Annotated in this window: 37 protein-coding genes and 1 tRNA gene (1 of these 38 only partly in view); 7 read left to right on the top strand and 31 right to left on the bottom strand. The window is 40.5% G+C overall.

Going from position 1 to position 57,671, the window contains the following annotated elements:
- From ABD769_RS05590 to ABD769_RS05490, 21 genes are all read right to left on the bottom strand, one after another.
- A protein-coding gene (locus ABD769_RS05590) for a glucuronyl esterase domain-containing protein (protein ID WP_344850100.1) crosses the window boundary here: on the bottom strand, positions 1-282 show its 5' portion. The gene continues 879 nt to the left of window position 1, outside the view; the window shows 282 of its 1,161 coding nt (coding positions 1-282); it begins with the start codon at positions 280-282; its stop codon lies off the left edge, out of view.
- A 137-nt stretch (positions 283-419) separates the two neighbouring features.
- Positions 420-2,075 (bottom strand): RagB/SusD family nutrient uptake outer membrane protein, encoded by a 1,656-nt coding sequence (locus tag ABD769_RS05585; RefSeq protein ID WP_344850098.1) that lies wholly within the window; start codon positions 2,073-2,075, stop codon positions 420-422.
- Between the two features lie 11 nt (positions 2,076-2,086).
- On the bottom strand, positions 2,087-4,909 hold the full coding sequence (locus tag ABD769_RS05580) for a SusC/RagA family TonB-linked outer membrane protein (protein ID WP_344850096.1): 2,823 nt from the start codon (positions 4,907-4,909) through the stop codon (positions 2,087-2,089).
- 34 nt (positions 4,910-4,943) lie between these two features.
- Positions 4,944-6,617, bottom strand: coding sequence for a RagB/SusD family nutrient uptake outer membrane protein (locus ABD769_RS05575; RefSeq protein WP_344850094.1), 1,674 nt, complete (start codon positions 6,615-6,617; stop codon positions 4,944-4,946).
- Positions 6,618-6,632: 15 nt separating this feature from the next.
- On the bottom strand, positions 6,633-9,803 hold the full coding sequence (locus tag ABD769_RS05570; RefSeq protein WP_344850092.1) for a SusC/RagA family TonB-linked outer membrane protein: 3,171 nt from the start codon (positions 9,801-9,803) through the stop codon (positions 6,633-6,635).
- Positions 9,804-10,587: 784 nt separating this feature from the next.
- On the bottom strand, positions 10,588-10,845 hold the full coding sequence (locus ABD769_RS05565; protein ID WP_344850090.1) for a hypothetical protein: 258 nt from the start codon (positions 10,843-10,845) through the stop codon (positions 10,588-10,590).
- Positions 10,846-10,913: 68 nt separating this feature from the next.
- The gene (locus tag ABD769_RS05560) at positions 10,914-11,507 is read right to left on the bottom strand and encodes a DUF4886 domain-containing protein (RefSeq protein WP_344850088.1); all 594 of its coding nucleotides are present in this window, start codon (positions 11,505-11,507) and stop codon (positions 10,914-10,916) included.
- Positions 11,508-11,560: 53 nt separating this feature from the next.
- Positions 11,561-12,694: a glycoside hydrolase family 88/105 protein gene (locus ABD769_RS05555; RefSeq protein ID WP_344850086.1), complete on the bottom strand. Its 1,134-nt coding sequence runs from the start codon at positions 12,692-12,694 to the stop codon at positions 11,561-11,563.
- A 20-nt stretch (positions 12,695-12,714) separates the two neighbouring features.
- Positions 12,715-13,575, bottom strand: coding sequence for a glycoside hydrolase family 16 protein (locus ABD769_RS05550; RefSeq protein ID WP_344850084.1), 861 nt, complete (start codon positions 13,573-13,575; stop codon positions 12,715-12,717).
- Between the two features lie 10 nt (positions 13,576-13,585).
- Positions 13,586-14,698 (bottom strand): alginate lyase family protein, encoded by a 1,113-nt coding sequence (locus ABD769_RS05545; RefSeq protein WP_344850083.1) that lies wholly within the window; start codon positions 14,696-14,698, stop codon positions 13,586-13,588.
- Positions 14,699-14,763: 65 nt separating this feature from the next.
- Positions 14,764-18,747 carry a hybrid sensor histidine kinase/response regulator transcription factor gene (locus ABD769_RS05540; protein WP_344850081.1) on the bottom strand — a complete coding sequence of 1,328 codons (3,984 nt, stop codon included), beginning with the start codon at positions 18,745-18,747 and terminating at the stop codon, positions 14,764-14,766.
- Positions 18,748-19,268: 521 nt separating this feature from the next.
- Positions 19,269-20,447, bottom strand: a complete 1,179-nt coding sequence (locus tag ABD769_RS05535) for a glycoside hydrolase family 88 protein (protein ID WP_344850080.1) — start codon at positions 20,445-20,447, stop codon at positions 19,269-19,271.
- Positions 20,448-20,452: 5 nt separating this feature from the next.
- Positions 20,453-22,243, bottom strand: a complete 1,791-nt coding sequence (locus tag ABD769_RS05530) for a glycoside hydrolase family 2 protein (RefSeq protein WP_344850078.1) — start codon at positions 22,241-22,243, stop codon at positions 20,453-20,455.
- Positions 22,244-22,255: 12 nt separating this feature from the next.
- Positions 22,256-24,247 (bottom strand): retaining alpha-galactosidase, encoded by a 1,992-nt coding sequence (locus ABD769_RS05525; RefSeq protein WP_344850076.1) that lies wholly within the window; start codon positions 24,245-24,247, stop codon positions 22,256-22,258.
- Positions 24,248-24,250: 3 nt separating this feature from the next.
- Entirely contained in the window at positions 24,251-26,425 is a 2,175-nt protein-coding gene (locus tag ABD769_RS05520; RefSeq protein WP_344850074.1) for an alpha-galactosidase, read from the bottom strand.
- Positions 26,426-26,796: 371 nt separating this feature from the next.
- A complete protein-coding gene (locus ABD769_RS05515; RefSeq protein ID WP_344850072.1) occupies positions 26,797-27,600 on the bottom strand; it encodes an MBL fold metallo-hydrolase in 804 nt (267 codons plus the stop codon).
- 17 nt (positions 27,601-27,617) lie between these two features.
- On the bottom strand, positions 27,618-28,814 hold the full coding sequence (locus tag ABD769_RS05510) for a multidrug effflux MFS transporter (RefSeq protein ID WP_344850070.1): 1,197 nt from the start codon (positions 28,812-28,814) through the stop codon (positions 27,618-27,620).
- A gap of 170 nt (positions 28,815-28,984) precedes the next feature.
- A complete protein-coding gene (locus ABD769_RS05505; RefSeq protein WP_344850068.1) occupies positions 28,985-29,632 on the bottom strand; it encodes an NAD(P)-dependent oxidoreductase in 648 nt (215 codons plus the stop codon).
- A 114-nt stretch (positions 29,633-29,746) separates the two neighbouring features.
- Positions 29,747-30,151: an Rrf2 family transcriptional regulator gene (locus ABD769_RS05500; protein ID WP_344850066.1), complete on the bottom strand. Its 405-nt coding sequence runs from the start codon at positions 30,149-30,151 to the stop codon at positions 29,747-29,749.
- Positions 30,152-31,015: 864 nt separating this feature from the next.
- Positions 31,016-31,915 (bottom strand): SDR family oxidoreductase, encoded by a 900-nt coding sequence (locus ABD769_RS05495; protein WP_344850064.1) that lies wholly within the window; start codon positions 31,913-31,915, stop codon positions 31,016-31,018.
- 142 nt (positions 31,916-32,057) lie between these two features.
- Positions 32,058-32,210, bottom strand: coding sequence for a hypothetical protein (locus ABD769_RS05490; RefSeq protein ID WP_344850062.1), 153 nt, complete (start codon positions 32,208-32,210; stop codon positions 32,058-32,060).
- Positions 32,211-32,895: 685 nt separating this feature from the next.
- Here ABD769_RS05490 and ABD769_RS05485 point away from each other — a divergent pair.
- From ABD769_RS05485 to ABD769_RS05475, 3 genes are all read left to right on the top strand, one after another.
- A complete protein-coding gene (locus ABD769_RS05485; RefSeq protein WP_344850060.1) occupies positions 32,896-33,033 on the top strand; it encodes a DUF2256 domain-containing protein in 138 nt (45 codons plus the stop codon).
- Entirely contained in the window at positions 32,973-33,524 is a 552-nt protein-coding gene (locus ABD769_RS05480; RefSeq protein ID WP_344850058.1) for a 2'-5' RNA ligase family protein, read from the top strand. The genes ABD769_RS05485 and ABD769_RS05480 overlap by 61 nt, the downstream gene beginning before the upstream one ends.
- 805 nt (positions 33,525-34,329) lie before the next feature.
- Positions 34,330-35,859, top strand: a complete 1,530-nt coding sequence (locus ABD769_RS05475) for a recombinase family protein (RefSeq protein WP_344850056.1) — start codon at positions 34,330-34,332, stop codon at positions 35,857-35,859.
- On the opposite strand, the gene ABD769_RS05470 is transcribed toward ABD769_RS05475, so the two are convergent.
- Positions 35,851-35,924, bottom strand: a tRNA-His gene (locus tag ABD769_RS05470). The two genes, ABD769_RS05475 and ABD769_RS05470, sit on opposite strands and share 9 nt — an antisense overlap.
- 176 nt (positions 35,925-36,100) lie before the next feature.
- Here ABD769_RS05470 and rnhA point away from each other — a divergent pair.
- Positions 36,101-36,574, top strand: coding sequence for a ribonuclease HI (gene rnhA / locus ABD769_RS05465; protein WP_344850054.1), 474 nt, complete (start codon positions 36,101-36,103; stop codon positions 36,572-36,574).
- Here the strand turns inward: rnhA and fbp are convergent.
- The 5 genes from fbp to gloA2 form a co-directional block, all read right to left on the bottom strand.
- The gene (gene fbp, locus ABD769_RS05460; protein ID WP_344850052.1) at positions 36,571-37,650 is read right to left on the bottom strand and encodes a class 1 fructose-bisphosphatase; all 1,080 of its coding nucleotides are present in this window, start codon (positions 37,648-37,650) and stop codon (positions 36,571-36,573) included. The two genes, rnhA and fbp, sit on opposite strands and share 4 nt — an antisense overlap.
- Positions 37,651-37,669: 19 nt before the next feature.
- A complete protein-coding gene (locus ABD769_RS05455; RefSeq protein WP_344850051.1) occupies positions 37,670-38,161 on the bottom strand; it encodes a metallophosphoesterase family protein in 492 nt (163 codons plus the stop codon).
- A 183-nt stretch (positions 38,162-38,344) separates the two neighbouring features.
- On the bottom strand, positions 38,345-40,156 hold the full coding sequence (locus ABD769_RS05450; protein WP_344850049.1) for a serine hydrolase: 1,812 nt from the start codon (positions 40,154-40,156) through the stop codon (positions 38,345-38,347).
- 77 nt (positions 40,157-40,233) lie between these two features.
- Positions 40,234-40,935 carry a tRNA1(Val) (adenine(37)-N6)-methyltransferase gene (locus ABD769_RS05445; protein WP_344850048.1) on the bottom strand — a complete coding sequence of 234 codons (702 nt, stop codon included), beginning with the start codon at positions 40,933-40,935 and terminating at the stop codon, positions 40,234-40,236.
- A 1-nt stretch (position 40,936) separates the two neighbouring features.
- Positions 40,937-41,317: an SMU1112c/YaeR family gloxylase I-like metalloprotein gene (gloA2, locus tag ABD769_RS05440; RefSeq protein WP_344850047.1), complete on the bottom strand. Its 381-nt coding sequence runs from the start codon at positions 41,315-41,317 to the stop codon at positions 40,937-40,939.
- A 268-nt stretch (positions 41,318-41,585) separates the two neighbouring features.
- Here gloA2 and purL point away from each other — a divergent pair, with 268 nt between their 5' ends.
- Positions 41,586-45,248: a phosphoribosylformylglycinamidine synthase gene (gene purL, locus ABD769_RS05435; RefSeq protein ID WP_344850046.1), complete on the top strand. Its 3,663-nt coding sequence runs from the start codon at positions 41,586-41,588 to the stop codon at positions 45,246-45,248.
- 1,300 nt (positions 45,249-46,548) lie between these two features.
- On the opposite strand, the gene ABD769_RS05430 is transcribed toward purL, so the two are convergent.
- Positions 46,549-46,899: an FEKKY domain-containing protein gene (locus ABD769_RS05430; RefSeq protein WP_344850045.1), complete on the bottom strand. Its 351-nt coding sequence runs from the start codon at positions 46,897-46,899 to the stop codon at positions 46,549-46,551.
- Positions 46,900-46,911: 12 nt separating this feature from the next.
- Positions 46,912-47,757: an energy transducer TonB gene (locus ABD769_RS05425; RefSeq protein ID WP_344850043.1), complete on the bottom strand. Its 846-nt coding sequence runs from the start codon at positions 47,755-47,757 to the stop codon at positions 46,912-46,914.
- Between the two features lie 203 nt (positions 47,758-47,960).
- On the opposite strand from ABD769_RS05425, the gene ABD769_RS05420 reads away from it, so the two are divergent.
- Together ABD769_RS05420 and ABD769_RS05415 are read left to right on the top strand one after the other, a co-directional pair.
- Positions 47,961-50,135: a glutamine synthetase III family protein gene (locus tag ABD769_RS05420; protein ID WP_344850042.1), complete on the top strand. Its 2,175-nt coding sequence runs from the start codon at positions 47,961-47,963 to the stop codon at positions 50,133-50,135.
- Positions 50,136-50,712: 577 nt separating this feature from the next.
- Entirely contained in the window at positions 50,713-51,894 is a 1,182-nt protein-coding gene (locus tag ABD769_RS05415) for an AIR synthase-related protein (protein ID WP_344850040.1), read from the top strand.
- Between the two features lie 408 nt (positions 51,895-52,302).
- On the opposite strand, the gene ABD769_RS05410 is transcribed toward ABD769_RS05415, so the two are convergent.
- Together ABD769_RS05410 and ABD769_RS05405 are read right to left on the bottom strand one after the other, a co-directional pair.
- Positions 52,303-53,517, bottom strand: coding sequence for a M57 family metalloprotease (locus tag ABD769_RS05410; protein ID WP_344850038.1), 1,215 nt, complete (start codon positions 53,515-53,517; stop codon positions 52,303-52,305).
- Between the two features lie 366 nt (positions 53,518-53,883).
- Positions 53,884-57,276: a TonB-dependent receptor gene (locus ABD769_RS05405; protein WP_344850036.1), complete on the bottom strand. Its 3,393-nt coding sequence runs from the start codon at positions 57,274-57,276 to the stop codon at positions 53,884-53,886.
- Positions 57,277-57,671: the final 395 nt, after the last annotated feature.

Here is a 57,671-nt window from a genome sequence, read left to right as displayed (position 1 = left end):
TACCGAGCGACCATCATTCCACGCTGTAATTGTTATCTCTTTCAAATGTGCTTTTCCAGACATGGCAACCTTGTTTTCGTTAGTCACTATAAACTTTAAACTATCAAAATTAGCTGGTGTTTTACCGTACACATGTTCTTCAAACAGGGCTAAAATTTCCGGTCTGCGCTGCTTTTCCCAAGCGGAGACATTTTTAATTTTTTTACCCTTTGCAGTTAGCAGTATATCGGGTAAAGTATAAGTTGGCACGGTACCTTCGTCATAATTAACGATTTCTCCCATAAACCGGTCTGTTTTCTGCGCATACACTCCAGCCGATAAAAAAACTGGACCAATTAAGCATATCATAGCCTTTTTTAACAAATTGCTGACGCGCCAACTGCCTTGATGAGCAAAGGATTTTAGTCTGTTCATCATACTCAATACCCTGGGTTTTGAATAAGTTTATTGGCCTTATTGATTTCTGATTGTTGAAACGGATACCAATAATTTTTACTGGTAAAGGTTCGGTTTTCAATTACAAAAGGGCTATAAGTTAGCGCAGTACCCACCTTCGTGATTTTCATCCCCCTAACTGCTCCGTTAAAATTACTTTCCCCGTCTTTCCAGCGGCGGACATCAAAAAACCGTTGTTCTTCAAAACACAATTCCACCCTGCGTTCATTTTTAATCCGGTCGCGCATTTGCGATTGTGTGAACCCGGCCAGTGCAGGCATTCCGGCACGGTTACGCACCGCATTTATCGCGTTATAAACTTCTGCGTTCGGACCTCCAAATTCGTTCAGGGCCTCTGCATAGATCAGTAAAATTTCTGCATAGCGAAACAATACCCAGGGTCTTCTTACGCTCGTGGTACCTGTAATGTTGTAAGTAGCGTTACCACTTAAAAATTTACGCAGGTAATAACTTGATTTTGTGCTGTTTACGTTGGAAGGCACATTATCACGTCCACCTTCATAAGTCTCTACAGCCCGGGTTAAGCTTCCTGTTTTAAAATTTGCGCCGTTAACAACGATAAACTGGTTTAAACGCGGGTCTCTGTTTGCATACGGATTTTGTGGATCGTAGCCTGATGCGGGATCAGTTATAGGCCTGCCATTGCTCATTTCAAAAGCATCAACCAGATTCTGCGTCGGGTTTGTTCTGCCCAATCCACCGGTGAAGCTAATGGGCGCATTATTGGCTTCTATAGCATTGGTGTTACTTGCCGGCGTAGCGAAGATCACCTCGTTATTATAAGAGGTTGCAGTGTTGGTGTAATCCCATAAGTTTGGAAACAAAGCCGTACTTAATAAGCTGTGTTTATTTAAGTCGATTAAATCCTTTGCTGCATTGGCCGCATTTTGCCAGCGTTGCAGATTGTTACCTGTGTTATATAAAGGACTTGCGTAAACCAATAGGGTTTTGGCTTTTAACGCCATTCCCGCAGCTTTTGTGGCGCGACCGTAATTTGATGCATCCCAATCTTTTGTAGAGGTAGCAGGAATCTGACTGATGGCCGAGTCGCAATCTTTAACAATTTGTTTCACTACATCATCAACAGAATTGCGGGGAATGTTCAGGTCTTCTACCGGCGAAAAGGAGCGGGTGGCGAGAACAATACCCCCGTATCTTTTAAACAACTCATAATGTAATAAACCCCTTAGAAAAAACGCCTCTCCCCTTAGTCCGCGAAGATCGCTTGCCGGAAAAATCACCGCTGTGGGCGATCGTTCCAGAAAGGTGTTGACTACCCACAAACCATTATAGAGATTGGTATACTGCTCATCAAAAGTCCTTAAACTGCTCCAGTTGCCATTATTAAAAATGTTTATATTGCTGTTTAAGTTTGAGTTTACCGCTTCATCACTTCCACTGGCCATTAGTGCACCTGAACCATCAACATTGTACCTGGCAAGCATGTAGTTATAGCCATTGTTTAAATACTCCCGTACGCGCCTGTCGGTATTCCAGATCGCTTCTTCGTTTACAGGGCCTTCACTGTAGGAGGGTTCAAAAAATTCATCCTTACAAGCGCTAATGCCCATGAGCAAAACTACCAGAACGATATACATATTATATAAATTCTTTTTCATCTTCATTTTGATTAAAATTTAACATTTAAGCCGATTGCAAAGGTTTTTACGTAAGGGTAAGACGAAAAACGACCTGCATTGGGGGTTTCCGGATCAATGCCCAGTTCACCGAGTTTGGAAATTGAGAAGATGTTATTGCCACTTACAAAAATCCTGGCGCCTTTAAAACGTAAGCGTTGGTTAAGGCTTTGTGGGGTACTATAGCCAATCTCCGCAGATCTGAGTTTTAAAAAATCTCCTGAATACAACCAAAAGGTAGAGTTGGCCGTATTGTTTCCATTGTCTGAGATTCCGATACGGGGATATTTTGCTGTAGCCGCTGTGGCCGGGGTCCAGGTAGCTAAACTGAGCTGGTTTAACCCGTTCGGACCTGCGTAAAAAATATCAGAGACATCAACAGTTCTGCCGGCAAGGCCCTGGAACTGTGCGCCTAAATCAAACTGTTTATAACGGATATTAAAACCGAAACCATAATATATTTTTGGGATATCGGTGAAGTCGCTGGAAATGGCGTCGTTTGCGTCGATGATATTATCATTGTTAACATCCCTGTATTTAAGATCACCTGGCACAACAAGGCTCGAAAGGGTTTGTTTCGGACTGGCGTTAATCTCTGCCTGGCTCTGGAAAATACCTTCAGCCAGGTAATAGTTTCCGCCATTCACATACCGGCCTATGGTAGACTGGTTTGGCAATACGTTTTCCGTTCTTTCCAAAATGATATTTTTAGTATAGGTAAAGTTTGCGTTGGTACTGATCAGCACTTCGCCAATTTTTTTATTGAAAGTTCCGCTGGCATCAAATCCTTTACTGCTTACCTTACCCGAATTTACCTGAGCGATGGCTATTCCAACAATGCCCGGTAAGTTTGCAGGCCCAAGGATATCCGTTCGTTTTTCATCAAAATAATCTACAGAGAAGGAAAGTGCGCCTTTAAAAAAGTCTACATCTGTACCGAGGTTCAGTCGGTCAATTTTTTCCCAGGTAGTTAAGGGGTTGCCTGCCGGACTTACAAGTCTGGCTGTGGTCGAGGTAGAAAAAGTAGAGCCAAAGAATGGCCCCGCATCTCTGGTAAACAGCGTGCGGTATGGCAGCCTGACCACATTACCATTGGCATCGTAAGTTGGACCAATATTGCCTGATCGCCCATAAGATCCGCGCAGTTTCAGGTAGCTGATCACCGAGCCATCTTTCAGAAAATCTTCTTTAGATATTACCCACCCAGCTGATACTGCCGGAAAAAAGCCAAAACGTCGTCCAGGTGCATAGTTCTCAGATCCGGAGTAACTTCCCGTAAATCCCAATTGGTAACGTTGTTTAAAACTGTAATCTGCCCGCCCCACAACCATCCGGGAACGGTAATCCAACCGGTCTACCGCAGCACTTATATATTGCTGCGCCCGTACGTTTGCCTTTACCTGGTGATCTGTAGCAAAAGTTCTGTCGTAATCCAGGCCAAACCAGAGTTCATTATTTTTGGTATTGGTTTGGAAAGCTGCAGTACGGTAAGCGATGACTGCCGGCGTACGATAAGTTTGTACAGGTGTAACGGTCTGATTGAATACTGCATAATTCTGAGATAATCCGTCGCCATAATTACCATAACCATCATAAGAGAAAAAAAGGTTAGCCGAAAGGCCTTTGGTGATGAAATCCATTTTCTGATCGGCCATGATACTGGCTAGCAAAATATTAGTGGTGGTTCTCGAAAATCCTGTAGCCTGCAACTGGCCCAGGGGATTACTTTGAAAGAGTGAGGTTCCACCATAAGATCCATCTGGATTTAAAATCGGAAAGGCGTTTGGTGGCAAGTTATACAGGTTACTCAAAACCGTGCTGGTGCCATCGCCAACATCATTACGCACTTCACTCCTCACCCCCGCCAAAAGCGTAAGTGTAAGTGTTTTGGTTACATCATAATCTAAATTGATGCGGAAATTATAACGTTTATAGCCATAGTTGGAATCGTAATTGGGTGTTTCTGTTTCCTTAAGAAGCCCTTGCTGGTTAAAGTAACTTACCGAGCTGAAATAACGTACCCTGTTGCTCCCGCCGCTAAAGGTAAGCGCATATCTCTGTGTAGCGGCTCTTTTACCCAAAAAGCGGTCTAAATAGTTATTGTCTGAATAGAGGTAGGGATCAGTATGGTTTTTATAACCTTCCAGGGCTGCATCATTATACGCTGGTGCCTGCCCCACATTGGTTAAACCCCGATTGTATAAAGTAGCAAAATCAAATGAATTTAAAGGTTTGATCAGGTTGCTGGCAGATTGAAAACCGCCCTGAGCGTCAAAAGAAATCAGGTTCTGCCCTATCTTACCTCTTTTTGTGGTGACCAGAATCGCGCCATTGCCGCCATTTAGCCCATACCAGTTTAAACCGGCAGCATCTTTTAATACCGTTACACTTTCAATTTCACTGATATCCATATCTTCGAAATCACGTTCAATTCCATCTACCAAAAAAGCTGGCGTAGCGCCTTGCGCATAAGATGATTTTCCGCGGATTTGATAGGATACGTTTCCTCCGCCTGGTTGATTGCCCGTCCACCTGAATAAAAAGCCACTTAACCGCCCCGCCAGTAGACCCGAAAGGTTACTGATTGGAACTTGGGTAAGCTGATGGTAACGAAGAGAGCTTTGGGCATAATTCAGTTCCTCTCTGCTGCGTGCAGCAAAAGGAATTTCTATTAATTTATCTGTCGAATCTGTGCGGCCGGCTTTCACAATTCTAACGGTATCCTGCTTACCGCTAGTTTGTGCGAAAGCCGTGCAGGTTAACAGATAGCTGATGATGCACAGCATAACGCCCGAACATTTAATATATCTTGTCATTTCTTATCTTTTAAATTAATGTAAAACCCATAAACTACCAACCCGGATTCTGTTTCAATGCGCCACTGGTCTTATTCATTTCTGTCCGCGGAATAGGGTATAAATACATGTTGTTATTGAATACTTTTTTAAATGCAGGCAATTCGATCACGTTATAGCTAAAAGAGCCGTTGGCATTTTTAACCACTTTCATGGCCTCCATTGGCTGGGCCACAATTTCAGGCCCTTTTTTCCAGCGGAGGATATCCCACCAACGCATGTCTTCGAAAGCGAATTCGATTGCCCTTTCATTTCTGATACGCTCGCGCATTTCGGCTTGACTAAGACCAGCTGGTAAAACCGGCATTTTTGCCCGCAGGCGAATGGCATTTACTGCATTGTACACCTCAGCGGTTGGTCCTGATTCTTCATTTAAGGCTTCGGCATAATTGATCAACACTTCTGCATATCTGTAAAAAACATAATTCAGCAAGGCTGATGCAGTTGACCCCGAGCGGGAAGCCTCAGGCCAGAGCCTTTTCAGGTAATAACTGGTTTTGGTTATTGAAGTGGCTGTACTGATATCGGTTCCATAGGTGACAATACCCTGGGCATTAGGTTCAGATTGCCAGGTTTGCACCGCCCGCCCCTGCCAGGTGGCATTATTATAAAGGATGTTCACATAAAACCGCGGATCTCTGTTGAGGTAAGGATTTTGCGGATTGTACCCTGAGGAGGCATCGGTGATGGCTTTGCCATTGGCCATTTCATAAAGATCAACATGATTCTGAACTGGCGAAAGGTTAGATTGTGCCCCTCCATAGCTTGTAGGAATTAAAAAATCGCTCAGATAAGTACCGATAAATCCACGGCCGCCACGGGGCCAGATCCGGATATATTCATTAGAGTTTGCCACCGTGAGTACATTGGCATAGTTGGGTTCCAGTGAAAATTTATTCAGATCCATAATTGCCTTTGATGCATCTGCGGCTTTTTTCCATTTTGCCAAATCATTGCCCTGGTTATTTAATGGGCTAGCATCAAAAAGTAAGGCTCTCGCTTTGAGCGCCATTACTGCAGCGCCTGTGGCCCGGTTAGCTTGGGCTGCTGGATTGGGCCAGTCGGCATTGGTTAGTGGCAATAGCGTAAGGGCCTGTTCCAGATCACTTAATATTAACGAAAATGTTTCCGCATAACTGCTGCGTGGAAGATCAGTAGAAGCTTCGGTAAATTCTTGCGGCTGGGTTAATATTACAACCCCTCCAAAGCGCCTCAACAGCTCGAAATAAAAGTAAGCACGGAGATAAAGTTGTTCACCTTTAATATAACTAGGATTGTAAAGATCGGTCCAGGGTACCTTATCCACATTGGCCAGCATCAGGTTTGCATTTCTGATTCCCCTGTACATCTGAGCGTAAATGCCTGTTATATCAGCAGCTCCCGGATCTAGAAACTGTCCGCTGTTCATCGCCGACACCTCTATCTGGCCATTATTGGCAATAGATTCATCGGTAAATTGCGAGGTCATTCCCTTATAGCCGCTTAAGCGGCCATAATCCGAAATGGAAAAAGTATAGGTAAAATCGCCAAAACGGGAAGCCGTTAATGGATCTTTAAAAACTTCTTCAAGGTCGCTCTGGATGCCGACATCACGCTGTAAAAAATCCTTTTTGCAGGAATAACCCGTACAGAGAATAAATAATAATAGCGTGTATATAATTTTTTTCATGATAGTAACCTTTAATTAGAGTGATAAATTGAGGCCAAAATTGAAAACCTTAGTAGTCGGAATAGTGGCGATAGATGAAGCATAGGCGTTCCCCGACAGGCTGTTTTCAGGATCTATGCCATAAAAATTTGTCCAGGTAATTAAGTTCTGACCGCTAATGAATATGGTAAGGCCGTTTAGGCGAATTCTATTGACTAATTTTTTAGGCAAACTGTAACTGAACTGCACATTTCGTAATTTGATGTAAGAAGCATCTTGCAATGTGAAGTCGTTTAGGCTTTCGTTAGGATTTGCATTCAGACCCGGACGAATTACCGGCCAGCTTGCATTGGTATTACCTGGTGTCCATCTATTTAACATTGGTGCATAATACTGGTTGAGGCCACCACTTTGGAACACCACGTTTGAACTCACATTTGTTACCGCATTAAAAAGCGCCGATAATTGAAATCCTTTATACCCAAACTGCATGTTAAGGCTTGCATTATATTCCGGAATATTAGGATGCCCAATGGCGATTACATCCTGGTTATTAATGATTCCGTCGCCGTTAACATCCTGATATTTAAAATCGCCGGGTATAGAAGGATAAGCTGTAATTTTGTTCAGCGGACTACTATCGATATCTTTTTGATCTGCATAAAAACCCAGAACATGGTATCCAAAATAGGTACCGATGGGCTTGCCTGTTACCCGTAGGTTTTCGGCAAGACCAGGTGCTTCATCCAATACCCTTCGCTCGTTTCTGGCATAACTCAGGTTGCCCGTAAAGGAATAGGTAAAATCTTTAATCTTATCACGGTAAGTTGCGGAGATTTCATATCCATGGTTGTAATTTACGCCATAATTGGTACTTGGCACGGTGGCGCCGTAAGTTGCAAAACTGGTGGCCGAACGGGTAGTTAAAATATCCGAACGCTCATCATCAAAAAGGTCTGCAGTGATATTCAGCTTATCTTTGAATAAAGAAAGATCAAGTCCGATATTTCGCTTTAAAGACACCTCAAAAGTGATAAACGGATTGCCATACTGTAGCTGGGTATAAGTTGGCGCACTAAAGTTGCTGTTCGGGTTTCCAAACACTACGTTTGATCCGGCGCCAAACCTGTTCTGGTAATAGAAACGACTTGTACTAGGACTGGGAATCCCTACTCTTCCAATTGAACCACGGATTTTAAACATGCTGATCCAGGTATATTTTTTCATCCATTCCTCGTTGGCCAGATTATAACCGAGCGTTGCTGCCGGAAAAAATCCGTAGCGATAACCTTTGGCATAGTTTTCCGAACCATTATAAGTGGCACTGGCAGTTATAAAGTATTTATTTCCATAATTATAAGTGGCCTCTGAAATGATTCCCTGGTTGGCATAAGGAGCAGCAGCGGCAGCCGAGCCCTGCAATTCGCGCTGACCGATTAGATTGGCACTCAAATTATGCTTGCCAAATGATCTGCCATAGGTTAAAAACAACTGGAGATTCGTTTTGGTAAAACCACTCCTTGAATAGGCTGGTGCCCCAAAAAAATCATTATAGGTACCACCAACAGGTGTTAGTGCCAGGCTGGCCCTGTCGAGTTCAAGGTATCCTGTGCTTCCTCTTTGCAGTTTTCCTGATAATTGGGTGGCATCGTAACCGAATTGTGCTTTTAAGCTTAGCCCTTTAGTTATAAAATCAAGTTTTTGGTTTACCGTAAAAATTGATTCTGCAATATTATTATCGGTAAAAGCATAGCCTCCATACGTTAATAAAGCATAGGGATTGACGGAATTTATTCCACCAAGTCCATAATTTACGATGTGGTTATAGTTTCCATCCAACGCAATCACTTTAGGATCATCAGAGTTAATGTATTCTTTAAAAAACGGCGCTGCCCATGAAGGCATTTTCAACGCCCGGCCCACAAGCCCTTCAATCCCATTACTCACAACCCCTGCAGGATCATTATATTCGCTCATGCCTGCCGGGCTGTAACGGTGTTCGTTCCTACCCGCAAGGTTCACTTCAAAGTTGGTGGTTCTGGTCAGGTCTATGCCTACCCTGGCCCTGAAATTGTAACGGCCGTAGCTCGGGGAAGTAGAATAATCTAAAGGTGTTTTAAATTCCTTAAAATTTCCTTCCTCGCGCATATGGCTAAATGAGGTAAAGTATTTTACCTTTTCACTACCGCCAGATATGGTTAAGTTCTGTTGGTTCTGCATCCAATGATCTTTAACCAATTCATCGTACCACATCACATCCGGATAAAGTAATGGATTCCCGTTGCCGGCCTTAAAAATGGCTAAATCCTCATCGGTAAAGGCTCGGGGTTCGCCCACGTTGCGCTGCCCCTCACTTAACAGCATAGCACTTTCATAAGCGCCCAAAATTTCAGGACGGGAGGTTGCACTGATGATGCCCAGATTACCGGAAAATGTTACTCTTGCCGGCCCCTCCACTCCCTTTTTGGTAGTAATCACAAATACACCGTTTGCACCTTTCAAACCATATAATGCGGTAGATGAGGCATCTTTCAGCACATTTATACTTTCAATTTCATTGGGATCAATATCACCGAAAGATGTACGCTCCACACCATCCACAATAATGAGCGCAGTAGCTGAAGGAGAAACCTGTCCGCGGATATACAAAGCGGCCCCGTTAATCCCCGGACGTCCGGAAGTTTGCTGTACCACCAGGCCGGGTACGCGACCGGCCAATGCATTGTTCACATTAGTTACGGGTGCTTTTAATAAATCCTGACCAGAAACGGTACTGATGGCAGCAGTAACAGCTGATCTTCTTTGTGTAGAATAACCGTTTACCACGACTTCACTGAGCGAGCTGCTTGCGGAGATCAATGTGATGTTGATTACACCGATAGCCCCTATCGTTACCTCTTTGCTTTCAAAACCAATGGTCGAAAAAACAAGCACCTGGCCAGGGTTAACATTGATTTTATATTTTCCATCCAAATCGGTCTGGACGCCGGTAGTGGTACCTTTTATTCTGATGGTTGCACCCGGAATAGGTTGATTTTTATCATCTTTAACGGTTCCGGTTATTTCCTGAAACCGCATTGCGGGGCGTTTGGCAACAAAGCCACTCGTCACTTTTATGGGCATGGCTGGCAATGCCTGGGCCTTACACCAAAATGCAGCAACCAAAATAAGCCAGCCTTTGGACCTTAGGTTTATATTTTTTATCATTTATCTGATATATGGTTAGAATTATAATCTTTAGATATTTCCGCCTTTTTTGTGCATAACAGATCTCCAGGGCAACGCGCAGGCGTCCTCATCAATTCCCCTAAAAGGGTGCAGGTTTTTATCTGTTGAATTAAAAACGAAGATTGGAAAGCATTAAAAAAGCGTCTGATTCAAGCTTCTACGCTAAACCTGATGCCTGGAGATACCGATCAAATAAAAGAGCATTTCCGATGTCATTGCTCGTAATTCAGGTTTCGTGTTTTCCTCATTTGCAATAAGGAGGATAGTTAAGAAATAGGTTGTCATCATATTTTGGTTTATTATTTGGTTAACACAAATCTATATGCTTATCTATTTCAGGGGGTTCACTTTTGTACGGAAATGGTTTGTTTTTGTACGCAGGGTTAATATTTACGGTTTCTTTTTAGAAAGTTTGCTTTTTACAAACCAAATGGCTGCCATTGAAAGATCCTAATAAAGTCCGGTCGTCATTCAGTAGCGATCTGATCGAGTTGGGAATGATGATCTTTCGAGTGATATAGCTAGTAGCCTGAACTCGAAATTACCTAACTAAAATACCCTCTATAAACACCCCATACCTGACCAATTCGTCATGCTGAACTTGTTTTATTAGTGGAAAATAATTTTTCAATCGCTTTATAGCCACTTCGTGGTTAGCATCTTTTCAGCAGGAAAGACCATGAAATAAATTCAGGGTGACGGCCGCTTAATCAGAAAGCCGGTATAAGGTTACCGGAAGACAATATTAATAATCGAATTCAGGTTAGTAGATGTATCTGCATATTTTATGGTTCTTTTTCAATATGGTATGGATTGCCACTTTACGAAGATATTGCGCAGACTCTTCAGATACATTTTCAGGCTTAAATCTGATGTTTTTAACTGAATCATTAAACAAAATACCATACCAGATTAATCCGCCCAGGTATTTACCGGCATCATTGGCATGGTTGGGATCAAATACGAGGTCTTTTTTATTCCAATAGTAACCGATATTGATCGAGTGGGTCTGATCTGGCAAATTTGGGGCTGTGGGATGCTCATAATTAAATGAATGATCAGGTTTAAAACCATATTTCCTTTCTTCGGCTACAATTTGGAAAGCATCACCAACCGACCAACCGGTAAAATCCGGGCATTAATCCGCTTTGCCAGGAGATGATAAGCCGCACGTGATTTCTGCCACATTTCCTGCTGACTCGCTGCCACTTTACCTTCTGCGATACGCCCAAACTTCTTTGCATCGGTACGGTATGCCCAGGTTTGATGAACCACCAAACGCGCCTGGGGTTGCAATGCTTTAACATAGTCAACCAGTTTGTTGGCATATGGATAGTAGGTAGAGGAGTCTGCCGAAAGATAAGAATACTGTTGAATGGTAACAATGTCCCATTTCCCTTGCCCCAACAACATTTTTAATGATTTTCCGCCGTAGGGTTTTCCCTTTGGATCATCAGCATTGGCTTCTGCTTTTTCTACATAACCCCAATGCTGCTCAAGAGAATGCCCACCAAGTTCAGCACGTCCGATGATGAGCGTTTTCCCTCTTTCGTTTGCCAGTTGCGGCAAAAAGGCTGATGCGTTTTGAGAAAAACTGTTCCCTATAATAAATAAACGTAAGGTATCCTGCCGGCTTTGAGCAAAAACATTTGCAGTGAGGCAAACCAGCAAAAGGGAATACATGCTCAACTTAATTAAAGTCAGAACTGTAATTTCATATTAATCTTCATAATCGCCTATTTTAGTTTCTTAAGGTATTCATAAAATTGTGTTCCCGCCAGCAAAAATGCACCGACGCCATACACCTCAGTACTATTGCCATTTACGGCATCCGGACTTGCACCAATGGGTTGTACATAACCCAGCATCCCATCTTCATGTACGGCAGAAACCATGGCTTTCCACGATTTTTCTACCACAGGAAGGTATTGTTTCTTGTCTAAAATACCGTGGTTTAAACCCCAGGCCATGGCATAGCAAAAAAAGCCGGTTCCGCTCATCTCCTTAACCGGAAAACTTGCAGGATCTAATAATGAAGCATGCCAGCTGCCATCTTGTTGTTGTAATCCTGCCACTCTGGCTACCATATCCTGATAAAGCAAAATCAGTTTCTTTCTATCGGGGTGGTTTTTCGGCATATTTTCCAACACCCTTACCAAGCCGGCCAATACCCATCCATTGCCTCTTGACCAGAATATTTTTTGTCCGTTTTTCTCTCTTTTATTAAAGAAACTCTCATCTCTAAAAAATAGCTTCTCCGATGGGTCATATAAAAATTCGGTTGTCTTCCACCACAATTTAACAGCTGTATTCAGGTACTTATCATCTCGCGTAGCCGTGCTCAGATAAGCCAAAGATGGCGGTCCCATAAAAAGGGCATCACACCATGCCCACTCTCTTTTTTGGATATTGTTTTTCCAGTTCAAAGGTTCGTTATGGGTTTGGCTAATGATACTATCGGCCTGCAACATAAAAGGAGCAATCATCTTTTTCTTTTTGAACTTACTGTAGAGTTGGGCATAAGTTTGTCCTACACAATAGTCATCTGCATAAAAGCGCAAATGTCCGGTATTCCAGCCCAAATCATCTCCAATATCGACCAGCGTTTGTAGATACCGTTCATTGCCCCGCAGGTTACCAAAAGCAAAAATACCGGTATAACAGGCTCCATTCGTCCAATCTGCTTTTCGATGATTAAACCCCTTGTCCTTCCAGGTATTCAATTGCCAGTCTGCAACCCGCTGCATCGTTTTAAAAATGTTTGTGGTTTCCAGAGTAGAATCCCTTTTTAAAGATGTTTCACCCGAAAAAGCGCTCATTCCGCCGTAACAGCTAAATACTAATATCAGAAGCAGTCGTTTTAAATTCATATCTTTCATTTCTTAATTGATTATTTTTGATAAACCCTTATATAATCTACTTCAAACCTGGCTGAAAAGGTCGTTTTGGAAGGATCTCCACCCTGTTTACCGCCTATTGCCAAATCGAGCAGCATATAATGCGGTCGTTTAAAAGGATTAATACCAGTCCCATCCTGGTTAACCAAACGGTCTAATGACACCTTATTTAAAAGCTGGTTATCCACATAAAGTGCGATGCTGTTTTCATCCCAATCCATTCGCCAGATGTGAAATTGATCTGCCCATGCCTGACCGCCAAGGGAATCGATATTTTTCTCGGTGCTAAACCAGGCATCTTTTCGATCTGCACCCATGAAGGCGATATTAGCGAGCAGTTTTTTCCGGTAGTATTCCATGATATCGATTTCACCCGTCGCCGGCCAGGATCCTTTTGTTCCCAATGTCCACCAGGCTGGCCAGATGCCATCTCTGATATCTATTTTACCGCGCATCACAAACCTGCCGTAAAGCCAGCTATGCAATCCTTGGGTTTTAATGCTGGCGGAAGTGTAATCAGCCTCTCTTCTACTTTTTTTCCAGTCACTGCTTCCTTCCTTAAAATTAGGGTTTGTTTTTTTCTCTCTTTTGGCCTCCAGAATTAGCTTTCCATCTTCACACCTCGCATTTTCCTTTTGGTACCATTGATATTCTTCGTTGCGTTCGAATCCAAGTTCATAATTCCAGTTAGCCGGATCGGGTGCACCGTTATTATTAAATTCTTCGGCCCATACCAGTTTGTAACCGCCTGAACGGAGTGCTGACGGCTTAGGATCTTTTTGTTGGGCCACTCCGGATAAGCTGATGCATAAGGTACAGGCCGGTAATAATAATTTGACTAGATATTTTTTCATGGGGAATAATTTATTGGTATCCGTTTAATCGTAAAGGCATAAGGGTTGGAAATGTCCAGGCATAATCATGTGTGGTATACATAACGGGACGATATGGTGCAAGATATTCATCAAATTGCGGCGAAGGGTAAATGCCATTCATCGCCTCCAGTAAGTTGGCCGGCCAGAAACCTGTTGCGGTATGAACAGAACCCGTATCCGGATTTTTGAAAAATTTCCACTCTTCGGGGTGTTGATTGTAATAAAACAAATAATCCAGCGCCTTTTTAAATGATGCCCCATCCCGTGATGCATTAAAGAGATTTTCGCCCGTCTGATTATAAATGATCCAGCTGGACGCGGTAAGCGGTGCCAAAGAGAAATAGGTATACCAAATACCCTTGCCCTGCCGCTTTACTTCCTCCACCAGGTGGCCATCTGGGGCAATTTTATCAAAAAGGTCCTTTTTAATTAAGGCAGTGTTTTGCTCCATATCTTCCCGGTCTTCCAGATAGGTATCGGCCAGGATAGAAGCCAAACGAGACCAATCGCCAGAGTTGTTGTTCCGGTACCTGATGCTGTTCGCTGCCGCACGAAACACATTTTTTGTCCACCATTTAAATTGTGTTACATCCTTGGACTTCCATCTTTTACAATCCTTGAGCAGGTCTGCACTGATCAATAAGGCAGTACCAGAATACGACATCACCAGTGAACCATCCAGTTGAGAATATTTTTTATTGATAGATGCCCAGGCATTCAGGAAATAAATGGCTTTATCTGCATATTTTGTTTTTCCACTCAGCTGATAAGCTAAAGCACAACTGTATGCCGAAAAACCATCCACCTGTAGCGCCCGTGAAGTTCGGCGGTGGGTTTCCTTGTCAACATAAAAACCCGGAATACTGAAATCTTCTACCGCATGTTGCGTGACCAGCAAAGCCGAATCTGCTTTAATCAGTAAGGCCTTATAGGCTGATAAATAAGGTTCTTTTTTGGCTTTGAGCTGTTTTTTAACAAAATCAATCTGCTGTTGCGGATGCATCCCCTTTAGCTGATGTTGCGCAAAAACTAGTTGCCCCGGCAGTATGCATAACAGCGAGGTTATAGATAAAATAATAAGAAAAAATTTCAGGTGCTTCATAGGTTTTATTTGGTTAATGAGAGTGCTTTAACAGTGTAGTTGTCTGCATGCTCGGCAATAATTTCTTAAACGGCATTATTCTCTGAACTATAGCGCTTTTTATATTCAGACGGACTGGTTTCAAATTGTCTTTTAAAGCATACACTAAAATATTTGGCGTTATTAAATCCGGTTTGGTAAGCAACTTCTGCTACGGTTAAATCTGCATGTTCCAATAAGTAGGCACTTCTTTTCAGGCGGATGTTCAGGATAAATTCTTTGATAGACATACCCACAATATCATTGATCTTTTGATACAGGATCGTCCTTCCAGTATTCATGTCAGACACAAAATCGTCTACCGAGTAATTGGGATTGGCCATATGCTGCTCAATAAACTTCATGGCCTTAATCAGCAATTCCTCATCCATCGAAGTAATGGTTACATTAACGGGATCTACGACGAGCCGCTTGCTGTACATTTCCCTCATTTCCTGCTGGTTTTTCAAAATGGTATCTATCTGCTGAATCAGGTATTCCACTTCAAAAGGTTTATCAATAAAAACGGTTGCGCCATGTTCCAGTGCCTTGGTTTTATTCTGATTTACGTCGCCCATGCCCGAAATCATGACGATAGGAATGTGGCTGGTTTTAAAGTTCTGCCGCAAATGGTTACATACCTCAAACCCATTGGTATTGGGCATCATCAGGTCGGAAATAATCAGTTGAGGATATATTTTTTCAGCTTTGATAATGCCCTCCTGACCATCGCTGGCCAAATAGACATTGTACTTTTCAGACAAGCGTCGCTCCAGATAGTTCCGCAGGTTAGGATCATCGTCAATCAACAAAATGCTGGTCGATTTCCTTGCATGCTTTGGAGATAGATCGGGTTCCTCGGCTTCTAAAAGGATTTCATCAATTTCGGAGATGGTATAATCGTATACGTTCGACTGCATATCGCCTGATCCTGCTTCTTTTTTAAGCGGGAGTATCATGGTAAAAGAAACCTTGTTGGTTTTATTTACCATCCAGATTTTGCCTTCAATGGCATCTACCAGTTCCTTTACAATGGCAAGGCCAAGACCTGAACTTTCTTCAAAAGTAGGGCGATAAGATGACAAGCGGTTAAAGGAGGTAAATAGTGTGGCAATCTGCTCTTGCGAAAAGCCTATACTGGTATTTAATACTTCAACAGAAATGTATTCCCTTTCAAGGTGATCCGGCTCCATAGCTAGCCTGGACTGTTCCTCGGCTGTAGATTGATAAATCCTTACGCCTACATAACCTTTGTTAGAGGTGTACTTTAAGGCATTCGAGAAAAGATTAGTCAGGATTTTTTCAATAATATCATAATCGAAAGCTACAAATAATTGGTCTTCATGAGCATTAAAATTGGTTTCTATTTCCTTTTTGTTCGCGTAGAGTTCAAAAAGTCCAAAAATATCATGCACAAAACCGATAAAATTGCCAACCTGTGGATTTAGGGTTATTTTCTGACTTTCTATTTCCCTAAAACGAAGCAATTGACTAATTGAACGCTGTATTCGCGCCACATTTTTCTCAATTAATTGCATATATCCAGCCGCATGGTCATTTTTCTGAACGGTTTCTTTTAACTGCTTCAATGGTTCGAGCACCAGGGTAAGCGGGGTTTTAAGATCGTGTGAAATATTGGTAAAAAAATCAGTTCTCGCCTGGTTCAAATCCCGCATATTTTGTTCTTTGAGTGCCTCTAACGCCAGTCGTTCTTTAAAAACCTTTTTATTGGTATAATACCGCATGATGAAAAACAAAAGCCCCAGTACAATTAAAGTGTAAATGAAGTAAGCCCACCAGGATAGAAAAAACGGGGGATTGACATGAAAATAAAGCTTTGAAATTTCGTTGCCCCAAAGCCCGTCATTGTTGGAAGCCTTGATCTCAAAAATATAATCTCCCCCCGGTAAATTAAAAAACTGTACAGCGTGTTGATTAGGATTCATCTTCAGCCATTTATCGCTTAAGCCAACCATACGATAAGAAAATTGATTTTGATCTGCCGATAAGTAGCTGTTTGATGAAAAACGGATTTCTATATTCGACTGGTTACTGGAAAGTGTAAACTTACCCTCATCGTGATTGCTTAAGGTAGAAATATCTTTGGTTAAAGGTGAATCTTCCGTTGCATTGCTTACCAGTTGGTTGTTAATTAATAAGGCTGTGAAAAATACTTTTGGTTTCTGGATGTTTTTATTGAGGTATTGCGGATCAAAAAGTACAAATCCGTTAGTACCTCCAAATAATAGCTCTCCTTTTTTAGTTTTATAGGCCGACCTTAAATAGAACGAACCGCAACTATTTGCTTTATAAAATCTGGCTTTTTCAAACTTTTGAGTTTTTTGATTGAAAAAGTACAGCCCATCATTTGTGCTAAACCAAATATTTCCGGAAATATCGTCTTCCAAAATACCAAAAACGATTTTAGGAGGAAAACCATTGGCACTACTAAAGTTAAGGTAGCCTCCGTCTCTCTTTAGAAGATTAACACCTCTTCCCGAAGTACCCAACCAGAGGTCTCCATTTAATGCTTCATAGTAGCAACCCAAGTGATTCACCGCATATGGACCATCTTTGATGATATAGTGACGCAACACTTTAAGCGTTTTAGGATCTGCAATATAAAGCCCTTGATGAGTAACCAGACGAAGGTGTTGCTGCTGATCGATCGAAATGGCCTCAATCTCTACGTCCAGTGCCTGTCCGTTTGCAGCGATCAATTTAACCATCTCCGCTTCTGTTGCCTCGTTTTTTTTGCGGTGGAAGAAATTTTTATCCGGATCGGTCATCCACCAGGTTCCTCCGGCATCCCGTACAAAATCATATACCGTTAAGGGCTGTTTGCTTCCGGGTAAAAGGATGTTAAGGTTACTAAAACGCTTTGTAGCCATTTCATAAGCAGAAATACCGCCGTTGAAAGAAGAAATAAAGAGGTTTTTTCGGTCAGGATCAAATTTTAAGCGCTTAACCATATTAGAATTGATGGAATTGGCTTCGGCCTTGGTAAAGTGGCGAAAACTGTCATCCTTCCTGTTCCAATAGTTGAGTCCACCGCCCTCTGTAGCAATCCAGATATTGCCCATATCATCTTCCTGAAAACCGCTTACTATGGGGTGGTTAAGTCCGCCAAGACTGGTTGTAAAATAACGAACGTATGCATCATAAGGTGAACAATAAGCGATTTTACCACCATAAGTACCAATCCAGGCACCCTGATCAGGATCGCCATAGATGGTCCATATCGAATTATTTGGCAATGAAAAAGCATCGTTTGGGTTCATTTTGAGTAGCTTGCTGATCTGAGTTTTCGGATCATAAACCAACAATCCAGACTGTGTGGCTATCCACATGATGCCCGTTTGGTCAATAAAGATTTTTTTGGACATCGTAGTCTGGAAGCCCGGGCCGGTAACCGGTATATTTTTTTTAATTACACCTTTGGCATCAGTCACGAAAATGCCACCTCGCTGGGTTAGGAAATAATAATCGTCCTGATAGGCCACAGCGTCGTTCACCACAAAGGAGGTTTGACCCAGATTGGTAAAAACTGAAAAGCGTGCTGTTCTGGTATCGAACCTGTAAAGTAAATTTTCCTGGGAGAGATAAATATTTCCTTTCAGGCTGATCACACTCTCAAAATACCTGTTGGTAGGAAGCTTGATTTTCTTAAAATCCTTTTTCCCCCGACCAGATATATATAGGCTGTCGCCAGAGAGCATGTATAGATTGCCATTATTATGGAGGCATATGGAGCGGATTTTTCCAGGGAGAACCAGTTCAAAATTAAATTGTCCATAGTTAAACTTCAATAAACCATGATTAGTGCCCAAAAATAATCCACCTTTTTTATCTGTCACCAAAGAACCGTAAGCCCATTTTACTTTGGGGTCGCTCTTCGAGGCCAATTCATTTAACTGATAAAAACTGTTCCCGTCATACATAAAAACAGCATCTGGACCAGTATACCACATCCGTCCCAAGCTATCTTTGGTGATGCTCTGAATACCACTATAATACGATGTTTCGGGCATGACATGGAACCGATACCTGGATATATCAATTGCCGCCGCACTTTTTAGCAAAAATGCACAACATAATAGCAGCAAATAAGCGATTTTCCGGATACCCATAAAGTTAAAATGCATAAGCAGGTATTCTATTGGACTTTCTAATGATCATTTAATTTTTTCATCTTTCAATTATTCCATTTCCATCTGATTGATATCAATAGCAACTGAGATGCAGCTAAAATAAGTGTTATAATCGCCACGGTTAAGCGTGGATATCATAAATTGTAATTCATTTCGGATTTGTTACGTTGAAGTTTAGCTATAACTGTCATCATAGATCCACTAGTGCCGCCGTCATCCGATAGCTATCGGATCTCGCGCATGCGGGAATCTTAAGGCGGTTGTATTAAGATTCCCAATTAAGTTGGGAATGACGATCTCTCGGGGATGTTATTCCTTGAAATTGATCCGTCATTCCTATTGATTTTTACACCGTAAATTATCCCTCAAGATGCCCATTCTATATTTTATGATATCCCATCCTACAATCTTCTCTTCAAACGACTAAGCGCCTCCAGATAATAATAATCTGCATAGGTTAAGGGCACATCTACTTCAGATTTAAAGGGAAATGCTCCCGTGCTGTGCATCAGGATAAAATTTCCGTTTTCGCCCAACTTTGCCGTATATTCACCAGAAGCGAGTGTCCGGATTTGCTTTTCTACCACTTCCATATATTTATTTTTAGTATCGGCATTTACAAAATCGCTTAATTCAGTCAGTGCAGATGCCATAATACAGGCCGCTGAAGCATCTCTTGGTGTATTAGCTCGCACCGGAGCATCGTAGTCCCAATAAGGAATGAAATTTTTTGGCATTTTAGGATGATTGATCAGAAAATCAGCGATATGCATCGCCTGATCCAGGTAGCGTTTTTCCCTGGTTTCCCGATAAAGATAAGTATAACCATAAAGGCCCCATGCTTGTCCCCGGCTCCATGCAGAACTATCAGCATAACCCTGATGCGTTTGCTTTTTATGCGGAAGACCAGTCTGTCGGTTATATGAAACGACATGGTAAGAGCTGAAATCGGGCCTAAAGTGATGCTCCATAGTTTTATCGGCATGCGAAAGCACTATTTTTTTCAGTTGCTCATTTGCTGATTGCTTGCTTGCCCACAACAAAAATTCGAGATTCATGATATTATCGATAATGACCGGATATTGCCAAACGGTTTTATTATGGTCCCACGACCTGATGAGGCCCACTTTAGGATCATAGCGGGTAGCCAGCGATTGCGCTCCTCTAAGCAAAACTGCCTTGTAAGACGTATCTCCGGTTAATCGATAGCCATTGCCAAAACTGCAATACAGCATAAAACCTACATCATGATTATCGGTGGTGAATTTCTCACGTTCTACCCTGGCCGTATACAATTTGGCGAATGCTAACAGTGCTGGATTTTTGCTATGCTCGTAAACATACCATAGAGACCCCGGAAAAAATCCGCTACACCACCAACTTGAATCAGAGATGGTGTTTTTGCCCGCTTCGAATGACCGTGGTAATACACCTGCCTGATGCTTATATTTTTTGGCCATTAACAGGCTTTGCTGTTCAGCAAAAGACAGGGCTTGATTAACAACTGCTTTCAAATTTTGCGCATTTGCAAGGTTGTTCCATAATAACCCTGTTAACAACAGTGCTAAAAATCTCCTCATAAATTTTATTTGATGTTTTTGTAATAATCTGCAATAACATACCAGGCTTTTTTACGAAATCCCTGATCAGAAACCAGTCCTTTTCTGTTCCAGCCATCCTGATAAGTAGGGTGAAAGCGAAATGGCGACCGAAAATCGAACAATACCCAGGGTGATATTCCATTGAGATTTGGAATATTTTTAAACATTTCCAGGTTATCCTTGTAAAGCTGGGCCTGGTAGTCTTCGCTCCATGAACCTGCTACATCAGCGTCACCGGTTTTCCCATACAATGCCTCAGCACCAAATTCTGAAATAATCAGAGGTTTGTTGCTGGCCACGTCCCAAATGGCCTTTTTTGGTGTAACGGGCCAGGGATGATACCAACCCATATATTTATTAATGGCCACCACATCAATTTCATTTATAAAAGGGTCGTCCATTACAAAACGTTGTTTATCCGGATTAAACCGAACCAGATCAAATGCAGCCGTAATTAAACGGCTGCTATCAATATCTTTCGTACATTTAATCAGGTATTTAAGAAATTCATTCCTGACAACAGATGGCTGGGTTTCATTAGCCATTCCCCAGAAAGAGATGGCGCATCGGTTTTTATCCCGCATTACCATCTCGCTGATCATCTTTCCGGCTTTCTTTTTGGTTTCAAGGTTTTCAAAATCAATCCCTTGCCATATTGGTGTCTCTTCCCACAACAGAAAACCCATTTTTTCGGCTGCACGTACCGTATATTCATTTTGCGGATAATGTGCCAAACGGATCATATTACAGCCTAAAGCTTTCGCTTCAGATAAAAGCATCATGGCATCTGCCTCAGAGAAAGCTCTACCTTTACGCTGTGGAATTTCCTCATGAAAACTAATAGATTTGAGAAAAACCGGCTTGTCATTCAGGTAAATCTGTGTTCCTTTTACCGCCAGGTTTCTAAAACCAATCCGTTCTTCTACCCTATCTTGGCTGGTAGATATCACCACCTGATAAAGTTTAGGCGCATCAGGCGACCAGCGCTGTATTTTTTTTACACCAGTGATTGACACGCTAGCAGTCCCGTCTTGATCGGTAACCAGCTTTTGTTTGATATTCAGTTCAGGAATCTCAATGGTTAGCGCTACATTTTTCTGGTTATCAACAACTTTAACCTTCGCATTAATTTGATCAGGACGATGTTTGTCCAACTGAACAAAATAATCCTGAATAAATATCTTTGGGGTTGATACCAACATCACATCGCGGGTGATGCCTCCATAATTCCACCAATCGAATGATTTCGCGGGAATAGCATCAGCAGTCCGGGTATTGTTTACCTCCAGGGCTAAAAAATTATCTGATTTTTTCACCAGATCTGTTATCTCTACCTGAAAAGGTGTAAAACCTCCTTCATGTTCTACAATTTCCTTTCCGTTCAAATAAACCTTACATCGATAACTTACCGCAGCAAAGTAAATAAACAGGCGTTCGTGATCTGCTTTGAGCGCATCAAAATGCCTGGCGTACCAAACCGTACCTTCATAATATTTGAGTTCGGGCAGTTGACTGTTCCATTCTGAAGGCACATTTAATTTTAAGCCACTATCAAAGGCATATTCATAAAAATCTGTCTTTCCGGCTGGTTTTTTATTGAGGTATATTTTGTTTTTCCGTCCCTGATCGTACTGGTCTATAATCGCTTCCCATTGCCCGTTAAGCGATTGTGTTGTTCTGCCGTATACATTAACCAGGGTCTCCTGGGCAGAAAGTTTAGACAAAAAGCAACATAATATTAGGAGCAAATTAAAAATGGTTCTGGTTGGTTTCATAAATTACGGTGTTTATTTTTTAAAAATCTTCATCGCGAAACCACCGCCCTGAGCCATGCTAATGGATAATTTTCGATCTGTAGGAATCTCGATCTGATGCTTTTTGTAGTCTGTAGCGATTTTATTGGCGTTAATCCCATCCTGATAAATTTCTGCAACATAATCTCCGCTACCAAGAAAACTGAGGTCAAGATCAAGTTTGCGTGCTTCCCAATTGGTTAAAGCACCCAGGTACCAGGCGTTACCCTTTTGGCGGACAGTGGTAATGTATTGCCCGATCTCACCATTAAGTACGATGGTACGATCCCAAACCGTAGGGATAGCACTAATAAAATCAGTACATTCCTGCTCCTTCGCATAATTGTCCGGGCTATCACAAAGCATATTTAAGGGCGATTCAAAAACTACATATTCTGCCAGTTGCCTGCAGCGTGTCCCCTGACTCATGGGTTCATCATTTATTCCCCTATGGCTACTTTTAGTTGCATTACGCATGGCACCCTGCGTGTAATCTACGGGTCCAACGATCATCCTGATAAAAGGCATAGTCACATCGTAGGTTACCATATCCATCTCCGGCCCGTTCCATTTCATCTGCTCCAGACCATTTACAGCTTCATAATTAATTACATTCGGAAAAGTACGGTTTAGCCCGGTAGGTTTATAGGTACCGTGAAAATCGACCATCAACTTATATTTGGCGGCTATTTCTGCGGCCCGGTAATGAAAATCAACCATTTCCTGATCATCACGGTCCATAAAATCGATCTTAAAACCTTTTACCCCCAACTGCGCGTAATGTTTGCAAACTTGTTCCAGATCGCGTGCAAAGGCATAGTACCCAGTCCATAGAATAAGGTCTACATTTTTAGATTTGCCATAAGCGACCAGTTCTTTCAGATTAATTTCTGGAACAACCTCAAACAAACTTGCCTTAAGATTTACTGCCCAGCCTTCATCCAAAATCACATATTCAATTTTATTTTTGGCGGCAAAATCTATATAAGCCTTATAGGTTTCGGTATTAACACCCGAAACAAAGTCTACCTTACTCAAGCCCCAGTTATTCCACCACTCCCAGGCCACTTTGCCAGGTTTTATCCACGAAATATCCTTTAAACGGCTGGGTTCGGCCAACTTGTAAACCATATCATTATCCGCCAGGGCTTTATCGCTGGTGCTAACAATGGCAATGCGCCAGGGAAATTTGGTTTGTGTCCTACTTTTAGCAAGATAAGGCTGGCGTGAGGTGACGATTTGTTGCAGCTGGTTATGTCCGCCCTGCCCCGTAGATTTTGGATAAGCTGCGAAGTTGGCTTCCAGAACATTTCCTCCGGCAGGATTAAAAAAAAACATACCCGGATAACTTTGCAAATCAGCTTCGGCCAGACATACTTTTTTACCCTTATCCAATTCCACCACCAAAGGAGAAAATGCAAGCCTATGTTTATCCATTTTACTCAAAGGGGTGTAGGTATAGGTATTTTCAAACGAATTGAAATATTGGCCCTCAATGGTTTTCTCTTTAGTTTTTACATAAGGAATGTAGGCTTTGTAATCTTTTGGAAAATGAAAAGCGGCCAGTTCTTCATTCACGATAAAATCCTGCTTAGCCACAGAGACAAACCGGTAAGCCATGCCCTCATTGTAAAGTCGAAAAATCAGTTTGTAATCTTCCTTAAATTCCAGCGTCAATTCTGCATATTCATCATTGATACGGTTTCTTTTATAAAAATAGGCAGGGATTTCCTTTTTAACGGTAATGGTTTTGCTTTGTTTCAGGTGAGATTTGATACCGAAGGTTTTCCCATTGCCCAATTTCATGGCTATGTCGCCAGAATTCAGTAGGCGTTCACCATCATGCGCCAGCTGAAAACGGATACTATCTCCAATGCTTACATCCACCTGCAACCGCCCGTCGGGGGAATTAAGACTAACCCTCTTTTGGGCGATTGCGGAGATGCTAAGGAACGTTAAAAGGAAAAGGTTTAATATGTTTTTCATCGGTTATTTTAAAATGGTATAGCTGTACATCACAAAATCATTTATAGCAGGCAAGACTACTTTCAAGGCTCCTTTTCTACCAGTGGTTTGAATCATCGCCTTCCCCCTTCCAAGTAGCGGTTTTAATTGTATTTTAACCTTTTCGGGTAACCAGGTCTCCAGTATGCCTGTGGCGTCAGAATTATTTTCCCTGAACACCATCAAATAACCCCTATCTTTTAGGAGAGATTGAAAACCTGTCCATGATTTGCCTGAAGGTTCATCACCAATCGGTAAAATGGTTCCCTGATGAAAATCGTGCTGCACCTTTTTATACTTCGCAATCAATTCTCCTAATTGTAACGCTTCTTTGGGTAGTCCCGTGCCTTCAAACCAGGCCAGTGGCTGGGCGGCCATGGTAATGGCAAATAAATATTCGAAAGTATAATCGGAAGGAGCGAAAGGATCCTGGCCATATTTGTCGGTATTTCTCCATTTATTTAAAAATTCGATCTGCAACTTCTCTGGTGGTACGTATTTAGAAAGCTGCCATAAATTGCGGAGTGTCCAGTAAGGATAGTAATTTTGCCAGTCGGTGTAACGGTTCTCCAGAAAAATATTGCCGTATTCGGTAAAAAGATGATAACCTCCCCTGCGACCCGCAGTAGCATCGAGATTGAAAACAGCCTGGTTTTCTGTTTCGCTCAACGCCCGATTAAACATTTTGGTTAGATTAATTTCCGATTGTTTGTTGGGAATAGACAGTCCATCAATTTTAAATGTCCTGATTCCGTACATCCGGTACAGTTCGACCATCGCCGAAGCATCTTTTTCCCAGTCTGCATAGTCCTGCTGAATACTGGGGTTAAACCATAAGCAAATTTCGATACCCAGCGCTTTACCTCTTTTTACGACTGGACCTAGTCCAGTCGGATATTTTGCCGTATCAGGTTTCCAATAATTGGGGTTGTCCCAAATGTTTTTAAAAGATCCTTTGGCCAATGCAGAATTTGGACTTTTCCCTTGCTGCCATCCGTCATCGATCTGAAAATGGGTGATACCCAGTTTAGCTGCAGCTTCCAGTTCTAACAGGCTAAATTTTTCCTTAACTTTAGCATCCTGGCTCCTATCGCCCCAGGTATTCATCATCACCATTTCGTCTCGCTGTGATTCATTTTTACGGATGGTTTTCTGATAGCCACGTAACGCTTGCAACTGGTTAAACTCTTTTCCGCTATAAACGCCCAATACCACTGTATAAGCTTTGCGCCACTCATCGGCTCGGATATCTTTGGCACTTAGCCCTAATCCGTTTACCGCAAAATGCCCAAACTCAGTCGTAAAATCCTGACCGCCATAGGCCAGCTGTACACTGGAAGCCGGCGCTTCCTTTAAGAAAAAAAAGCCGGCCTCTTTTTCCTGGTTGTGCGCAAAAAGCAGGTTGCCCCGGTAACCTTTTTTTCTATAGGGAATAAACTTATTTTCCAGTACCAGGTTGTTGTTCCAGTCGGTTACGTCAAAAAATTCGACCGCTTTAACCTGCCAGTGGTAACCGTCCAGCTTTAACTGATCTAAAACTGTGGCAGAACTATTGACCTTCATATCATCGGCAAATTCAATGTTTTTCTGATCCGCGGCATTGGCCTGTTGTCCTCCTGATATACCCGACAGCTGGCCTTTCAGATAGGTTTCGCCGGCGATTGAAGCGCTTTGCGCATTGATCCGGTAAACCCGCTTTACGTCAAGCGCGCCTATAGAAAAAGAAATAATGGTTTCCTGTGAAGAGATGTGAATGGTATTGTCTTTCTTTACTAATACTTCATACTGTCCATTCTGAGTTTCGGTGCCGGCTTGAATGTAAAAATCGGGACTCTTAAGCTTATTAAGCCAAACTTTCCGGCCTTTTTTATCGCTTAAGCTATGCGTAATTACATTTCCCTTGTTCCAGATAAATTTACGCTCAATAAATTGATTGCCTATCGTCAGGGTATCTTGATCAAGGCGACTGTAGCATGCATCCTGTGCGGAGCAAGATATACCAGCCGCCAAAAGTAAAAGCAGCAGTAAAAAGGTATAAACTTTCCCTGTTAAATTGCTTTTGATCCTTGCAAAGATTGGTACTGGTGTCACCTGCGGAAGAAGATGACCGAAACTTTGCGGAGGGCACTGCCTGTTGATCTCATAATTTGTAGCTGTCATATTTGGAGATTCCAAAACTAGCTACTTGCGCTTAACGAGGGGTTCAGTTTTGTACGGAAATGGTTCAGTTTTGTACAAAAAAACCAAAGCATTGATTTTTTTGACTGTATCCACACGATTCAACACAAGAAATATGGTTGAATTGACTTGATGCCAGATGTAGGCTATACTGGCCATTTTTGCCGAAATGCCCACTACACTACGAAATCCCCTGAATACTAGTGCACATCATAAATAAAACCAGTAAAAAAATTGTAGAAAAAAATTAGATCATCATTACAATAACCCGGAATTGAATACCCTATCCCAAGTTATTTTTATTTACTGTCAAAATCTTTCATGTAAGAACAAAATAGCCAGACTCCAACGGATTAGTCGATCTGGAACCACTCTCCTGGTTGATATATTGAAGAGATTATTCCAAGAGCAGTAGTTTGCTCATATAAACGCAGCGTAGATCCTGAAGCCTCTATATACATCGGTGGTTTGTGCAATGAGGCATAATGAATTGGCACAATGTACTTTGCCTTCAAAATATGTCCAGCTGTTCCCGCCTGTTCCGGTGTCATTACTGCTTCAATAGCGCTTGGGGGCTGCAAAAGTGGAAAATCAACAACCGCACCATTAATCGGCAGAAATGCAATATCGAATGGTCCGAAATGGTTGGCAATCCTCCAAAAATTACCATGAAAAATTGTATCTCCACCATGGAAGATCTTAAAACCATTGCATTCCACCGCCCAGGCGATCTGGGGATCGCCAAAGCCATCGGCAGAAGGTAACGCAGTAAATCTGAAGGGGCCAACCGTACGTTCCTGCCATTCCTCTAGTATTTCTGCATCTAACTCATATTTTTCAAATTCCGATTCTGCATGAGCAGTGAGGGCTAAGTCCGCATCTGTTCCCGAAGCCTTTTTAGGTCTGTAAGTTTTCCCACCTTCACCCAGTGCGGCAAAAACCGCCATCGGATCAGCATGATCTGCATGAAGATGTGTAATGAGGGCAACTTTGGCTTCACCCAATCTGGACATGGCCGGAAAAGGTTCTTGCTGACTACGGAGCTGTACCAATGGCGAAGTGTCCTGGATATAATCGATCAGAAGTATTTCTCCATCACACTCTATCTCTACCCCCGCCCATCCGAGCCTTCTCATTCTTAATGTTTTCTTTTTCATATAGGACTATTATGATGTTAAATATTATTTTTATTAAAGGCTGCTTTGCCAAAAAAAAGTATCATGATGGATATTGTTCCTGTTCCTATTATAATCAGCGATAATGAAACTGCCGAAGTACTATCGAGCAGACTAACTACAGATGATATTACCCCTGCAATCCCCCATTGAAAGAGGCCATAAAGCGAAGCGGCTGAGCCTGCATTATGATCGAATGGTGCCATAGAAAGTGCAGCTGCGTTGGGGTTTAAAACACCTATACACCCAAGAATGAGGAAAATCATGCCAGCAGTAGCAAAGAGTCCGAACCAGCCTAAGATCAGCCCTAACAGCAATATCAAACTAAGGAGTATCATGAATACCACGGCACCAAAAACAATTTTCTCAGCTTTAAAAAACCTGCTTAAGATCCGACTGAGCTGGCCTAAACCAACGAAACCGACGGTTACAACAGCAAATATCCACCCATACTTATAGTTGGATACTCGATAGCCTTTCATGAAAATGGCAGGAGAACTTGATATGTATGCGAAGAGCCCGGATAGTGCAAATCCCCCACCAATTGCGTATACGAGAAATTGTGGCACGCCAAGCACGGCCCAGTATCCCCGCAGAATTTCACCAAGTTTAAGGGAATGTGATTTATCCGGAGCTTTCGATTCAGGAAGGATCACAAAAACCGCAATCAGAAGTGATATTGCCAATGCAAAAAGGACTAAAAAAATCATGCGCCATCCGAAAACAGCTGATATAACACCTCCGATTGTGGGTGCTACCATTGGTGAGGTCCCCATTACCAGCGTTAAGATTGAATAGATCTTCGCGTTCTCACCAAGAGGAAAGAGATCCCTCACCATCACCATCGATACCACGCCTGCCGAACAGCTGCCAATGGCTTGAATAAACCTGAAGAAAACCAAAGTCTCTATTGATTGTGACAGATAACACCCAACTGTAGCAACCAGATACAGGATCAGACCAAGATATAACGGCCGCTTTCGCCCGAACCGGTCGAGGAGGGGACCGTAAATTACCTGCCCCAAAGCGATCCCTACAAAGAAACTTGACAGACTGAGGGTAACCTTCGAAACGCTGATCCCAAATGTTTCCGCAATCGAAGGAAAGCCCGGCAGATAAGTATCTATAGAGAAAGGTGCCATTGCTGTTAGCATTCCAAGCAGAATCAATAAGCTGTAATATCTTTTTTTGGTCATGTATTGGTCTTGTTTTAATTTATTTATCCAGTTTGGGTTTCAAATGACTGAAACACCATTATGTTCATCTTTTAATGAATCTATATCGTACAGAATTTCATCATAGCTGCCCGAAAAACCGGGACAAATCTGAAATGAATTACACCTATGATATAGACTCATGATCTGAACTAGTAAGCTACCGTAAAGCGTTCTTTGTTATATTTAGGCTCTTCCAGCTCATCAACTATCGCTACCGCTAAATCTTCCACCGAAATCACACTGTTACCATCCTGATCAAAAACAGGCTCATCCCCCCCCAAACGATAGGTCCCTTTCCTGTGGCCCGATGTACCAGGATGCATTTCAATAGCCGGGCTCACAAATACCCAGTCCAACTTTTCTTCCTGCTGAAGTTCATTAAGATAATCGCGTGCGGCTGTTGCGCCTGCCTTCCATTGTTCAGGAAACTCCGGCAGATCGACAAGCTGCTTACCTTGAAGAAAAAGGCTTCCCGCCCCCCCGGATACCAAAAGTCGCTGAACACCCGATCTGATCACTCCTTCTTGGATTGACCGGGATCCCTTAAGAAAATCCTGGTATAGATGTGGGTTTTTCCATCCGGCATTAAATGCGCTGATCACCGCATCGTGCCCGCTAACCGAGTTCGAAAAACTATCGGTATCCTCCACATTCCCAACAATAAGATCAAGACCTTTCTGTGGTGCTATTTCTTCCTGGGTCAGCACAATTGCCGTTACTTGATGATTTCTCTGCAGTAATTCACCCAATACTGCCTTTCCAACGAAGCCTGATGCTCCGACTAATGCTACTTTCATATTTGTTTTTAATTATTGATTGCAAGTAATACTGTATTAATTTTAAATACAGTATAGGTTATAAAAATGCGAAGGCAATTAATGCCTTATATCTTAATATTTCCAATAAAGAAATTATTTGAATTTGCTACAAAAATCAGCGAGGCTTATGGTACTCAGGCTCTTGACCATAGAACGGTCTACCTCTCTATACAGATGGGTTAGGTGATCATTAATCTGTTTTCCTGTATTACATTCGGGGTTAGGACTGTTAAGTTTTCCCAATAAATAAGCATTATTTACAGCAGTGTAAATATCGGAGAGCACAATCTTATCGGCTGCTTTAGCCAGGATGTTTCCTCCACCCTTTCCCTCTTTGCTCTTTATCAATCCGTTGGCGCTGAGCACGCTAAGGGAAATTCTCACCATAGAAGAATTAATATTGATGCTTCCGGCGATGTAAGCAGAAGATAAACTATCACCTGTTCTGGCCAACATGGTCATAATATGTACCGCAGTAGCAAATTGTGCATTATTCATACTGTGTTAATTTTTATTACAGTACAAATTTAAGCCTTTATTTATCATTTGCAAATTAATTTAATGATTTCCGTTCTCATTTGTAATTGCCCTTTTTCCATTCCATTATTTAACAAAACATTCTGCCAACATTTCCTCGGCGTGATATTGATCTCTTCTTAACCGTGTGGCAAAGTAGGTTAGAAACTTTCGGGGAAATAATAAATGCAAACAGAACACTGGGAATCGCGGCCGAAATTCGTGAATGAGAGGAAATGGGGTAGCACTGGGTAAAATAACCAATTTGCCCCCTCTTCATTACATTATTGATTAATGGATAAAAAAATTTTATAAAAAATTTATTTCTGGCAGCCCAGGGTCAATTGATCATGGGTTCTCCAAGACAACCATAAGTGATTAGTGCTTCCGGGGCCTCCAGTCCAAAGCGCATTTTTTCCATAAGGCATCAAGACTCGTATAATGGTTAATGTCTTATAGATTCTTAACCCAGTGTATTATATTGCTATTTGTAAAGCGGGTCCAGATTCAAGGACATTGTGTAGGTTATTATCATAAGGATACGCAAAAGAAAAAAAAAAGTCGTCCCTAAAAGATTCAAATGAAACCCTTACCTGTCTCCGCTTTAAATGATTTCCCTATTGGAGCTGGTAGCTTTAACTTTTAACCAAAAGCAAATTCAATCCAAGGCATACAGCTACCAACAGCCCCATTGTAAATTTTGTTTGCTCTAAGGGTCCCGGAATGCATCTCTTTCCGTTAATTTAGTCCGTTGGACCCTGCGGCGAGGTCTATCCTGGTCCAATGAATTGGATAAATCTATTAAAACTTCTTCTAACTGAAGAAGCTTTAATAAGAGTTGAATGATTAAGGATGACCATTGCCTCCTGCAGAACCATAAATCTGTCCGGTGGCATAACTTGCATTGTTATCTGCCAGCTGAACATAGATAGATGCAAGTTCTGCGGGCTGGCCAGGGCGGCCAAGAGGTGTTGCTTCACCAAACTTTACAATAGCCTCCTGCGGCTGCCCGCCACTGGTCTGTAAGGGAGTCCATACCGGGCCAGGAGCTACACCGTTTACCCTGATCCCTTTGGGACCCAATTGTTTGGCCAATGATTTTACAAAGGCAACATTTGCTGCTTTCGTCTGTGAATAATCAAACAGGTTTTCAGAAGGATCATATGCCTGGACTGAGCTGGTAGAGATAATCACCGCTCCTTCAGGCAAAATAGGAAGGGCCGCTTTGGTAATCCAGAACGGCGCGTAAACATTGGTTTTCATCGTTGTATCAAAATCCGCAGTACTAATATCAAGAAGAGAATCTACCGCTTGCTGGTGACCGGCATTGTTTACCAGGATATCAATCCCGCCAAGTTTTTCTACAGCCTGTTTGACCAGCGATTCACAAAATGATTCAATGGTAATATCGCCAGGGATACCAAATCCCTTTCTCCCTGCTGCAGTGATGCAGGCAAGCACTTCATCTGCATCCGACTGTTCCTGGGGAAGGTAGTTGATCACCACATCAGCACCTTCCCTTGCATAAGCAATTGCGGTCGCGCGTCCAATTCCGGAATCACCGCCTGTAATCAATGCTTTCCGCCCTAAAAGTCTCCCACTCCCCTTATAGCTTTCTTCACCATGATCGGGGATCGGGTCCATTTTTGAGGCCAGTCCCGGTACTTCCTGTGGCTGTTTTGCAAACGGCGGTCTCGGATATTTTTCTGTCGGATTTTCCAAAGGTTTTTGATTTTGTTCAATCATATGTTTTTCATTTGGGGCCGGTTAATTCCAGATCATATCTAGCCCATTATCTTGATCTGCTGGACAATTCTAGCGTTATCCTATAATCTGAACATTAAAAACAGGCTATTTGTTCAGTCAATCCAACATTAGAAGTATTTAATCAGCCCGTCATGAAAGGTCTGGCTGTTTCACGTTCCAAAGTGGGCATTTCGGTGAAAATGGCCGCCTGTTCCGCATTTAAGCTGTCGCCCCATTTCGCTTTAAAGTGACCACCTGTTCCGGGGCAAACTGGCCACTCTGATCTTTCGATCAACTTTTTTCACGACTTACTTTTGAGAATAATCTTTTCGTTTCTGCGTAAAATAATCGCTTCTGGGAGCATATCAGCAATTCAGGGTGAACTAGGGTCGATTTGCTATTTTTGAGGAGATCACAGCGTTTTATAGCGCTAAAGTGCCTCCGTAATTGCTTTTGATCTTTAGAATGATCTAAATTGAGGGTAAATCGGGCAGGGAGACGGATTAAACCGAAAAGTCTTGAGGAAAATGGATTTGGATCCGAAGTGTATATTTGTTCAGAGGGAAAGGAACTAGATGCGCATCATCCGGTAATCAAATTGGTGGCCAGTTTGGCCCGAAATAGAGGGGTCACTTTCACCGAAATATACAGCCATGGTGATAAAGAAGCTAAGTTGACATTTACTTGGTTAACAATGTTTATATGTTGGAATTTTTCAAACATGTGCAACTGAATCTTACTGTTTGCATTTTTTGATCCCGAAGCTTGGCTCAAATCCGTTTCTTATTAAACTGATCGTATCTTTATGCGCCATGTGAACCATTCCGGCATACTTATGAATTTTTAGTCCGTTAATATCTCAACGAGTCATCGATTTAAGATCCTACTTTAGCTATGTTAATAAAAAGCCACTTCACACCTAATAAGGAAATCGCCTGGATATGCCAACAACAATCCAGGCTCCTATCTGTTAACCAGATATGAAAGCAGTAAAAAAGGGTGATCTGCCGGAGAAAATTTGTCCCACCTGCCAAAGGTTTTTCTCCTGGCGAAAGAAATGGAAAGAGAACTGGGACGAAGTAAAATACTGCAGCGAAAAATGCAGGAGGTCGAGATGATGCCGTATATACTCACCTCAAGGCTTGATGATCAGGCCCAGAACTTCTTCGAATCGATGCGAAATGCCTATTTCCCTGTTGGAAGGAACCAAGTACCTGCTCACCTTATGTTGTTTCATCAACTGCCATATGAGCCTGACACTTTATCTTATATGGAGACTATCAGATCAGAAGTCTTTGCTGCGGAAGTAACGCGTTTGTTTTTTTTGGGAAATGGTGTTGCCTACGCCGTGGAGAGCGAACAGTTAAATGCACTACACACCACGATTAAAAAACATTTTCATCATGTGCTGATACCACAGGACCTTCAGGGCTATCGTCCACACATAACGGTACAGAACAAAGTAAGCCCGCAGACTGCACGAGATACTATGGCTATGCTTTTGAAGGATTTCGAACCATTTACCATGGACATTCTTGGCATGGACCTGTGGAGATATCTTGGCGGTAAGTGGGATTGGAAAGCATTCTATCCGTTTGACAAGCTATAGCACGCTTAAAATTCCATGGTTCATTGTTCGACCAGTATCATTATGGACCACCTGTTATTTTGTAAGTGTATAATTGTAAGTAGTAATTGCAACTTTTGCTTCTGGCCATATCCTCATCCACTTTCCTATCCATAATTTTTGCATAATGTTGTGTGGTTTTGATGTTCTTGTGCCCGAGCATTTTACTTACAGTTTCATTATAGTTTTCTATATATTGGATTACTGTAGTTTCATTAGCAGAGTTATAGTGTTTCCATAAAAATACATTTATTTTACTGCTGCAATAATTTCTGTGACCGCTTATCGCTCGAGGGCGGCGAAGCCGTTTACAGACCTTTGAACGATAAATAGCAGCTCGACGATAGCTCTGCAGGTTAAAAAAATGATTGCTGAAAAAACAATTAATTGTTAATTGCGACCCTTCGAAATAATAGCAAATAAATGAGAACCCCTTTATTACAGGATAATTATTTTTGAAGTTGCTTAGGCGTATCAATTCTGGAATCGTTACGGATTACGAAAGGGATACCGTAACAATTGCAGATATTTCCCTGAACCTTGTAAAAATACAAGGATATGGATTATTATAAGTTTCGAGAAAAGAGATCAGTTACAGCAGAAAAAATGGTCAAAATCCTTCAAAATCACGATACAGTAATTAGTATAGAAAAAGCTCAAAAGGTTTTGGAACTCATCTATAAATTAAGTAACTTATCTGTTCAGGAGACCATTAAGAGGTTATCTGATCGTAATTCAACTGCTAGTCGGAGAAGATTTACCCGACATACAAAAAAGAAAAAAGGAAATGAAAATAGCTGATTTATATGTAAGAGTAAGTACAGATGAGCAAGCTGAAAAAGGCTACTCACTCAGAAGTCAACAAGAAGTACTCGAAAAATATTGCGAACTCAACGGCGTCAAAATACGAAAGGTGGTTGTAGAAGATCACTCTGCAAAAACATTTAACCGTCCTGAATGGAATAAATTGTTTATCCACTTAAAAAAGCACAAAGGAAAAACAGATCTACTATTATTTACTAAGTGGGATAGATTTAGTCGCAACACCAGTGATGCATATCAAACCATTGCAATGCTCAACAAATTGGGGGTTGACCCTCAGGCAATAGAGCAACCATTAGACCTGAATGTACCGGAGAATAAAATGATGTTAGCGGTTTACCTCACAACGCCTGAGATAGAAAATGACAGAAGGGGATTAAATACCAAAGCAGGAATTAGACAAGCAAAAAAAGAAGGAAGATGGACGGGTAAAGCGCCTCTAGGATATATCAACAAAACCGCTGAAAATGGAAAAAAATACATTGCATTGAAACAGCCCGAGGCATCTTTAATGAAATGGGTTTTTGAGCAGCTGGCAGACGGAATATATTCTGGAGAGCAAATACTTCATACAGCAAGAGCAAAGGGCTTAAACTGCAGCAAAAACAATTTTTACACCGTCATCCGCAATCCAATTTATTGCGGAAAAGTAATTGTACCAAAATATAAAAATGAAGATGCATTTCTAGCGCAGGGATTACACGAAGCTTTGATTAGCGAAACAATGTTCTTTAATGTACAAGATATTTTAAATGGAAGGAAGAAAGAATTTGGTCAGCCCATTGCTACACCAGAGTCACTCGTTTTGCGCGGATTCTTGAAGTGCCCTAAGTGTCACCGATCCTTGAGTGGAAGTTCGTCAAAGGGAAAGAACAAACATTTTACTTATTATCACTGCACATCCGCTTGTGGAATCCGGTACAGGTCTGAAAAAGTTAATGAAGACTTTATAACGGAGCTCTTAGCGTACTTACCTAGGAAGGGTTATGATGAAATTTTTACCCAAACGATATCTGATGCATATCAAAATCAAGTTGGCTCTATCTTAGACGAGCGAAAAACTTATTCGACCCAAATCAGAGATTACAATAGAAAGATCGAAAAAGCGAGAGATTTGTTATTAGATAACGAGATTGATGCGGTCGACTTCAGAGCTATCAAAGCTGAGTGCAATGAAAAAATCGCCGTAATAGAATCAAAATTATCAGAGCTTAATGCAAAAAATAAGGCTGAATTAAACATAAAACCGATAGCTGAGCGGGCTATTAACAATTTGATGAATCTGGACGTATTTTACGAAAACTCCAGCGTTGAAGGTAAACGATACCTAATAAGTTGTTTATTTCCCGAAAAAATGGAATACAATGGAGACCGATATCGAACACCTAATGTTAACGAAATAGCTCAACATATCTATCTGAAAAACAAGGAGTTAGAATCAAAAAAATGGGACGAAAATCTTCTGAAAAGACCTCGTCCCACTGGGGGTGGCTGATGGGGCTCGAACCCACGACCCTCGGCACCACAAACCAATACTCTAACCAACTGAGCTACAGCCACCGTGTTTTTTGATGTCACAAAAGTACGACTTTTAATATTCCTCGCAAATATTTTTTTCAAACTTTTTACAACAAATTTTTAATTCCTTAACATTCAATTATTTGAAATTTAAAAAAAATTTCAGCAACAGATAAAATAGGCGATTTTAAAGCTAAAAACATAACTTTACAGCGTTTATGATCGAAATTTATACAGACGGAGCAGCTAGCGGAAACCCCGGACCAGGTGGTTGGGGTACTATTTTAAGGGCAGGGCAACACTACAAGGAACTGAGTGGTGGTTTTAGAATGACTACAAACAACCGCATGGAGTTATTGGCTGTAATAAAGGGATTAGAGGCATTAAAAAGTTTGAACCAGGAGGTGACCGTTTATTCAGATTCGAAATATGTGGTTGATGCCGTTGAAAAAAAATGGGTTTTCGGCTGGGTGAAAAAAGGTTTTAAAGATAAAAAGAACAAAGACCTCTGGTTGCGTTTCCTCGAACTATACAAACTGCACAAGGTAAAATTTATCTGGATTAAAGGTCACAACGATCATCCGGAGAATGAGCGCTGCGACCGTTTAGCTGTTTTTGCCTCGCAAGACAAACAAAATTTAGCGATAGATACTTTTTTTGAAGCAGAAAGAAATAAGGCAAACCTTTTTTAGTCAATTCCGCCGATTACATTTAAATCTTCAAGTTTAGCTTCTATATTCTCATCAACAGAGATCGATTTTGCAGTGTAAAGCAACATCATTTCTTCTGCTTTCTCAACCATTTTTCTGGAGCCGATAAAAACCGGAACCCTTTGATGTAGTTCGGTCGGCTGGATTTCCAATATGCGCTCGAAACCTGTACTGGCTTTGCCCCCGGCCTGCTCTATAATAAAAGCCATCGGGTTACATTCGTACAGCAACCTTAGCTTTCCGTTAGGTGAGCGTGCGGTGGTTGGATAGATATAAATACCACCCTTTATTAAATTCCGGTGGATATCGCCCACCATCGAGCCGATATAACGTGAAGTGTAAGGACGTTTTGTTGCTTCATCTTCTACCTGGCAATATTTGATGTATTTTTTTACACCGTCAGGAAAATGCACGTAATTCCCTTCGTTTACTGAATACAAATAGCCTACTTCAGGGATTTTCATTTGAGGATGCGATAAACAGAATTCGCCTATTGACGGATCGAGGGTAAACCCGTTCACCCCTTTTCCGGTAGTGTACACCAGCATGGTTGATGAACCATAAATAATATAACCCGCAGCAACCTGCTGCGTACCCTTTTGCAATACATCATCTATACTTGCCCTGCCATCCACCGATTTCCGGCGATAAATAGAGAAAATAGTGCCCACGGCAACATTTACATCGGTGTTTGAAGAACCATCTAAAGGATCGATGCAAACAATATATTTGGCATTCTGCGAAACCGGAGATTCGATATGGATGATTTCGTCTTCCTCTTCAGTTGCCACAATGCAGCATTCGCCACCGCTGGTTAATGCGGCAATAAACTGCTTATCTGCATAAACATCTAATTTTTTCTGTTCTTCTCCCTGAATATTGGTTGTACCCATGTCGCCAAGAATATCAACCAAACCTGCCTTATTAATTTCGCGGTTTACAATTTTTGCGGCAATGCCAATGTCTCTTAGCAGCCTGGAAAGCTCACCTTTGGCATAAGGGAAATCTGCCTGTTTTTCTATAATAAATTGTCCTAGTGTTTTAACGCCACAAACCATACTTAGTGTACATTTTACATTATCTACCCGATAACTCTATAACCTCTAAGGTATGAATATTTTCGTCAGTAATGCAAAACCTGATCAGTGTACGCACCTTGTGCCAGCCGTGTTTTCCCGCTGCGCCGGGGTTTATATGCAAACATTTTATTTTTTCATCGAACATTACTTTCAAAATATGAGAGTGCCCGGTAATAAATAATTTTGGAGGGTTAGTGTATATTTCTGGTTTTACAAAATTAGAATACCTGCCGGGATAACCGCCTATGTGGGTCATCCATACATCAACATCTTCGCAGCTAAATCGATTTTGTTCAGGAAAGGCTGATCTGATGGTTGCATCATCAATGTTTCCGAATACCCCCCGCAAGGGTTTAAATGCGGCCAGGGGTTCTGCTACATCTGGACCAAAATCACCCGCATGCCAGATTTCATCTACCTCATCAAAGTGTTTGAAAACGGCTTCATCCAAAAAACCATGCGTATCAGAAATTAATCCTATTTTTTTCATGAATCAAAGGTAATATCAATCCGGTTTCCCACATTAAACATCGCAACAAATTATTTTCTGCGTGTTTAACGTTTCAGAAAAAACAATCTTTTTAACCTGAAAAATCATTAAAATCCTAAGAAAGTACCTAATTTTATCTATAGGATATTAGCATTGGAACAGAACATCATTTCAAAGGAAAAATCAATGCTGTCTTACCTGTTTAAATGTCCCGTTGGGTTGTATAAAAGAAACAGACAAAGGTTTTGAAACGCCTTCTTTCTTCTCGAATTTTAAACTAAAACCCTTTAAATTTTTAAAATTAAAAGTATCGTTTCCAACTGAAACGGTTTCATATTCGGGCTGACCGGGTACGGAGACAAATAAAACTTTACCTTTTAAATAAACTTTTGCCATCCCCTTTTCACCATAGCTTCCGGTATAATTTTCTAATTCTGCAGCACTTAATTCAACCGTTCTTGGCTTGTAATTAAAAATGGCAGGTTTCATTCCACGTTCTAAAGGAATACTGATCCCTTCAATTTTCCCATCCTGTCCGCTGATAAAATTGAAACGTAAATCGCTTTCTGCTGTATCAATTTTCCCTTTTTTATCTATCCCGCTAATGCTGAATACATCGTAATGGTAATGCCTGAGCAAAAGTTTTTCTTTACCCATCATGGCAAACAGCGAATCGTTTTTGAACGATACATTGATTACGCCATAAGCAGGGTTATCAAATAAACCATCATAATCTTTTAAAGGATGAGAAGGTTTTGTATTTAAAACATGGGCATTCTCTGCCGTTTTTTTGGTGGCTTTTTCTCTTTCTCTGGCTTCATTTTTTGCTTTAACCGCCCTACTATTCCAATCGGTATTTTCCAGTTCCAGGATCCGGTCGGCAATGCTGCTATATACAATTTTCGGAACAGGTGAGCCGTTTTGATTGGTTAAAACCACTATACCCAATTTATCTGTAGGAAAAAAGGATACACTTGCCGAAAAACCATTGATATTACCGCCATGCTCTACCATATAATGGCCACGGTAAGAGCTGATCATCCAGCCAAAACCATAGGTAGATAAATAAATGTCTTCATCCTCTTCTGGTAAACCACCGTTCATTACCATCTGCGAACTTGCCGCTTCCCTGATGTATGAAGCAGGTAAAATTTCCTTTCCTTTATAAGATCCCCCGTTAATCCAAACTTTTAACCAGTGCGTCATATCGTTTACACTGCTATTAATGCTTCCGGCCGGGCCCATTCCGTCAATATTAAAATAATCAATCTTTTCGATGGCGCCTTTATCGTTTATGGTATAAGGTAAGGAAGCGTCGCTATCTTTTTCAAATTTGAAAATATCGGTATTTGAACGGTTCATCTCCAAAGGATCAAAAAACTTTTCTTTAATATTCTGCTCCCAGGTTTTTCCGGTCAGTTTTTCAACAATCATCCCCTGCGCAAGAAACATAAAGTTGTTGTACTGCCATTTCTCGCGCACTGCAGCAGTAGGCTCCATATAACGAACCCTTTGGATGATGCTATCGCGGTTTGATGTATTAAATACGAACCACGATAAATCATAACGCGACAAACCGGTACGGTGGCACATCATATCGCGTACGGTAATCTGGCTGTTCATGTTATCGTTGTAAAACTTTAACTGTGGTAAATATGAGGTCGCGATGCCATCAAATGATAATTTCCCTTCTTTTTGTTGCAAACCAATGAGTGCTGATGTAAATGATTTTGTGCTCGAACCGATAGCAAAAAGGGTATTCGGCGTAACCGGTTTTTTGTTCTCCAGATCCCGGTAGCCAAAGCCTTTGCTATAAATTACCTGATCGCCTTTTACCACAGCCACTGCAAAACCGGCCACCTGCTGATCTTTTAATACGCGGTTTAATAGAGTATCAATCCCCGCCAAAGGATCGCCGGTTTTTTGTTTTTTAGATTGCGCAAGAGAAGATAATGCCATCAGGCACAGCAAGAACACATTTAGACTACGTTTCATTTAATTTTGGTGAGTTGGTTTCGTAGCCTAAATTACAAATGATATAGCAGAAAACGCTTATGCTTCAAACTATTTCCTTAGTAAGCCAGAAAAAAATCTTTAAGTAAAATCTTATACTCCTGCGTATGTTCCTTTAAAGATTCATAAATATTAAAATCACTTTCTTTTAAAGGCACTTCCCCTTTTTTTAAACAGATGATCTGCCTGAAAGTAGGTTTATTTTCATCAGAATGAATATTAACGCGTTCGGCAAGTGATAAATTATATGGAGAAGCGATATTAATCACCTCATCGGCCTGTTTTATTGGAAGAATTAACCAGATCTGCCCTCCATCAGCCAAAAGCGAGTTTGATTTTTCTACCAACGAACTAAAAAAGTCTTCATCTGCATGCCGTGCGATGCCTTTTCTGATTTCTTCGTTTTTTAAATCATTTACAAAAAAGGGCGGATTGGAAACAATCAGGTCAAATTTTTCATTCGTATTATATTGTTCAATTGCAACATGGTTAATATTCAGGCGCTCACTGAAAACTGATAACCGGAAGTTTTTGCTCGCAGTTTCAGCAGCTTGTTGATCAATTTCTACTGCTTCTATAAATGCATCAGGAAAACGTTGCGCCAGCATTAAAGCAATTACACCCGTTCCTGTGCCAATATCCAGAATCTTTTTTGGCGATGGATGCGAAACGGTTGCACCAAGCAATACGCCATCGGTATTAATTTTCATGGCGCAGCCTGTTTGATCGACATCGAACTGTTTGAATTTAAAAATATTCATCTTAAATTTCGTACAATTCTAAAGGCAAACCATCCGGATCGGCAAAAAAAGTAAACCTTTTATCAGTAAATTCATCAACGCGGATCGGCTCCGTTACAATTCCCTGTTCGTTTAATCTGGAAATTTCTTTCTCGATATCCTCAACCTCAAAAGCCAGATGACGCAAACCCTGTGCTTCTGGTCGCGATGGTCTTGCAGGTGGGTTTTCGAAGGAAAAAAGTTCGATCTGATACACACCATTCACCGCCAGATCGAGTTTATACGATTTTCTTTCAGTCCGGTAAACCTCGGCCAAAACCGTAAAACCCAATTTATTTACATAAAAATCTTTCGATTTTTCATAGTCAGAACAGATAATGGCAATGTGGTGGATACGAAGCATAAAAATTAATGATTGAATGGCAAAATTATTGAATGACAGAATGAATGAATGATAGAATGAATGAATGATAGAATGAATGAATGATAGAATGCATTATTGAATTACAAAGCAAAGTTGCAAAATATCCTTATTAGTTAATCAAAATTCTTTTTAGCATTCTCTCATTCAAAACTCAATCATTCTATCATTCAAAATTCTATCATTCATTCCCTGATTCATTCTGTCATTAAATTTAAAAACGCTATTTTTGCAACTTCAAAAAAAAAGCATGATTCATTTCTTCCTTAGTCAATCGCAGGCGATTTTTGTTCTACAAACAGACAAAGCGCTTTCTACCACTGATATTACTAAACTCGAATGGTTATTTGGCGGCGCCAAAATCTCGCAGGAAACAGCCCTAACTGGCTTTTTCGTTGGACCAAGAGCAGCAATGATTACTCCCTGGAGCACCAACGCAGTAGAGATTACCCAGAACATGGACATGCAGGGAATCATCAGGATTGAAGAATTTAAGCAGGTTGACGAGGATTTTTCAGATTATGATCCGATGCTTTCTCAAAAATACAACAAACTGAATCAGGAGGTTTATACCATCAACATCAAACCCGAACCGATTTTAGAAATCACTGATATTGCAGCTTATAACAAACAGGAAGGACTTTCCTTAAGCGATGAAGAAGTTGAGTATTTAAACTCATTGGCGCAGAAACTGGAAAGACCATTAACTGATTCTGAAGTTTTTGGTTTCTCACAGGTAAATTCTGAACACTGCCGTCACAAAATTTTCAATGGCAAATTCGTAATTGATGGTGTTGAGCAGCCTACTTCTTTATTTAAGCTGATCCGTAAAACCTCAGAAGAAAACCCTAACGATATTGTTTCGGCCTACAAAGACAACGTAGCTTTTATAAAAGGTCCGAAAGTGCAGCAATTTGCTCCAAAACGTGCCGATGAGCCTGATTACTATACCACAAGCGATTTCGAATCGGTAATTTCACTTAAAGCAGAAACCCATAATTTCCCAACCACCGTAGAGCCTTTTAATGGTGCGGCTACAGGTTCGGGAGGTGAAATCAGAGACCGTTTAGCCGGCGGACAAGGTTCATTGCCTTTGGCCGGAACAGCTGTTTACATGACAGCCCTTTCACGTCTGGAGGATAACCGCCCTTGGGAACAAGGTGTTGAAGAAAGACAATGGTTGTACCAAACCCCGATGGATATCCTGATCAAAGCATCAAATGGCGCTACAGATTTTGGAAATAAATTCGGGCAACCGCTGATTACAGGTTCGGTTTTAACATTCGAACATGAAGAAGACAGCAGAAAATTAGGTTTTGACAAAGTAATTATGCTTGCCGGTGGTATCGGTTACGGTAAAGCCAGCCAGGCACAAAAACTTAAACCACAGGAAGGCGATAACATTGTTATTTTAGGTGGCGAAAATTATAGAATTGGGATGGGAGGTGCAGCAGTTTCATCTGCAGATACCGGTCAGCATGGCAGTGGAATTGAATTAAATGCCATCCAGCGCTCAAACCCTGAAATGCAGAAACGTGCGGCAAATGCGGTGCGCGGCATGGTAGAAAGCGATCATAATTCGATTATATCGATCCACGATCACGGTGCAGGCGGTCACTTAAACTGTTTATCAGAACTGGTTGAAGAAACCGGTGGTTTAATCGACTTAGATAAATTGCCGGTTGGCGACCCTACCCTTTCGGCCAAAGAAATTATCGGTAACGAATCGCAGGAAAGAATGGGATTGGTAATCGGTAACGAACATATCGAAACTCTTCAAAAAATAGCCGATCGCGAACGTTCGCCAATGTACACCGTTGGTAAAGTAACCGGCGATCACCATTTTACCTTTAAATCGGCAACAACCGGTTTAAAACCGATGGATTTAGAACTGGCCGCCATGTTTGGCAGTTCTCCAAAAATCGTAATGGAAGATCAGACAATCGATCGCAATTACGAAGCTGTTACTTATAACAATAACGAATTAAACACCTATTTAGAGCAGGTGCTTCAATTGGAGGCAGTTGCAGCTAAAGATTGGTTAACCAATAAAGTAGACCGTTGCGTGGGTGGCCGTGTGGCCAAACAACAATGTGCTGGTCCATTACAACTACCGTTAAACAATTGTGGTGTAATGGCTTTAGATTTCCAGGGTAAAGAAGGTATTGCCACTTCGGTTGGTCATGCGCCGCTTTCTGCCCTAATCGATCCCGCAGCAGGTAGCCGAAATGCCATTGCCGAATCACTTTCGAATATTGTTTGGGCACCTTTAAAAGATGGTTTAAAAAGTGTTTCGCTTTCTGCCAACTGGATGTGGGCCTGTAAAAACGAAGGCGAAGATGCACGTTTATATGCAGCTGTAAAAGCCTGTTCTGATTTCGCCATCGATTTAGGAATCAATATCCCAACCGGAAAAGATTCGTTGTCGATGAAACAGAAATACAAAGATGGCGATGTGATTGCACCAGGTACTGTAATTATTTCTGCAGGTGCTAACTGTGATGACATTACCAAAGTAGTAGAACCGGTATTGCAGAAAAATGGCGGATCAATTTATTACATCAATCTTTCTAACGACGGTTACAAATTAGGTGGTTCATCTTTTGCGCAGATTTTAAACAAAATCGGCACAGAAACTCCTGACATTAAAGCTGCCGGTCAATTTAAAACGGCGTTCAATACGCTTCAGCAATTAATTAAGAACGATAAAATCCAGGCTGGTCACGATATTGGTAGCGGTGGTTTAATTACTACTTTATTGGAAATGTGTTTTGCTGACCGTGATTTAGGTGCTTCGATCGATTTATCTTCATTGGCAGAAGCTGATAGCATTAAAGTATTATTTGCAGAGAATATTGGTATCGTTTTCCAGGCTGACGCTTCGGTTGAAGAAACTTTTGCTCAGGCAGGCGTAACTTTCCATAAAATCGGTGAAGTAAACCAAACAGCTAAATTGGAAGTTAAAAATGCTGCAGATAACTTTAGCTTTGATATTGATCATTTACGTGATGTTTGGTTCAAAACTTCGTACCTGTTAGATAGCAAACAAACCGGTAATGGTTTAGCTAAAGAACGTTACGATAATTACAAAAACCAGGTTTTAAACTATACTTTCCCAACACAATTTGATGGCAAAAAACCGGTAATCGACGCAACTAAACCACGTCCGAAAGCCGCCATTATCCGCGAAAAAGGAAGTAACTCAGAGCGCGAACTGGCCAATGCCATGTATCTGGCAGGTTTTGATGTAAAAGATGTACACATGACCGATTTAATCACCGGCAGGGAAACTTTGGAAGATATCCAGTTTATAGGAGCCGTTGGCGGTTTCTCTAACTCCGATGTTTTAGGATCAGCGAAAGGCTGGGCTGGTGCATTTTTATACAACGAAAAAGCAAGGGTGGCTTTAGAGAAATTTTTCGCCCGACCTGATACTTTATCGGTTGGGGTTTGTAACGGTTGCCAGTTATTTGTAGAATTAGGCTTAATCAATAAAGACCATGAAGAAAAACCTAAAATGCTGCACAACAAAAGCGGTAAACACGAAAGTATTTTCACTTCTTTAACCTTACAGGAAAACAATTCGGTCATGTTATCAACCCTGGCAGGAAGCACTTTAGGCGTTTGGGTATCCCATGGTGAAGGCAGATTCTCGTTACCATACGCAGAAGATCAATATAAAATCGTAGCAAAATATGCTTACGAAAGCTATCCGGCAAGTCCGAATGGCTCTGATTACAACACCGCAATGATGTGTGATGAAACCGGCCGTCACCTGGTAATGATGCCGCACATTGAGCGCTCACTGTTCCAATGGCACTGGGCAAATTATCCCCAGGGTCGTAAAGACGAAGTTTCCCCATGGATGGAAGCTTTTGTAAATGCACGCAAGTGGATTGAGAATAAGGGATAAGGTTGATGGATGATGTAAAATGGATGATGGAGTAAAAACCATCATCCATTTTTTGTTTACAGACCTCTATCTCAAGCGAAGTATCTTTACAGTGCCGTCATCTCGAACGAAGTGCAACGCAGTCGAGAGATCTATCGAGATAAATTTCTCCCCGCCTCGGAATGACGCAACTATTTAAATCAGATAACATAAAAAACGGCCAGGGCTCCGCCTAAACCGTTTCAATTTACCTAACCCCAACATCCACGGTCTGTGTCCTCACAGAACATCGTCAAAACTAATGATGCAAGTTTTTGCAAGTGATCTGTGAGGACACAGACCACGGAGTAAACGAAGTGTCTTTACAGTACCGTCATCTCGAACGAAGTGCACGCAGTCGAGAGATCTATCGAGATAGATTTCTCCCCGCCTGTACGGGCAGGCATTTCGCTACCGGTGAAACCTGTGAAACAAGCAAGCATACCATGATAAATAATAACAGATGCTTACACCGGCTAGCTTCAGTCGAAATGACGCAACTATTTAAATCAGATAACATAAAAAACGGCCCGGGCTCCGCCTAAACCGTTTCAATTTACCTAACCCCAACATCCACGGTCTGTGTCCTCAAAGAACATCGTCAAAACTAATGATGCAAGTTTTTGCAAGTGATCTGTGAGGACACAGACCACGGAGTAAACGAAGTGTTTTTACAGTGCCGTCATCTCGAACGAAGTGCAACGCAGTCGAGAGATCTATCGAGATAGATTTCTCCCCGCCTGTACGGGCAGGCATTTCGCTACCGGTGAAACCTGCTAGCTTCAGTCGAAATGACGCAACTATTTAAATCAGATAATATAAAAAACGGCCCGGGCTCCCCCAAACCGTTTCAATTTACCTAACCCTAACATCCACGGTCTGTGTCCTCACAGAACATCGTCAAAACTAATGATGCAAGTTTTGCAAGTGGTCTGTGGAGACACGGACCACGGAGTAAGCGAAGTGTCTTTACAGTGCCGTCATCTCGAGCGAAGTGCAACGCAGTCGAGAGATCTATCGAGATAGATTTCTCCCTGCCTGTACGGGCAGGCATTTCGCTACCGGTGAAACCTGTGAAACAAGCAAGCATACCATGATAAATAATAACAGATGCTTACACCGGCTAGCTTCAGTCGAAATGACGCAACTATTTAAATCAGATAACATAAAAAACGGCCCGAGCATTGCCCAAACCGTTTCAATTTACCTAACCCTACATCTCCCTAAAAACCAAGAGCATTAATAGAAAGCTTCCCCATCATCCATCTCACATTTTCCATCATCATATTCCCTGCACATCCCTTCTCACTTCTTTTCTCCAACCCTTTCCATATTTCTTATCCATAAAAGAAGCCACTACCTTATTATAATCTTCGATCGAAATATTTAAGGGCATTACACATCCAAAATCGCGGTAAGCAATGCCATATTTCTTTTCAAATACTTCCTGCCCTTTAATATAAGTAGATACAATACCACCGCGGAGCAAAAACTTAACAGTTCCGTTTTTTAAATCGGTATTGGCCAGTTTAATACTGTATTGTTTTGAAGTATCTGCCGGATTTACAACTTTAGCACTTAAATAAGCAGCGGTAAAGCAAATAAATAATAATATTAAGAGAGACTTTTTCATTTTCAAATAATTTTAATTAGAAATCTGAAAATTGATGGCCATATTATACCTCACCCTCACCGGAACACCTTTATTTTTACCGGGTTTCCAAAGTGGTGATTTTTTAATCACTTTCATCGCTTCTTCATCACAGCCAAAACCGATTCCTTTAATTACCGATACATCAGTGATGGAACCATCCTTCTCTACCACAAAACTCACAAATACCTTTCCCGCTGCGCCTTCTTCCTGTGCCTTTGACGGATACCTTAAATTACGTTCCATATATTTAGACCATGCTTTGGCGCCACCTGTAAATTCAGGATATTCATCAACACCACCTGTAGTATATTCTGCATTATCGGCCGTTCCTGTTCCCTCTTTAGCAGTCCCAGCTCCATCACCATTACCTTTTGCATCTGGAATTACCAAATTTGGAGCAACAATTCCATCTTGCGTCTTATCACTGATCACAGCATTTTGTATTTCTTTAATGGTTGGAGGATCTGGAAGATCTACTCTATTTACAACCACTATATTCTGCGATAAAGCAACCGTTTTAACCTTTACAGGTTCTGCTTTTTTCGGCTCAAGTTTTTCTTCCGGTTTAGGAACATCTGGTTTCATCTGATGGATAACATCATCCAGTTTCACCACTGTTGGTGCAGTATCAAATGCAACTTCCTTTGGAAAAAGCTTTGCATAAATCAAAGGCGAGAAACACAATAGTACAAATAAACTACCCGATACGAAAAGCGCTCTCGTCATAATCTTCGAAGATTTAGACCTTAAATCATAAGCACCATAGTTTTTGTTGCGGTTTGCAAATACAAGATCGAGCCACTCGGTTTTGTACACGTTAATAGAAGAGTTGAACATAGTTTTAAAGTTTTATACCATGATGCAGCAAAATCAACGATTCCATAAAACATTTAAAAAATCTATTTTCGTTACAAAAAATGAAATTTTTCATCTGAAAAACATTTTTTTATTTCATTTTCAGTAAAATTCACATAATTCGTGCGATTGTTTTACAAAAATTAATAAAATATACTATTTTTGACAAAAAACATAACAAATTAATGAAAAGCTTAAGAACCATCGCATTAAAAGAGGCTCAAAATAGAATTTCGCCTGAAGTTAAATCTCCTTCAGCGAAAATTTCTGATTTTTATGGCTCGAATGTATTTGATAAGAAAAAAATGAGAGATTTCTTATCTAAGGACGTGTATGAAAAATTAATTTCATCTATCAACCAAGGTGAATTAATCAATTCTGATGATGCTAACCAAATTGCTACAGCTATGAAAGCATGGGCAATGAGCGCTGGCGCAACGCACTACACGCACTGGTTCCAGCCATTAACCGGCACAACAGCCGAAAAACACGATTCGTTTTTTGAGCCAAGTGGCGATGGTGCTATCGAAAAATTTGCTGGTAGTGCATTGGTTCAGCAAGAGCCTGATGCTTCAAGTTTCCCTAACGGCGGTATCCGTAATACCTTCGAAGCCCGCGGTTATACTGCATGGGATCCATCATCTCCAGCCTTCATTATGGAAAGTAAAGCAGGTAAAACCCTTTGCATCCCTACCGTTTTTGTATCATACACAGGCGAAGCCTTAGATTATAAAGCACCTCTATTAAAAGCATTGGCTGCACTTGATAAAGCTGCTGTTGATGTTTGCCAATATTTCGATAAAAGCATTACTAAAGTAAATGCATCATTAGGTATTGAGCAAGAATATTTCTTAGTTGATGAGTCATTATTCAACGCCCGTCCGGATTTATTGTTAACTGGTCGCGCTTTGTTCGGTCACATGTCTGCTAAAGGCCAGCAATTAGAAGACCATTATTTCGGTTCTATTCCTGAGCGCGTATTCAGCTATATGGTAGATTTCGAAAACGAAGCTTTAAAATTAGGTATTCCGTTAAAAACCCGTCACAATGAGGTTGCGCCGTCTCAGTTTGAGTGTGCACCGATTTATGAAGAAATCAACTTAGCTATCGATCACAATCAATTATTGATGGATTTGATGGAGAAAGTTGCCCGTCGTCACCATTTCCGTGTATTATTGCACGAAAAACCATACGCAGGCATCAACGGATCGGGTAAACATAATAACTGGAGCTTAATTACTGACACTGGTAAAAACTTATTGGCTCCGGGTAAAACGCCTAAAAACAACTTAATGTTCCTTGCTTTCTTTGTAAATACAATTAAAGCCGTTAGCGAGCATGCAGATTTATTACGTGCAAGTATTGCATCGGTAAGCAACGATCACCGTTTAGGTGCAAACGAAGCGCCACCTGCAATTATCTCTATCTTCTTAGGTTCTCAATTAAACGATGTATTGGATGAAATTGAGCACTCACGCATCAGCAAAAAAATCAAAGAAGATAACGCACTTTGGTTAGGTATCCCTAAAATCCCTCAGATTTTATTAGATAATACCGACCGTAACCGTACCTCTCCTTTCGCATTTACAGGTAACAAATTTGAGTTGAGAGCTGTTGGTTCGTCAGCAAACTCTTCTGCTCCGATGACGATCTTGAACGCGATTATGGCTGAGCAATTGGTTAAATTTAAAGTTGAAGTAGACAAATTGATCAAAAAAGGTGATAAAAAAGACATCGCTTTATTAACCGTGATCAAAAAATACATCAAAGAATCTAAAGGTATCCGTTTCGAAGGAAATGGTTATAGCCAGGAGTGGGAAGATGAAGCTGCAACACGCGGTTTATCAAACATCAAAACTACACCAAAAGCTTTAGATGCTTATTTAACTGAAAAATCTGCTGAGTTATTTGCTACAACAGGTATTTACAGCGCACGTGAGATTCATGCCCGTCATGAAATCATGTTAGAAAACTTCTACAAAAAATTACAGATCGAAGCACGTGTAATGGGCGAAGTGGCTAACACAGCCATCATCCCGGCTGCCATTGCTTACCAAAACTCTCTGATCGAAAACGTGCAGGGTTTAAAAGCAATCGGTGTAGACAGCAAAGTTTCTATCGATATCGTTAAAAAACTTTCTGAGCATTTAGAAATTGTGAAAACCAATATCGATGCGATGTTAGAGGAACGAAAAGTAACCAACAAAATCGAAGATACCCGCGAAAAAGCGATTGCCTACGATGAGAAAGTTAAATCTTACTTCGATATTATCCGTTACCATGCTGATAAATTAGAGCAAATTGTTGACGACAGCGTTTGGCCTTTACCAAAATTCAGAGAATTATTATTCATGAAATAGATTTAAGCCGTAAGGTTTAAGGTATAGGGCGTAAGGTTTTAAACTTTACGCCCTTTTTTTTCATTGGCCATTGGTTCATGAGTACAGTTTTATTCCAAACTGTTAACTGCTAATTATTTCAAGTTCTTTTGGAAAGCAATACCAGTACTCATCGGTTAGAACAGTCCTGCTTTCCTTCCTGCTATGAAAGTTGTTGCTCAATTTTTAAAGTGATTGCAACAGCATCCATCCAATCAGGTTTATTTATGATAGGCCTGTGCAAGAGAAAAAACCGCCACAGTGAACAATCCTCTATATACTAAGCCCGATTGTACGGATGCGGTTTTGATCAACAGATTTTTCTTATCCATAAATTTAAAACCGCAGGAGGAAAAGCGGGACTGCAAACCGCCATAAAATGACAACTTTCGCTTCCAAAATCTATTTCAATTTTCTTATTAAAACAAGCTTTGTGCAGGTAAAACGCTGTCAAAGACTCATAGTTTAACCATCGACTCCAGACTTCGGACTCCAGACTTCCGACTTTCTAACTTCTTCCCTTTTACCTTCCACCTTAAAAAACTATCTTTGCGGCAACATGAGTGATAACAGGTACAATCAACGCGGCGTTTCTGCCTCAAAAGAGGATGTGCACAATGCCATCAAAAACATCGACAAAGGAATTTTCCCAAAAGCGTTCTGCAAAATCATCCCCGACATTTTAGGCGGCGATGAAGATTATTGCAACATTATGCATGCCGATGGTGCAGGTACCAAATCTTCTTTAGCTTATGTGTACTGGAAAGAAACAGGTGATATTTCGGTATGGAAAGGCATTGCACAGGATGCCATTATCATGAATATCGACGATCTGATCTGCGTGGGTGCTACTGATAACATTTTATTATCCTCAACCATTGGAAGAAATAAAAACCTGATTCCCGGCGAAGTGATTGCTGCCGTAATTAACGGAACCGAAGAAATTTTGGCCGATTTACGCGAACAGGGCATCTCCATTTACTCAACCGGTGGCGAAACAGCTGATGTTGGCGATTTGGTGAGGACCATTATCGTCGATTCTACGGTAACCTGTCGCTTAAAGCGCGAAGATATCATCAGCAACGATAATATTAAGCCAGGCGACGTTATTGTGGCATTAGCCTCATACGGACAAGCTACTTACGAAACGGAATATAATGGTGGCATGGGATCGAACGGATTAACCTCTGCCCGTCACGATGTTTTTGAGAAAGCTGTTGCCAATAGCTACCCTGAAAGTTTTGATCCGGCCGTTCCTTTCGACCTGGTTTTTTCTGGTCAAAAGCAACTCACAGATGAAATTGAAATTGAAGGTTTTGGTAAAATAACTGCAGGTAAATTGGTACTCTCTCCTACCCGCACTTATGCACCAGTAATTAAAAAAATATTAGAAAAACACGCTGGCCAGATAAATGGTATTGTACACTGTAGTGGTGGCGCGCAAACCAAGGTACTTCACTTCATCAATGATGATATCCACGTCATTAAGAATAACCTGTTCCCTGTTCCACCGCTATTTAAATTGATACAAGAGCAATCGGGCACCGATTGGAAGGAAATGTACAAAGTATTTAATATGGGGCACAGAATGGAGTTATATGTGCCTCAAGAAATTGCAGATCAAATCATCGGGATCTCAAAAAGCTTTAATATCGATGCGCAGGTAATCGGCCGTGTAGAAAAAGGCAATCAGAAACAGGTAACCATCGAAAGCGAAAAGGGAACTTTCGTTTACAACTAGGAATATATATATTAAAAAAGGGGCTGAAATAAATTTTCAGCCCCTTTTTTTATGATCTTTCTACAAATTTGTGGAAGGGAAATTCTTCTCCATAGGCTCTTTTACTGATAAAGAAAATCGAGTTTATTCTCATCAAAAGTTTTTAAATAAGTATCCCAGTCTGTTTCTTTTAATTCGGACGAGTTATCGCTATGTTTAGGAAAATGTATCCTTAAAATACCGCCACCATTACCTTTTGAGGTATCTGCAACTATTGCAGGTACACCGCCATGCTCCTCTGCCCATGCTTTAATGGTTGCATGGTTATGGTCTGTTTAGAACTGCTTATTGTTTTATAAATTAGTTTTAAATAAATAGACTAATTATAAAAGCATGGTTTTGGGCAAATGGTTTTGGGTTTTAAAAAATTTAAGGTGCCAAATGGTAACCGCCAAATGGAGCAATAGAATAACCACTTGTATTATTTTGCACTTCGGTTCCATAAGAATATGTAATATCTGTTACAAAAGTACCTAAATCGTAAGAAGTTGCCCCATTAGGCACTAAAAATACCCTCGTTAATTGTGAACTACCAGAATATTCAAATACCTTAACCACAAAATTATTACTTGTTGTATAAGGTACTGTTAGATTCTGATCCTGATAAAATTCTAATTTGAAATTATTACTTAGTAAGGTCCTATCATCACAACAGCCGATTAGGTAACTGTCATCACTTATTAAAGTGCTAACCTGTTTTACATATACATTTCTTAACCTTGGGTATGTCCCATTCAAAGCTAATATATCTTCATCAATAAATGGTCTGTCAACTCCATTTGCACATGCCAACATCCAAGATCCACTTACAGGATCTGGCGATGTTCCTCTAACATGATTTGCATTGCCTCCTTCATTATTCCCTTGAGTTACTTGACCACAACTGAATGCTCTGTTCATATAATCCGTATGCCTAAATCCAATAGCATGACCAATTTCATGAGCAAAAGTAGAGGCGATATCAGAATAAAAAGAAGAGGTATTGTAATAATAAGTATTAACCAAAATTTGATTATATGGATTTCCATTTGAAGGCAAACCGGAGGCCATTAAGTAAGCAGTTACATTACTTGGTTTATTATTGGGATCGATAAAAGTTGTTGATATTGTGATGTCAGCAGAGGATGAACTCATACTCCGTGAAAATGTTAAGCCGAATTCTAATGCATTATATCTTGCTATAGCCAAATCTAATCCATCTATAATGTATTGTTGAAAAGAGGGATTTATATAGATGCTGATATTCTTAACTCCACTATTAGCAGTTAATAAGTTAGATACGTAATGACCGATGGGATCTTTAGATTGTAATAATCTATCTTTAACATTTAAGCCAAGAATAACTTTAGACTTAGGATTTTCACTTAAACCATCAATATCAGTTTTGGTTAATAAAATATCACCTTCTACAATATAACCATCACCATGAATATGTAATCCTTCGGTAGTATCAAATCCAGCGGCTTTTAACTTTTGAATAATTTCAATGGGTATTTCAGTATTATTTTCTGCATGGCCATTATCTTTTTTACAAGCACTAAGAATTGTGATTAGGAAAAAGAAAGCGTAATAGATTTTTTTCATGTTTAGATGTTTTTAAAATTTTATTTCATATTAGTTTAATCATTAGGTAAACACGGATGATTTACTATAAAAGCACGAAAAGTTTAGGAATGTAATTGAATTAGATTTGGAGGGATGAACTACACAAGGCAGCACCTTAATAACCTAATTGGTGAAAAAGAATATTTTCGGAGAGAGCGTGCGTTTCATAAATAGATTTTTTTATTTTTCCGCGTTAAAGATACGAATCAACTATTAAAGTCATTCTTTTTTTTACATGAAGTAGTTAGTTTATTACACAAACCCATGAAAATAACACAATATAATAAAAGCAAAAAAGCGCCGATCAGATGATCGGCGCTTTGATATTATATAATTTATTAGGTATTAGTTAAAAATATAACGGACACCGAATTGCATGTAATAAGTAGAAGAAATAGTTTGAGAGGTACCAAAAGTATTTCTAACTATATCACCTTGGGCAGCAGCAAGAATAAATGTTGGTTTAGTAGTATCATTAATCGCTGATGCATTTTGAGGAACTAATATACTTGCATTATTAACAAAATTCACATTACCCCATTTACGATTTAACAAGTTACCAACGTTGAAAATATCAGCTGTAAATTCAAAAGTATTTTTTGATTTACCGTAATTCTTGAAGATTTGTTGAGTAATTCTTAAATCGAATTGATTTCTCCATGGAGAGGTTGCCGCATTACGTTGTGCATATTCGCCCCTATGTTTGCTTAAATATGGATCTTGCGCAATATAAGTTTCGAAAATAGCACTTTGTTCTGCTGCAGTATATGATCTAGGATATGCTCTAGTTACAGTAGAAGTACTTACTAAGTTGGCTGGTACAGCAACAAAATTTATTTCAGATGCATCTTTAGGAATATAAATCAAGTCATTTCCAGAAACACCATCTCTATTGTAATCAGCTCCATAAACATACGAGTATCTTCCTTGTTGAGATCCTTCATAAAACAATGAAAATGAAGTAGCTAAGTTTTTAAGATACTCTTTTCTATATGAAACACTTGCAATGATACGATCAGGATTTAAGTTTTGAGAATAACTTAATGTTGGAATATTTGGATTAGTAGATGTAGCAGGAATTGACCATAAGTTACCTAATTGATCACCGCCACCATCACCGTAATTACGTTGATCTGAACGTGTATAAGCAATCATTGCTGATATTCCGCTGTTAAATTGCTTAGTTAACTGACCAGTAATCATCCAGTTATAACCGCCTTTAGCATTGGTCATCTCTGTTACGTTTAATGCAGATGTTGCGTTATTAGTTGGAATACCAGCACTATTGATGTCTACCTCTTGTCTTCCAGCAATAGAATTAGGATATAATGGTCTATTATCCGGATAACCCGAGATATTAGTTGTAGTTGGATTTACCAAGTTGATGTTTTTAGCAACAGCGACATTTAAATCTTTACCATAAATACCTTCTAATGTTCCCACAATTCCCCAAGGTAATTTAACATCAAATGCTAAACTCGATTTCCAAGTCTGAGGGAATTTCAAATCAGGAGCCATAATACTAATTGTTCCTGGTATACTTGTTCCAGCTGCTGGTTTAGTAGCGGTAAGTAAGTTCGGAGCAATACTTGGATTAAATGAGGGAACAACTCCACCATTAAGGCTTGAGTAGGTTTGTAAATATTGTAATAAACCTGCATCACTAGATTGTGATACAATCCATACAAAAGGAACACGGCCAGTAAATATACCTGTTCCACCACGAACCTGTAATGAACGATCTCCCATTACATCCCAGTTAAAACCAAAACGTGGCGAATATGATAATCTATTTTCAGGTAAAACACCTGTATCTACTTTTCTTCCATCATGGAAAGTTTGAGCAGCTACTAAAGGATGTGTTTGAATTTCTGGAGCGTCCGGATAAGTTGCTTGTTCAATACGTAAACCAGCAGTTAATTTTAAACGATCAGAAAGGGTAAATTCATCCTGTAAGTAGGCTGAATATTGAGCAAACTTAAAGCTAGGGAAAGCTTGAGAACCATCAGCAGTTAGTGGATAAGTTACAGAATATTGTAACGGCTTAGCTCCATTTTTGAAGTCATCCCATGATTTGAAAGTGTAGAAACCAGTACCAAAACGCTGAAATCCGTTTTTGGTAGTACTGAATTCAGCTTGCAAACCTAAGGTAATATTATGCTTTCCTAAAGCTAAGCTCAAGTCATCAGAATAAGTATATCCTTTAACATCCCTTAAGTTTCCGTAAGTGAATGGTTCGTACCCAAAAGTGGTCAAAACATTTCCTGCATTTGAAGTATTTTGGGTTCCATCCAGGATATCAACTAAAGGAAAAGGAGAACTATCCGAATTTCTTGGATCATTTTGGTGCGAGTAAGTAGCACGTGCAACATTTGTTAGTTTGCTACCAAAGTTCGACGTCAACTCAGCAACTGCAGAATATAGGTTTGCTGCTTGGTAATAATTAGAATTATAAAAAGGTAATCCCGCATTATTTGCAGTACCCGACCTATTATTGTTATAACTCAACGCACCAGCAACACCTGAATTGGTTACAGATGTACTAGCTGGAGAAGGGCTTTGACTTTCAACCTGATTATACCTTACACTAAAACGATGATTTTTAGTAATGTTCCAGTCTAAACGAGCAAACATTTTTTCGTTATCACTCACATTTGAATATCCTTGATATGGTCCCGTTTTATAACCATATTTAGCATCTAAATATGAAGAAATTTCGTTCAAAAGTGATTGACTAGCCGGCACAACAGTATTCGGGGTACCTGGAGCTCCGTATGGCAAACCAGGGGAAGAAGCTATTCTTGTTGTTCCTGGCTGAATGGTATGCTTTTTTTCGTAATTAACAAAAAAGAATAATTTATCTTTTACAATTGGACCACCTAAACTAAATCCATAATTTTTCTCGTCCAATTTTTGAATTGAAGCATCAGGAATACGATACGTATCACCAATTCTTTTACCTTGTTGTTCTTCACCACGCATGGTATAGAAAGCACTACCTTGGAAAGTGTTGGTACCTGAACGTGTTACAGCAGAAATTGAACCACCAGTAAAACCTGTTTGACGAACATCGTAAGGCGTTACATTGATCGAGATTTGCTCTAATGCATCAATAGAAATTGGAGAACCACCTGCAGGAATGTTTTGTCCAATACCAAACTGGTTGTTGAAGTTAGCACCATCTACAGTAAAGTTATTCGAACGGTAGTTACCACCACCAATTGAAGTACTGTTTGCTTGTGGCGTTAAACGCGTTAAGTCATTAACGCTACGTGTAATCGTAGGTAATGATTGAATCTGTTGTCTTGCAATTACTGTTGATGTTCCATTTTTATTTGAATTCAAAATACTATTAGCACTTTGACCCACAACTTTAACTTCAGCTAACGTTGAACTGTTATCAACTAAAGTTAAGTTTACTAAATAAGGCTCACCTATCTTTAAATAAACTTCAGTTTGTTTTTCTGGTCTGTAACCAACAAAACTAACTTCAATGGTGTAAGGACCGCCAACCCGCATACCTCCGATGGTAAAACGGCCATCGTTGTTTGTAGATACAGAATAAACAGTCCCAGTTGGTGTATGTGTTGCTTTAACACTTGCACCAGGTAAGGCGCCTTTGGCATCCTTAATTGTTCCTGTCATTGATGATGTGGTTACCTGTGCATTAGCGCCAAAAGTAATACCTACAAATGCAACAATAACCAGTACTAATCTTAAAAGTAAAGATTTCTTCATACTTTGTTTTTTAAATGTTTTTTGTTGTTGAATAATAATCTAATAGGGATTTTATTGCTGCAAATGTCCTAATAAAATTTAACACATTTTAACATCCAATGTTAAATAATTATTAAGTCGGGCAAAACTTTTCAACATTTAACACATATTGTAGCGATTATAACTTTCAGTTTATCAATACATTGATAATAAAGCTAAATTTTTAATAACGAAATTATCAGTTGATTATAATTTAAGCATAAAAGTTATGTTAACATTGGTATTTTTCAAATAATACATATCAACACCATTTTTTAAGCTTCAAACACTTTGATTATTTAACTTTTTATTGTTCAACCCATATATTATTCGGCAAAACACCATCATTATAGATACTCTTTTATAATTGGTTATTC

The sequence above is a fragment of the Pedobacter jeongneungensis genome, assembly GCF_039538295.1.
Taxonomy (GTDB): domain Bacteria; phylum Bacteroidota; class Bacteroidia; order Sphingobacteriales; family Sphingobacteriaceae; genus Pedobacter; species Pedobacter jeongneungensis.
Note: the sequence above shows the minus strand (reverse complement) of the source record. Positions and strands in the feature narration are given on the sequence as shown.

What these genes read in the sequence shown, in the direction of transcription:
- ABD769_RS05560 (WP_344850088.1), bottom strand. Translation starts at nt 11,507, where the DNA reads ATGTATTCCCTTTTGCTGGTTTGCCTCACTGCAAATGTTTTTGCTCAA.
- ABD769_RS05570 (WP_344850092.1), bottom strand. Translation starts at nt 9,803, where the DNA reads ATGATAAAAAATATAAACCTAAGGTCCAAAGGCTGGCTTATTTTGGTT.
- ABD769_RS05545 (WP_344850083.1), bottom strand. Translation starts at nt 14,698, where the DNA reads ATGAAGCACCTGAAATTTTTTCTTATTATTTTATCTATAACCTCGCTG.
- ABD769_RS05480 (WP_344850058.1), top strand. Translation starts at nt 32,973, where the DNA reads ATGGAAAGAGAACTGGGACGAAGTAAAATACTGCAGCGAAAAATGCAG.
- ABD769_RS05525 (WP_344850076.1), bottom strand. Translation starts at nt 24,247, where the DNA reads ATGAAAAACATATTAAACCTTTTCCTTTTAACGTTCCTTAGCATCTCC.
- ABD769_RS05475 (WP_344850056.1), top strand. Translation starts at nt 34,330, where the DNA reads ATGAAAATAGCTGATTTATATGTAAGAGTAAGTACAGATGAGCAAGCT.
- ABD769_RS05430 (WP_344850045.1), bottom strand. Translation starts at nt 46,899, where the DNA reads ATGAAAAAGTCTCTCTTAATATTATTATTTATTTGCTTTACCGCTGCT.
- ABD769_RS05485 (WP_344850060.1), top strand. Translation starts at nt 32,896, where the DNA reads ATGAAAGCAGTAAAAAAGGGTGATCTGCCGGAGAAAATTTGTCCCACC.
- rnhA (WP_344850054.1), top strand. Translation starts at nt 36,101, where the DNA reads ATGATCGAAATTTATACAGACGGAGCAGCTAGCGGAAACCCCGGACCA.
- ABD769_RS05420 (WP_344850042.1), top strand. Translation starts at nt 47,961, where the DNA reads ATGAAAAGCTTAAGAACCATCGCATTAAAAGAGGCTCAAAATAGAATT.
- ABD769_RS05425 (WP_344850043.1), bottom strand. Translation starts at nt 47,757, where the DNA reads ATGTTCAACTCTTCTATTAACGTGTACAAAACCGAGTGGCTCGATCTT.
- ABD769_RS05500 (WP_344850066.1), bottom strand. Translation starts at nt 30,151, where the DNA reads ATGAATAATGCACAATTTGCTACTGCGGTACATATTATGACCATGTTG.
- fbp (WP_344850052.1), bottom strand. Translation starts at nt 37,650, where the DNA reads ATGGTTTGTGGCGTTAAAACACTAGGACAATTTATTATAGAAAAACAG.
- ABD769_RS05415 (WP_344850040.1), top strand. Translation starts at nt 50,713, where the DNA reads ATGAGTGATAACAGGTACAATCAACGCGGCGTTTCTGCCTCAAAAGAG.
- ABD769_RS05555 (WP_344850086.1), bottom strand. Translation starts at nt 12,694, where the DNA reads ATGAATTTAAAACGACTGCTTCTGATATTAGTATTTAGCTGTTACGGC.
- ABD769_RS05550 (WP_344850084.1), bottom strand. Translation starts at nt 13,575, where the DNA reads ATGAAAAAATATCTAGTCAAATTATTATTACCGGCCTGTACCTTATGC.
- ABD769_RS05575 (WP_344850094.1), bottom strand. Translation starts at nt 6,617, where the DNA reads ATGAAAAAAATTATATACACGCTATTATTATTTATTCTCTGTACGGGT.
- ABD769_RS05455 (WP_344850051.1), bottom strand. Translation starts at nt 38,161, where the DNA reads ATGAAAAAAATAGGATTAATTTCTGATACGCATGGTTTTTTGGATGAA.
- ABD769_RS05510 (WP_344850070.1), bottom strand. Translation starts at nt 28,814, where the DNA reads ATGACCAAAAAAAGATATTACAGCTTATTGATTCTGCTTGGAATGCTA.
- ABD769_RS05585 (WP_344850098.1), bottom strand. Translation starts at nt 2,075, where the DNA reads ATGAAAAAGAATTTATATAATATGTATATCGTTCTGGTAGTTTTGCTC.
- ABD769_RS05530 (WP_344850078.1), bottom strand. Translation starts at nt 22,243, where the DNA reads ATGAAACCAACCAGAACCATTTTTAATTTGCTCCTAATATTATGTTGC.
- purL (WP_344850046.1), top strand. Translation starts at nt 41,586, where the DNA reads ATGATTCATTTCTTCCTTAGTCAATCGCAGGCGATTTTTGTTCTACAA.
- ABD769_RS05405 (WP_344850036.1), bottom strand. Translation starts at nt 57,276, where the DNA reads ATGAAGAAATCTTTACTTTTAAGATTAGTACTGGTTATTGTTGCATTT.
- ABD769_RS05580 (WP_344850096.1), bottom strand. Translation starts at nt 4,909, where the DNA reads ATGACAAGATATATTAAATGTTCGGGCGTTATGCTGTGCATCATCAGC.
- ABD769_RS05540 (WP_344850081.1), bottom strand. Translation starts at nt 18,747, where the DNA reads ATGCCCGAAACATCGTATTATAGTGGTATTCAGAGCATCACCAAAGAT.
- ABD769_RS05450 (WP_344850049.1), bottom strand. Translation starts at nt 40,156, where the DNA reads ATGAAACGTAGTCTAAATGTGTTCTTGCTGTGCCTGATGGCATTATCT.
- ABD769_RS05505 (WP_344850068.1), bottom strand. Translation starts at nt 29,632, where the DNA reads ATGAAAGTAGCATTAGTCGGAGCATCAGGCTTCGTTGGAAAGGCAGTA.
- gloA2 (WP_344850047.1), bottom strand. Translation starts at nt 41,317, where the DNA reads ATGCTTCGTATCCACCACATTGCCATTATCTGTTCTGACTATGAAAAA.
- ABD769_RS05515 (WP_344850072.1), bottom strand. Translation starts at nt 27,600, where the DNA reads ATGAAAAAGAAAACATTAAGAATGAGAAGGCTCGGATGGGCGGGGGTA.
- ABD769_RS05445 (WP_344850048.1), bottom strand. Translation starts at nt 40,935, where the DNA reads ATGAATATTTTTAAATTCAAACAGTTCGATGTCGATCAAACAGGCTGC.
- ABD769_RS05520 (WP_344850074.1), bottom strand. Translation starts at nt 26,425, where the DNA reads ATGACAGCTACAAATTATGAGATCAACAGGCAGTGCCCTCCGCAAAGT.
- ABD769_RS05410 (WP_344850038.1), bottom strand. Translation starts at nt 53,517, where the DNA reads ATGAAAAAAATCTATTACGCTTTCTTTTTCCTAATCACAATTCTTAGT.
- ABD769_RS05535 (WP_344850080.1), bottom strand. Translation starts at nt 20,447, where the DNA reads ATGAGGAGATTTTTAGCACTGTTGTTAACAGGGTTATTATGGAACAAC.
- ABD769_RS05495 (WP_344850064.1), bottom strand. Translation starts at nt 31,915, where the DNA reads ATGATTGAACAAAATCAAAAACCTTTGGAAAATCCGACAGAAAAATAT.